Source organism: Anabaena sp. UHCC 0187, assembly GCF_009712035.1.
GTDB lineage: Bacteria > Cyanobacteriota > Cyanobacteriia > Cyanobacteriales > Nostocaceae > Dolichospermum.
In genome coordinates, this window is record NZ_VILB01000002.1 from 89,222 (window position 1) to 146,892 (window position 57,671).

General features: G+C 36.8%; 46 protein-coding genes (2 of these 46 running past the window's edge). 22 read left to right on the forward strand and 24 right to left on the reverse strand.

Annotated elements, in window-relative coordinates; translation table 11 throughout:
• The 4 genes from FJR11_RS01710 to FJR11_RS01725 all read left to right on the forward strand — a co-directional run.
• Positions 1-373: the final stretch of an amino acid ABC transporter substrate-binding protein gene (locus FJR11_RS01710; RefSeq protein WP_168501997.1), read on the forward strand. Its footprint begins 701 nt before the window's first position; only the last 373 of its 1,074 coding nucleotides appear in the window; the start codon falls outside the window, past its left edge; it ends in the stop codon at positions 371-373.
• 22 nt (positions 374-395) lie between these two features.
• Positions 396-1,322: an amino acid ABC transporter permease gene (locus FJR11_RS01715; protein WP_168501998.1), complete on the forward strand. Its 927-nt coding sequence runs from the start codon at positions 396-398 to the stop codon at positions 1,320-1,322.
• Between the two features lie 49 nt (positions 1,323-1,371).
• Complete coding sequence (locus FJR11_RS01720) at positions 1,372-2,517, forward strand: amino acid ABC transporter permease (protein WP_168501999.1); 1,146 nt, start codon at positions 1,372-1,374, stop codon at positions 2,515-2,517.
• Positions 2,518-2,578: 61 nt separating this feature from the next.
• Positions 2,579-3,319: an amino acid ABC transporter ATP-binding protein gene (locus FJR11_RS01725; RefSeq protein WP_168502000.1), complete on the forward strand. Its 741-nt coding sequence runs from the start codon at positions 2,579-2,581 to the stop codon at positions 3,317-3,319.
• Positions 3,320-3,419: 100 nt separating this feature from the next.
• Here FJR11_RS01725 and FJR11_RS01730 read toward each other — a convergent pair whose 3' ends face one another.
• The 4 genes from FJR11_RS01730 to FJR11_RS01745 form a co-directional block, all read right to left on the reverse strand.
• A complete protein-coding gene (locus FJR11_RS01730; protein WP_168502001.1) occupies positions 3,420-4,469 on the reverse strand; it encodes a WD40 repeat domain-containing protein in 1,050 nt (349 codons plus the stop codon).
• Positions 4,470-4,555: 86 nt separating this feature from the next.
• A complete protein-coding gene (locus tag FJR11_RS01735) occupies positions 4,556-5,527 on the reverse strand; it encodes a GTP-binding protein (RefSeq protein WP_168502002.1) in 972 nt (323 codons plus the stop codon).
• Positions 5,528-5,558: 31 nt separating this feature from the next.
• The gene (locus tag FJR11_RS01740; RefSeq protein ID WP_168502003.1) at positions 5,559-6,467 is read right to left on the reverse strand and encodes an alpha/beta fold hydrolase; all 909 of its coding nucleotides are present in this window, start codon (positions 6,465-6,467) and stop codon (positions 5,559-5,561) included.
• 60 nt (positions 6,468-6,527) lie between these two features.
• Positions 6,528-6,962, reverse strand: coding sequence for a SufE family protein (locus FJR11_RS01745; protein ID WP_168502004.1), 435 nt, complete (start codon positions 6,960-6,962; stop codon positions 6,528-6,530).
• 229 nt (positions 6,963-7,191) lie between these two features.
• Here FJR11_RS01745 and psaK point away from each other — a divergent pair, with 229 nt between their 5' ends.
• The 3 genes from psaK (at position 7,192) to FJR11_RS01760 (ending at position 9,801) form a co-directional block, all read left to right on the forward strand.
• Positions 7,192-7,452 carry a photosystem I reaction center subunit PsaK gene (gene psaK / locus FJR11_RS01750; RefSeq protein WP_168502005.1) on the forward strand — a complete coding sequence of 87 codons (261 nt, stop codon included), beginning with the start codon at positions 7,192-7,194 and terminating at the stop codon, positions 7,450-7,452.
• 511 nt (positions 7,453-7,963) lie between these two features.
• Complete coding sequence (locus FJR11_RS01755; RefSeq protein ID WP_168502006.1) at positions 7,964-9,310, forward strand: protein kinase; 1,347 nt, start codon at positions 7,964-7,966, stop codon at positions 9,308-9,310.
• Positions 9,307-9,801, forward strand: a complete 495-nt coding sequence (locus tag FJR11_RS01760) for an ureidoglycolate lyase (protein ID WP_168502007.1) — start codon at positions 9,307-9,309, stop codon at positions 9,799-9,801. The genes FJR11_RS01755 and FJR11_RS01760 overlap by 4 nt, the downstream gene beginning before the upstream one ends.
• 6 nt (positions 9,802-9,807) lie before the next feature.
• On the opposite strand, the gene FJR11_RS01765 is transcribed toward FJR11_RS01760, so the two are convergent.
• Complete coding sequence (locus FJR11_RS01765; RefSeq protein WP_168502008.1) at positions 9,808-10,248, reverse strand: NUDIX hydrolase; 441 nt, start codon at positions 10,246-10,248, stop codon at positions 9,808-9,810.
• A gap of 240 nt (positions 10,249-10,488) precedes the next feature.
• Between FJR11_RS01765 and FJR11_RS01770 the strand changes: the two genes are divergently transcribed.
• Together FJR11_RS01770 and FJR11_RS01775 are read left to right on the forward strand one after the other, a co-directional pair.
• Positions 10,489-11,229: a cytochrome c biogenesis protein CcdA gene (locus FJR11_RS01770; protein WP_168502009.1), complete on the forward strand. Its 741-nt coding sequence runs from the start codon at positions 10,489-10,491 to the stop codon at positions 11,227-11,229.
• A 3-nt stretch (positions 11,230-11,232) separates the two neighbouring features.
• Positions 11,233-12,609, forward strand: a complete 1,377-nt coding sequence (locus tag FJR11_RS01775) for a cytochrome c biogenesis protein (RefSeq protein WP_168502010.1) — start codon at positions 11,233-11,235, stop codon at positions 12,607-12,609.
• Between the two features lie 57 nt (positions 12,610-12,666).
• Here FJR11_RS01775 and hisG read toward each other — a convergent pair whose 3' ends face one another.
• Complete coding sequence (gene hisG, locus FJR11_RS01780) at positions 12,667-13,311, reverse strand: ATP phosphoribosyltransferase (RefSeq protein WP_168502011.1); 645 nt, start codon at positions 13,309-13,311, stop codon at positions 12,667-12,669.
• 76 nt (positions 13,312-13,387) lie between these two features.
• On the opposite strand from hisG, the gene rppA reads away from it, so the two are divergent.
• The gene (gene rppA, locus FJR11_RS01785; protein WP_168502012.1) at positions 13,388-14,080 is read left to right on the forward strand and encodes a two-component system response regulator RppA; all 693 of its coding nucleotides are present in this window, start codon (positions 13,388-13,390) and stop codon (positions 14,078-14,080) included.
• 92 nt (positions 14,081-14,172) lie between these two features.
• On the forward strand, positions 14,173-18,303 hold the full coding sequence (locus FJR11_RS01790) for a response regulator (RefSeq protein WP_168502013.1): 4,131 nt from the start codon (positions 14,173-14,175) through the stop codon (positions 18,301-18,303).
• 72 nt (positions 18,304-18,375) lie between these two features.
• On the opposite strand, the gene FJR11_RS01795 is transcribed toward FJR11_RS01790, so the two are convergent.
• The 3 genes from FJR11_RS01795 to FJR11_RS01805 all read right to left on the reverse strand — a co-directional run bounded on the left by FJR11_RS01795 (position 18,376) and on the right by FJR11_RS01805 (position 21,187).
• Positions 18,376-18,789, reverse strand: a complete 414-nt coding sequence (locus FJR11_RS01795) for a secondary thiamine-phosphate synthase enzyme YjbQ (protein ID WP_168502014.1) — start codon at positions 18,787-18,789, stop codon at positions 18,376-18,378.
• A gap of 7 nt (positions 18,790-18,796) precedes the next feature.
• Entirely contained in the window at positions 18,797-19,882 is a 1,086-nt protein-coding gene (locus FJR11_RS01800; protein WP_168502015.1) for a glycosyl transferase, read from the reverse strand.
• 138 nt (positions 19,883-20,020) lie between these two features.
• Positions 20,021-21,187 (reverse strand): aminotransferase class V-fold PLP-dependent enzyme, encoded by a 1,167-nt coding sequence (locus FJR11_RS01805; protein ID WP_168502016.1) that lies wholly within the window; start codon positions 21,185-21,187, stop codon positions 20,021-20,023.
• Between the two features lie 85 nt (positions 21,188-21,272).
• On the opposite strand from FJR11_RS01805, the gene FJR11_RS01810 reads away from it, so the two are divergent.
• Positions 21,273-22,388, forward strand: coding sequence for an ABC transporter permease (locus FJR11_RS01810; RefSeq protein WP_168502017.1), 1,116 nt, complete (start codon positions 21,273-21,275; stop codon positions 22,386-22,388).
• 223 nt (positions 22,389-22,611) lie between these two features.
• On the opposite strand, the gene FJR11_RS01815 is transcribed toward FJR11_RS01810, so the two are convergent.
• Together FJR11_RS01815 and FJR11_RS01820 are read right to left on the reverse strand one after the other, a co-directional pair.
• The gene (locus FJR11_RS01815) at positions 22,612-23,637 is read right to left on the reverse strand and encodes an ABC transporter permease (RefSeq protein ID WP_168502018.1); all 1,026 of its coding nucleotides are present in this window, start codon (positions 23,635-23,637) and stop codon (positions 22,612-22,614) included.
• A gap of 162 nt (positions 23,638-23,799) precedes the next feature.
• The gene (locus tag FJR11_RS01820; RefSeq protein ID WP_168502019.1) at positions 23,800-25,431 is read right to left on the reverse strand and encodes an ABC transporter substrate-binding protein; all 1,632 of its coding nucleotides are present in this window, start codon (positions 25,429-25,431) and stop codon (positions 23,800-23,802) included.
• Between the two features lie 212 nt (positions 25,432-25,643).
• Here FJR11_RS01820 and FJR11_RS01825 point away from each other — a divergent pair, with 212 nt between their 5' ends.
• Positions 25,644-26,231: a thioredoxin family protein gene (locus tag FJR11_RS01825; RefSeq protein ID WP_168502020.1), complete on the forward strand. Its 588-nt coding sequence runs from the start codon at positions 25,644-25,646 to the stop codon at positions 26,229-26,231.
• Between the two features lie 128 nt (positions 26,232-26,359).
• Here FJR11_RS01825 and FJR11_RS01830 read toward each other — a convergent pair whose 3' ends face one another.
• Positions 26,360-26,872 carry a hypothetical protein gene (locus tag FJR11_RS01830; protein WP_168502021.1) on the reverse strand — a complete coding sequence of 171 codons (513 nt, stop codon included), beginning with the start codon at positions 26,870-26,872 and terminating at the stop codon, positions 26,360-26,362.
• 225 nt (positions 26,873-27,097) lie between these two features.
• Here FJR11_RS01830 and aroA point away from each other — a divergent pair, with 225 nt between their 5' ends.
• The gene (gene aroA, locus FJR11_RS01835) at positions 27,098-28,447 is read left to right on the forward strand and encodes a 3-phosphoshikimate 1-carboxyvinyltransferase (protein ID WP_168502022.1); all 1,350 of its coding nucleotides are present in this window, start codon (positions 27,098-27,100) and stop codon (positions 28,445-28,447) included.
• Positions 28,448-28,660: 213 nt separating this feature from the next.
• On the opposite strand, the gene FJR11_RS01840 is transcribed toward aroA, so the two are convergent.
• Together FJR11_RS01840 and fetB are read right to left on the reverse strand one after the other, a co-directional pair.
• Positions 28,661-29,437, reverse strand: a complete 777-nt coding sequence (locus FJR11_RS01840; RefSeq protein WP_371417431.1) for an N-acetylmuramoyl-L-alanine amidase — start codon at positions 29,435-29,437, stop codon at positions 28,661-28,663.
• Positions 29,438-29,713: 276 nt separating this feature from the next.
• On the reverse strand, positions 29,714-30,490 hold the full coding sequence (fetB, locus tag FJR11_RS01845; RefSeq protein WP_168502023.1) for an iron export ABC transporter permease subunit FetB: 777 nt from the start codon (positions 30,488-30,490) through the stop codon (positions 29,714-29,716).
• A 72-nt stretch (positions 30,491-30,562) separates the two neighbouring features.
• Between fetB and FJR11_RS01850 the strand changes: the two genes are divergently transcribed.
• Positions 30,563-31,711 (forward strand): DegT/DnrJ/EryC1/StrS aminotransferase family protein, encoded by a 1,149-nt coding sequence (locus FJR11_RS01850; RefSeq protein ID WP_168502024.1) that lies wholly within the window; start codon positions 30,563-30,565, stop codon positions 31,709-31,711.
• Positions 31,712-31,825: 114 nt separating this feature from the next.
• Here FJR11_RS01850 and FJR11_RS01855 read toward each other — a convergent pair whose 3' ends face one another.
• Positions 31,826-32,569: a DUF561 domain-containing protein gene (locus FJR11_RS01855; protein ID WP_168502025.1), complete on the reverse strand. Its 744-nt coding sequence runs from the start codon at positions 32,567-32,569 to the stop codon at positions 31,826-31,828.
• Between the two features lie 428 nt (positions 32,570-32,997).
• On the opposite strand from FJR11_RS01855, the gene FJR11_RS01860 reads away from it, so the two are divergent.
• Positions 32,998-33,822: a CemA family protein gene (locus FJR11_RS01860; RefSeq protein WP_371417432.1), complete on the forward strand. Its 825-nt coding sequence runs from the start codon at positions 32,998-33,000 to the stop codon at positions 33,820-33,822.
• 84 nt (positions 33,823-33,906) lie between these two features.
• The gene (locus FJR11_RS01865; RefSeq protein WP_168502026.1) at positions 33,907-35,157 is read left to right on the forward strand and encodes a hypothetical protein; all 1,251 of its coding nucleotides are present in this window, start codon (positions 33,907-33,909) and stop codon (positions 35,155-35,157) included.
• Positions 35,158-35,207: 50 nt separating this feature from the next.
• On the opposite strand, the gene FJR11_RS01870 is transcribed toward FJR11_RS01865, so the two are convergent.
• Together FJR11_RS01870 and FJR11_RS01875 are read right to left on the reverse strand one after the other, a co-directional pair.
• Positions 35,208-35,915 carry a molybdopterin-dependent oxidoreductase gene (locus FJR11_RS01870; protein WP_168502027.1) on the reverse strand — a complete coding sequence of 236 codons (708 nt, stop codon included), beginning with the start codon at positions 35,913-35,915 and terminating at the stop codon, positions 35,208-35,210.
• A 35-nt stretch (positions 35,916-35,950) separates the two neighbouring features.
• On the reverse strand, positions 35,951-36,544 hold the full coding sequence (locus FJR11_RS01875) for a cytochrome b/b6 domain-containing protein (RefSeq protein WP_168502028.1): 594 nt from the start codon (positions 36,542-36,544) through the stop codon (positions 35,951-35,953).
• A 320-nt stretch (positions 36,545-36,864) separates the two neighbouring features.
• Between FJR11_RS01875 and nblS the strand changes: the two genes are divergently transcribed.
• Entirely contained in the window at positions 36,865-38,856 is a 1,992-nt protein-coding gene (nblS, locus tag FJR11_RS01880; RefSeq protein ID WP_174762887.1) for a two-component system sensor histidine kinase NblS, read from the forward strand.
• A gap of 199 nt (positions 38,857-39,055) precedes the next feature.
• Here nblS and FJR11_RS01885 read toward each other — a convergent pair whose 3' ends face one another.
• The 6 genes from FJR11_RS01885 to FJR11_RS01910 form a co-directional block, all read right to left on the reverse strand.
• A complete protein-coding gene (locus FJR11_RS01885; protein WP_168502029.1) occupies positions 39,056-40,405 on the reverse strand; it encodes a PrsW family glutamic-type intramembrane protease in 1,350 nt (449 codons plus the stop codon).
• Between the two features lie 372 nt (positions 40,406-40,777).
• A complete protein-coding gene (locus FJR11_RS01890; RefSeq protein WP_168502030.1) occupies positions 40,778-41,233 on the reverse strand; it encodes a phosphate-starvation-inducible PsiE family protein in 456 nt (151 codons plus the stop codon).
• Between the two features lie 277 nt (positions 41,234-41,510).
• Positions 41,511-43,691: a molybdopterin oxidoreductase family protein gene (locus tag FJR11_RS01895; protein ID WP_168502031.1), complete on the reverse strand. Its 2,181-nt coding sequence runs from the start codon at positions 43,689-43,691 to the stop codon at positions 41,511-41,513.
• 183 nt (positions 43,692-43,874) lie between these two features.
• Positions 43,875-45,374, reverse strand: coding sequence for a NarK family nitrate/nitrite MFS transporter (locus FJR11_RS01900; RefSeq protein ID WP_168502032.1), 1,500 nt, complete (start codon positions 45,372-45,374; stop codon positions 43,875-43,877).
• Positions 45,375-45,516: 142 nt separating this feature from the next.
• A complete protein-coding gene (locus FJR11_RS01905) occupies positions 45,517-47,079 on the reverse strand; it encodes a ferredoxin--nitrite reductase (RefSeq protein WP_168502033.1) in 1,563 nt (520 codons plus the stop codon).
• Between the two features lie 309 nt (positions 47,080-47,388).
• Positions 47,389-48,639 carry a hypothetical protein gene (locus tag FJR11_RS01910; protein ID WP_168502034.1) on the reverse strand — a complete coding sequence of 417 codons (1,251 nt, stop codon included), beginning with the start codon at positions 48,637-48,639 and terminating at the stop codon, positions 47,389-47,391.
• Positions 48,640-49,756: 1,117 nt separating this feature from the next.
• Here FJR11_RS01910 and fmt point away from each other — a divergent pair.
• Positions 49,757-50,758, forward strand: a complete 1,002-nt coding sequence (gene fmt, locus FJR11_RS01915) for a methionyl-tRNA formyltransferase (RefSeq protein ID WP_168502035.1) — start codon at positions 49,757-49,759, stop codon at positions 50,756-50,758.
• 14 nt (positions 50,759-50,772) lie between these two features.
• Here fmt and FJR11_RS01920 read toward each other — a convergent pair whose 3' ends face one another.
• Complete coding sequence (locus tag FJR11_RS01920; RefSeq protein WP_168502036.1) at positions 50,773-51,123, reverse strand: DUF6464 family protein; 351 nt, start codon at positions 51,121-51,123, stop codon at positions 50,773-50,775.
• Between the two features lie 510 nt (positions 51,124-51,633).
• On the opposite strand from FJR11_RS01920, the gene psaC reads away from it, so the two are divergent.
• The 3 genes from psaC to FJR11_RS01935 all read left to right on the forward strand — a co-directional run.
• Complete coding sequence (gene psaC, locus FJR11_RS01925) at positions 51,634-51,879, forward strand: photosystem I iron-sulfur center protein PsaC (RefSeq protein WP_015080270.1); 246 nt, start codon at positions 51,634-51,636, stop codon at positions 51,877-51,879.
• Positions 51,880-52,127: 248 nt separating this feature from the next.
• On the forward strand, positions 52,128-54,023 hold the full coding sequence (gene glmS, locus FJR11_RS01930; RefSeq protein WP_168502037.1) for a glutamine--fructose-6-phosphate transaminase (isomerizing): 1,896 nt from the start codon (positions 52,128-52,130) through the stop codon (positions 54,021-54,023).
• A gap of 215 nt (positions 54,024-54,238) precedes the next feature.
• Positions 54,239-57,671, forward strand: the 5' portion of a protein-coding gene (locus FJR11_RS01935) for a DUF2157 domain-containing protein (RefSeq protein WP_168502038.1). The gene runs 401 nt beyond the window's last position; only the first 3,433 of its 3,834 coding nucleotides appear in the window; its start codon is at positions 54,239-54,241; its stop codon lies off the right edge, out of view.

Consider the following 57,671-nt stretch of genomic DNA (forward strand, 5'->3'; position numbering starts at 1 on the left):
TTTAGATGATGTTCTTTCTTCTGAACCTTTAGCGCCAGCAGTTGCTAAGGGTGACACTAAATGGAGTGATATAGTGAAATGGACTATTTATGCTTTGGTGAAAGCGGAAGAATTAGGAATTAATTCTCAAAATTTAGCAGAATTTGCTAATAGTAAAGATCCCGATATTAAACGTTTTTTAGGAACAGAAGGAAACCTGGGAGAAGGAATTGGTTTAACAAATGATTTTGCGGCCAAAATAGTCAAGCACGTTGGTAATTATGGCGAAATTTATGATCGTAATTTGGGAACAAAAACAAAAATAAATCTCCCCCGTGGTCAAAATCAACTGGGGATAAAAGGGGGATTAATCTACGCTCCACCTTTTCGATAAAATGTAAATTGACTAATAAGCAATGACTAATTCTAAACCTCCTTTGTGGCGTGATAATCGGTTTTGGCAAAATGCTATCCAGTTAATTGTTGTATTTTTAGCAGTAGTTATAGTTATTATCTTGTACGGGAATGTCAGACGAAATTTACAGCAGTTAGGAATTCAATTTGGATTTAATTTTCTCAAGCAACAAGCATCTTTTGATATTGGTGAAACTCTAATTAACTACAAACCAACGGATGCTTATAATTATGCTTTATTAGTGGGATTAGTTAATTCTCTAAGAATAGCAGTAATGGGAATTTTTCTGACTACAATTGTGGGGATTACTGCGGGAATTGCCCGACTGTCGGATAATTGGTTAGTCAGAAATATTACTGTAGTTTATGTAGAAATTTTTCGGAATACACCATTATTATTGCAATTGTTGTTTTGGTATTTTGCGGTTTTCTTGAGTTTTCCCAAAGCCGAAAATAAAGTTTCCTTCTTGGGTTTTGCTAACTTTAGCCAAAATGGAATTGAACTTCCTTGGTTTACCTTGTCTCCAGAATTTTCTAGTTTATTATTAGGGTTGACTTTTTACACGGGTGCGTTTATCGCGGAAATTGTTCGAGGAGGAATTAAATCAGTTCCGCAAGGACAAGCAGAAGCAGCAAAATCTCTGGGGTTAAAGCCAGGTTTAGCAATGCGGTTAGTTATTTTTCCCCAAGCTTTGCGGGTGATTATTCCCCCGTTAACCAGTCAATATTTAAATTTAACAAAAAATTCCAGTTTAGCGATCGCTATCGGTTATCCTGATATTTATTTTGTGGCTTCTACGACTTTTAACCAAACTGGGAAAGCTGTAGAAGTAATGCTGTTAATTATGATTACCTATCTGACTTTGAGTTTAATGATTTCTTTTACTATGAATTTATTTAATCGTTCTGTGCAGATTAAGGAAAGATAATGTTGAACGCAGATAAACGCAAATAAACGCAGATGAATACATTTCTATTATGATTAAATTGACTTGGTTAAGAAAAAATCTTTTTAATAATTGGTACAATAGTCTATTAACTGTTGTTTGCTTTATATTCCTATTTTGGTTAGTTCAAGGATTTGCAATTTGGTTAATTACTAAAGCACAATGGCAAGTAATTCAAGTTAATTTACATTTATTTTTAGTTGGTAGATTTCCCCAAAGTTTATATTGGCGGATTTGGTTTGTTTTGGGAATATCTACAACTTTAACTGCAATTACTGGGGGTGCATTTAGTAAAAAGGCAATATTCACAAACCGCAATTCTCTAATTTCTGCTTTTATTATTGGTATTTCATTCTTTATTTTACCAATGGCATTAACAAGCCGTTTATGGTTATTATTAATTACGGGTTTAATATTTGTAGGTTTGATAATTGGTCAAAAACTTACTAAAATTCTCACACCTTGGCTTTCGCTAATTTGGTTATCATCATTTTTCATAATTATTTGGTTAATTGGTGGTGGTTTAGGATTACAATCTGTATCTACAAATGTATGGAATGGGTTATTACTTACCCTATTAATGGCAATAATTAGTATTGTGCTTTCCTTCCCCATAGGGGTTTTACTCGCATTAGGAAGAACAAGTAATTTACCTGTATTGCGGTGGTTTTCTATTCTTTATATTGAAGTTCTTAGAGGATTACCATTAATTGGGATTCTATTTTTAGCCCAAGTCATGTTACCCTTATTCTTACCAGCAGATTTACGTTTAGATAGATTAATCAGAGGTATTGTGGGACTAATATTATTTAGTGCAGCATACATGGCTGAAAACGTGCGCGGGGGACTACAATCAATTCCCAGAGGACAAATAGAAGCAGCAAAAGCACTAGGATTAAATACACCTTTATTACTCATATTAGTAATATTACCCCAAGCCTTACGCGCAGTTATTCCCGCAATTGTTGGTCAATTTATTGGCTTATTTAAAGATACTTCACTGTTATCATTAGTGGGATTAGTCGAATTAACAGGAATGGCGCGTTCTATCTTAGCACAACCGCAATTTTTAGGAAGGTATGCAGAAGTATATTTATTTATTGGTTTGATTTATTGGGTATTTTGTTATTCCATGTCCTTAGCTGCTAAAAATTTAGAAAAACAATTAATATCGTAGGTTGGGTTGACACAAGGAAACCCAACATTTATAAAATTTCAAACTACACAAAAGGAATATTATGACAGAAACAAAACCGATAATTATTGCAGAAGATGTTCACAAATGGTATGGCAAATTTCATGTTCTCCAAGGTGTAAGTCTAAATGTAGAAAGAGGAGAAGTTGTAGTTTTAATGGGACCATCTGGTTCAGGAAAATCAACCTTTATTAGAACATTTAACGCTTTAGAAGCATATCAACAAGGAATTATTACCATTGACGGAATTACCCTCAGTCATGATTTAAGAAATATTGAAACAATTCGTCGAGAAGTGGGAATGGTATTCCAGCAATTTAACTTATTTCCTCATTTAACAGTTTTGGATAATATTACCTTAGCACCAATATATGTCCGCAAAATGTCCAAAGCAAAAGCGGAAGAATTAGCAATGCAATTATTAGAAAGAGTGGGAATCTTAGCCCAAGCACAAAAATATCCCGGACAATTATCTGGTGGACAACAACAACGAGTAGCCATAGCGCGTGCATTAGCAATGCAACCAAAAATTATGTTATTTGATGAACCCACATCAGCTTTAGATCCAGAAATGGTAAGAGAAGTTTTAGATGTGATGAGAAATTTAGCTAATGACGGAATGACAATGGTAGTTGTTACCCATGAAGTCGGATTTGCGCGAGAAGTTGCTGATAGAGTAGTGCTAATGGATAGCGGTTTATTAGTTGAATCTTCTACCCCAGACACCTTTTTTACTAATCCCAAAGAAGAAAGAACCAGGAAATTTTTATCGCAAATTCTTTAAATAAAAAAATACAAACCCCTAAATATATTTAGAGGAATTTTAATTTCTCTTCTATCTTCTTCTCTTCTTTCTTCGTGTTCTTCGTCCCTTCGTGGTTCATTTAATCAGTATTCTCCGCAAGAGTTGACCAAATAATTAATTCACCTTGTTCACCACCAGCGGCTAATAATCGTCCTTGGGGATGCCAAGATAGGGTAGAAAACCCTGATATATTGTCGGTCAAAATCTGTGATACTTCTTTATTTTCATCCCACAAACATAGCCAACCATCAGCACCAGCAGAAGCAAGAATAAAGCTTTGGGGTGCAAAAGCGATCGCATTAATGATATCCACATGATTGGTTAATATTTGCGCTTCCCAGCCTACAGATTCATCTACCGACTTCTCCCATACTACTATGCCTTCAACGCTGGAAACAGCCAAAAGTGGCGCACCTGTGGGGGTGTTTAGTTCTGACCAAGCTAGGTGACGAATTTTTCCTGGAAAGCCGCGCATTACCCAAGGATCAGAATTTTCCCATTGTAAAACGGTGAGAGTCCGATCCATATTTCCTGATGCTAAATATTCACCATTACCAGACCAAGCCATTGCTGTACTGACGGTGGACATGGAAAGGATAAATGGTTCTTCATCCCAATCTTGAGTAGACCAAATTTTTACGCCTTTATATCCGTTAATAGCCAAATATTTGCCATCTTTCCGCCAATCAATTCCCGAAATTGAGGAATCATGAAAATTCAGAGTGGTAATAACTTCTAATGTCTCTGCATCCCAAATTTGCACATAACGTCCTAAACTAAATGCTAGTTGGTTATCAGTAGGACTCCATGCTAATTGATCAACCCAAACAGGGGCATTTTCTAAAGTGCTAATTAATTGATTTTTACACCAAATTTTTACTTTTCCATCTTGTCCACCAATGGCTAAATATTTACCATCATGGGAAAAAGCTAGACAATTGATGGCTTTATCTGTCGCGGTTTGTAAGGTTGTTAATTCGCTATTATCCCATAAAATAACTTCTCCAGCAGCAGAAGTAGCTGCCAGTATGTCACCTTGAGAAGACCAAGCTAAAGCGGTGACATAATCTGTCAATTTTGTTGAATAGTGTTTTGTAAATTCTGGAGATGTAATCGTTGTTAGGTTCATGGTTTTTATATTTTCTTTTTAGTTAGTTCCAGATCCCCGACTTCTTGAATAAGTTGGGGATCTAATTTAATTAATTTGTAATTTGTCTAACTCATACAAGCAAAGAAATCTTGTTTTAATTTGGCTTCATCTAAATTTCTACCAATAAATACAAGTTCATTTTTACGAGTTTCATTTACTTTCCAAGGTCTATCGGCTTTACCTTCAAATATCATGTGTACTCCTTGGAAAACAAAACGATCATCTGAATCTTGAATATTTAGAATCCCTTTCATTCTGAAAATATCTGTACCTTGATTTCTGAGTAATTCTGACATCCAGGTATTGATTTTTTCACCATTTACAGAACCTTCTGCAACTATAGCTACAGAATGAACACTTTCATCATGAACATGGGCATCTTCTCCTAAGAAATTAGGATCAATTTCTAAAGCATGAGCTAAATCAAATGCTTGAACTCCTAATAAAGCTGACATTGCTAATTCGGAATTATGGGTGCGGTGAATTTTTGCCATGGCATTCATTGACCGAATGCGAGTTTCTAATTCATCTAAAACTTCTGCTGTTACCAAATCAGTTTTATTTAATAAAATCACATCAGCAAAAGCAATTTGTTCTTGGGCTTCGTCCGCTTCCCAGTGTTGCCAAATATGCTTGGCATCAACAACTGTTACTACTGCATCTAATGACAATTGATTTTGTAGATCCTCATCCACAAAAAATGTTTGAATTACAGGTGCAGGATCTGCTAATCCTGTGGTTTCAATTACTAAATGATCAAATTTATCACGGCGTTTCATTAAGTTGCCAATGATGCGAATTAAATCACCACGCACTGTACAACAAATACAGCCATTGTTCATTTCAAATATTTCTTCATCTGCATCAATCACCAATTGATTATCAATGCCTACTTCTCCAAATTCGTTCACAATAACAGCGACTTTTTTACCGTGTTCGTAGGTAAGAATGTGATTTAATAGAGTGGTTTTACCCGCGCCTAAATAGCCAGTTAGAACTGTTACTGGTACTGAGTTGAATGTTTCTAAATTAGTCATAATCTCAAAGCAATTTTGATAATCTTGCCTATCATAACCGATTTAAAAATGGTAGTATAGAGTGAAAAACTTCGGCTGGGAATTCTTCATGAAGTCCTAAAGAACCGGGAACTACTACGCTGTCTACTTTTGGTAAAGCTGCTAATGCGTCCATTTCCTGGCGTGATTTGGGAGGACTGGATGCGCCAATAATTGCCATAATAGGTACAAGCAAGGATTTAGCTAGGGAGAGAAATTCAGCTTGAGTATAAAATGTGTCAATATTGCCTGTAACAAAAGCTGCTGAAGCAAATCTAGCCCCTGGTTGTTGGGTGCTGTGCCATTTTTCAGCCATAAAAATGGGTGTTAGTTTGTCCGCATTACTAAAGACGTGACGGCTATACATCCACTTTAAGAATGATGGAATTGTGTTTAGCTTATACAGTGCTTGACCAATAATAGGGAACCTAATTATTCCTCTGATCATGGCTGCTATGGGCTGACCTACACCCATTGTTGGTAAAGGACCACGCCAAGTTGGTGCTATTAATACAATTTTGGAAAATATCTGCGGTTCTTTGAATGCTAGTTGAAGAATATAGCCAGTAGCATGACCAGCAGCAATTACGGAAATTGCCGTATTAAACACAGATTTCACAAAATCCGCCAAAAATTGCTGATATATCACTGGTCTGTAATCTAAACTCAGTCGGGAAGAGTCACCAAACCCAGGCCAGTCTATAACGGTAACTTGAAAATGGGGTGCAAGTAATCTGGCTAATTCTCCCATTTCTCCCCTTGTGGAAACGCTGCTAAAAGCTGGTAGTAGTAAGATTGGTGAACCTTGGCCAATGGTTTCATATACTACTCGTAATTCTTGATTTTCCCATTGCCAAAAATATTCTGCCACCTTACCACCAAATGCACTAGCAGCAGGATTTGTTAATAAATTAGTAGGCATTTGATTAAATTCATAATTAGAAAAAATTTACCCTTTCCCCTTTCCCCAATCCCTAATTTCTTAATTCTCTAACTTACATTCCCAAGCTTTTTTTTGCATAGTTTTAAAAATGTTGTAAAATCCATTAGCACGGGAAGGTGTCAAGCTCACATTTAAGCCAGTTTCTTGAATAAAATCAGGAGTAAGTTGGACTATTTCTGTAGGTGTTGATCCATTTAATCCTTCTATCAATAATGCTAATAATCCCTTAGTTAATTGGGAATCAGAATCACCCTCAAATATCACTTTACCATCTTCTAAAGATGCTGTAACATAAACCTGAGAAACACAACCGGGAACTTTATTTTCTGGGAGTTTACTAGGTTCAGGAAACTCTTGTAACTTTTGAGCATACCATATTAACTGCTCATAGCGTCTTTTCGGTTCTGTAGCCCGTTGAAAGCGTTGGACAATTTTATTGAGTGCGGGTGGTAAGGAATCAAGAGTTGAGGACATGATTAATTCAGAAAATAATTACTCTTATTTTAGCAATTACTAGCCCCTTCGGATACTACCAGTATGACAAAAAACATCAAAAATTTCTATTCAGTACAGTAATTGTTTCGATTGTGAATTAAAAATAACTATTAAAATTTGCTACAAAGTAAGCAATGATATAGATTTTTATTGGTCAATATTTAGATGATATTCTCAAGCATCCAAAAAATATCAGGAGTAAAATTAGATGTTAACTTCAATCTTACTTGCTACAGCGACAACAACACTAGAATGGAGTCCTAATATTGGTATAATTATGATTGTTGCTAATATCTTTGCTATTGTTGTTGGCAAATTTACTATTCAGTATCCTCAATCTCAACCAGAATTACCAGCACCTCAATTTTTTGGTGGTTTTGGTTTACCAGCGGTACTAGCAACTGCTTCCTTTGGGCATATTTTAGGAGCAGGTATTATTTTAGGACTGCATAGTATCGGTAAAATCTAAATTTTGCTCATTGCAAATTAGGGAGAAGAATAAATTTTTCTTCTTCCTTTTTTAGCTACCTAACTTTTTTCTTTTCTTTCTGTTTACTTCCGCTAGTATTAATTATAACTTTACCAAGCAAGTTATTGTAAATTAAATTGGATTGCTATATATCAATAATCAGTTACAGAAAAGACCACAATAGTCAAATAATTGAGAATATTCTTCATACTTTTGAGAGTAGCCTATGATTAATACAGAAATGATATGGCAGTATTTTGATTAAATTCATATTTAAAACCCCTATTTACCGCAAAACAAATATTTATTACTTCTCTAAGCAACCAGGAATCTGTTATGCTACAGAAATTAACTTTGCATAAGCACTAGTTAATTAGGTGGACGTTAGATAACCACAATGTGTAAAGAAAAGTAAAATTGCCCAAAAACTCTTTCCTTTTGCCTTTTGCCTTCTCATCCCAACAATTTTTAACACCAACCTACTTAAACTTTGAATTATTAATTATTAAAAATGTCATCTACAATTACACTCACAATCACACAGGGTAAACTGTCTGGACAACAATATATTTTTGAATCTCGCAGCACTTTTATCATTGGCAGAAACGATGATTGTAATTTGCAAATAGCGCATAATGTTGATATGACAATTTCCCGTTATCACTGCTTACTGGATATTAATCCCCCAGATATTCGGGTGCGAGACCTAGGAAGTCTAAATGGTACTTTTGTCAACGGTAAAAAGATTGGACAAAGACAACGGGAACAACCTGCAAAAGAAGCTATAAAATTAAACTTTCCCGAATATAATTTACAAGATGGTGATGAAATTCAATTAGGTGATATTCTGTTCAAAATTACTGTGGAAGTAAAATCACAATTAAATAAAACACCAGAGTCACCTGTGCAAGAAGAAAATGCTAAACCCAATTTTGTCACCATTGTTAAAAAAATCCTAGATTTAGCTCAAGGTGATAATACCATTGCTCAGGGCATATCTGGCTATAATTTAATTAAAACATTAGGTAAAGGTGCATTTGGAGAAGTATTTTTAGCCAAGCATATTCAAACCAAACAATTGATTGCCCTTAAGGTTATGCTACCTGCGGTTAGTAATCAAAAACAGGGCATAGAAATGTTTCTTTTGGAAACAGGCAATATTAAAATGTTGCAACATCCTAATATTGTCCAATTGTTAGATTATGGCTTTGTAGAAAATACCTTCTTTTTAACAATGGAATATTTGCCAGGAGGTAATGTTTGGGACTTAATGCAAAAATCAGGATGGCGTTTACCAGTTGATATTGCTGTAAATATAACTCTGCAAGTTCTTGACGGTTTAATATATGCCCATGAAGTTGAAATTCCTGGTACTAAATTAGCTACTGGAAGCTTGACTAAAAGCAAGGGTTTAGTTCACCGAGATTTAAAACCAAATAACATTTTTATCAATAACATTAATGATAAAATAGATGTAAAAATAGGAGATTATGGTTTATCTAAAGCATTTGATTTGGCCGGGTTAAGTGGACAAACTTTAACAGGTACAAAGATGGGAACACCTGCATTTATGCCTCGGCAACAGGTGCTAGATTTCCAACACGAATTACCAGAAATTGATATATGGGCAACAGCGGCTTGTTTATATAATATGTTGACGGGATATTTCCCCCGTGATTTTACTGGTGATCCTTGGTTATCGGTTTTGCAACATAATCCTGTTCCTATTCGTAAGCGTCATGATAGTATTCCTAAAAAGTTAGCAGAGGTGATAGATTTAGCTTTAAGGGAAAAACCACAAATTCATTTTCAAACAGCAGCCGAATTTAAACAAGCGTTATTAGATTGTATGTCATGAGTAAATTACCAACAATACAAAAGTTGCCGTCTCAATTGATTACACCGGAAAATTTTCAACCCTATGGACAAGTAATATATGCAAGTGAAGACGGGAAGAATTTTGATCAAGAAGATGCACAGTTAAATTTAGAAAATGGTATTCCCCGTTTTTATATTATGCGGTTGCAGGAAAAAGGACGGAAATTTCACCAAATTACTCGTCATGTCAAATGCACCCAGTGTTTAGGTTCTGTAGATGGTAAAGACTGGTTAATGGCAGTTTGTTCAGCTAATAATGATATTAATGAACCTGTATTATCAGAACTTGCTGTTTTTAAAATTCCGGGAAATTGTTTTATTAAATTAAATCTGGGAACTTGGCACGCAGGACCATATTTTGATCATGATTTTGTAGATTTTTATAATCTAGAATTGAGTGATACAAATGTGGTAGATCATTTCACCCATAATTTTCTTAAAAGTCATAATTTAACCTTTGAGATAATTTAATTAGCCTTAACTAAAAAGTATAGAAATTTCTCCAGATATCATACTTGATGAAGTCTGAATAATTCTTTTTAGTGAAGTTTCTCTAACTAATTCCGCCGCTTGGTTAACCTCTAACCATTTTCTTTCCCTTGCGGCAGCTTCTGGCCAATCTTCTAATATTGTTTCTACGGGTAATAAAAATAAATTGACTTGATAAGTATTCCCCCGTTTTCGATATTTATAATTACCCAATTCTTCAGTTGTGACTCTACCGATAACTCCTGCTTCTTCCCATGCTTCCTTAGCTGCGGAATCATGGGGACTCATACCTTTACAAAGTCCCCCTTTAGGAATTACCCAACCTTGACGTTTACGAGTGGTAATCAATAAAACTTCAACTTTTCCGTCGTTTATCCGATAGGGGATAACTCCAGATTGTTGTAAAACTTTGTTGGTTTTCTGAGTCATGATGGTAGATTCCTTTTCAATGAGTATTTTCGATGTTAAAGGTGTGTTTGATGATGACGTGATACTAAAACAACCTTCAGGATAATTAGCCTAATTGTTGGCAATCTTTACTAGAAATTCAGCAACTTTTTCCAAAAATCCGGGAGTATGATTTGCACTATGGTACTTACTTCTGTCACCTCATCACCCAAAATACGTTAAAATTCAAGCAGAGTAAGCATTTATCACGTAAATATACTCATGCTAGAAACTCTAGAAACCGGAATTTATCAACTTGAGCAATTTGCTAACACCCTTGTTACTGAGCAACTCACCCACCTGAGTTTCGTCAGTATTGCCATTATTTTTGCGGCTGGGTTGCTGACCAGCCTCACCCCCTGTATGCTGTCTATGCTGCCCATTACCATTGGGTATATTGGCGGTTATGAAGCTAAAACTCGCTTACAAGCAGCAGCCCAATCAACTTGGTTTGCCTTGGGATTAGCAACTACACTAGCAGGAATGGGCATCGTAGCAGGTTTAGTTGGTAAAGTCTATGGACAAATAGGCATTGGTTTACCAATTATTGTTAGCATTATCGCTATTATTATGGGACTGAATTTATTAGAAGCATTACCCATACAATTCCCTTCTTTGAATGAAACAAATTGGATTTCTCAAGATTTACCCCCCGCAGTGCGTTCCTACTCTATCGGGTTAACATTTGGGTTGGTTGCTTCCCCTTGTAGCACACCAGTTTTAGCCAGTTTATTAGGTTGGGTCGCTAATACTCAAGATTTAGTTTTAGGTGCTGTTTTACTACTTGCTTATACAGCCGGATATGTAACTCCATTAATTTTAGCAGGTACGTTTACTGCTGCCATTAAAAAACTATTAGAATTGCGCCGTTGGTCTGGTTGGATCAATCCTATTAGCGGTACATTATTAGTAGGCTTTGGCGTTTTCTCCTTACTTTCTCGCATTCATATTGGCAGTTTCTAAGCAATGACTTTAGACAATACAACATCTACAGAATTAAGTTGGTGGTTAATACCTGGTCGGTTTATTCGCCGGGAAATTTTACCTGTATTAACTGATTTACGTTTGGCAATTATCCTCTTATTAGTAATTGCTGTATTTAGTGTAAGTGGTACGGTAATTGAACAGGGACAATTACCTGCATTTTACCAATCTAACTATCCAGAACATCCCGCTTTATTTGGTTTCCTGAGTTGGAAAGTCATTCAAGTAGTTGGGTTAGATCATGTATATCGAACTTGGTGGTTTTTGAGTTTATTAGTTCTCTTTGGAACTAGTTTAACAGCTTGTACCTTTACCCGTCAATTACCAGCCCTCAAAGCTGCTCAAAAGTGGAAATATTACGAAGAAACCCGCAACTTTAATAAATTAGCTTTGAGTGCTGAATTAGAGGGCGTTTCTTTGCTATCAGTTACGCCGATTTTGCAGCAAAAAAGTTATAGAATTTTCCAAGAAAAAGATGATATTCTTTATGCGCGTAAAGGTATAATTGGTAAATTGGGACCCATCATTGTCCACATTGGTATTGTCGCTATTTTGCTGGGGGGAATTTGGGGAGCAATGACGGGATTTATGGCTCAAGAAATGATTTCTAGTGGCGATACATTCCAGGTAAAAAATATTGTTGATGCTGGTGCTTGGTCATCTCAGGATGTGTTGAAAGATTGGTCAGTGCGTGTCAATCGTTTTTGGATTGATTACACACCAACTGGAGGAATTGACCAGTTTTATTCAGATATGTCTGTGTTGAATAATGATGGCAAAGAAGTTAATCATGAAAAGATTTATGTTAACAAACCACTGCGTTATCATGGTGTGGTTTTCTATCAAACAGATTGGGGAATTTCCAGCGTTCGAGTTAAATTAAATAAAAGTCCAATTTTCCAATTACCAATGGCACAATTAGACACCAAAGGTAAGGGTAGACTTTGGGGAACTTGGATACCAACAAAACCAGATTTAAGCGAAGGTGTTTCCTTATTAGCCAAAGATTTGCAAGGCATGGTATTAATTTACGATGCTAAAGGTAAATTAATCAATACCGTTCGTGCCGGAATGTCTATACCTGTGAATGGGGTAAATTTGCAAATTCTTGATGTTATTGGTAGCACTGGGTTACAAATCAAATTTGATCCTGGTATTCCCATTGTTTATACAGGATTTGGTTTACTCATGCTGGGTGTAGTGATGAGTTATTTTTCCCATTCCCAAATTTGGGCTTTACAAAAAGGTGAAACTTTATATATTGGGGGAAAAACTAACCGCGCTCAAGTTGCCTTTGAACAAGAAGTTCTGGCAATTCTAGATCAACTTAGTTCTCTAAGTAAGGTCAAAAAATCCTAAATTTAAGATCCCCGACTTCTTAGAGAAGTAGGGGATTTGACTCTTTATTTGATTTAATTAAACTGTTGCTAAAATATTATTCCGCATTTGTTCAATTAATTGATGTAAATTACCTGTATTTAACCGATAACTTAAAGGATGGACAATTAACCGGGCTGTACTTTCATACAAAGTGGCAATCTCAATTAAACCATTTTCTTTTAAAGTCTTTCCTGTGGAAACTATATCAACAATTGCTTCGGACATTCCCGTAATTGGGCCTAATTCCACAGAACCATACAAAGGGACAATTTCTATCGGTAAATCCAAACCTTGAAAATACTCTCGCGCACAATTTACATATTTAGAAGCAACTCGACCATGGGCTGGTAAATCTAACGGGGATTTGTAGGAACTAGTCGCTTTTACAGCTACAGACATCCGACAATATCCAAATTTTAAATCCACTAATTGGGCAACTTGAGGCTGTTTTTCTCTGAGGACATCGTAACCCACAATTCCCAATTGTGCCTGACCATATTCTACATAAACAGGCACATCTTGCGCTCGAACTAACAGTGCTTTCGCTTGTCCACTGGCATCAGGAATTTGTAATTGGCGGTTTCCCGATTCCAAAAAAGCACTAAAATCTAATCCTACAGATTGTAAGACGCGGAGACTAGGTTTAAGTAGTTCACCTTTTGGTATTGCAACAGTCAACATTGTTTTTTTTAGTGTCCTTAATGTGTTTATAGTTCACTATATTGAGAATATATCTATATTGCCCATTAGGAACAAAATGAAAATTTTATTAGTTGATGATGAAGTCGAACTAACGGACCCTTTGAGTCGTCTATTAACCCGTGAAGGTTACAATGTTGATGCTACTTATGATGGAACAAGTGGCAGCAATTTGGCAGAAATAGGCAGTTATGATTTACTAATTTTAGATTGGATGTTACCGGGAAAAACGGGGTTAGAGATTTGTCAGGAATTACGCCGTCAAGGTAAAACAACTCCTGTACTATTTCTGACAGCAAAAGATACCCTCGATGACCGAGTACAAGGCTTAGACGCTGGTGCTGATGATTATTTAGTCAAACCTTTTGAATTGCGGGAATTACTGGCAAGAGTCCGGGCTTTGTTGCGTCGTGCTGGTACAGAATCCTATCCTAGTACCACAGGAAAGTTAGTTGTAGCTGATTTGGAACTTGATCTAGAAAATCAAATAGCTTATCGTCATGGGAGAATTATTGAACTGTCTCAAAAAGAAAGTCAGTTGTTACAATACTTCATGGAAAATACCGGACAATTACTGACTCATGCTCAAATTTTGCAGCATCTATGGCACAATGAGGAACAACCTAATAGTAATGTTATTGCGGCTTTAATTCGTCTGTTGCGTCGTAAGGTGGAAGTAGGAGGTGAAACGCCAATGATTCACACTGTTTATGGTAAAGGTTATCGTTTTGGATCTGCTGTAATTGAATAAATTTATCATGCTATTTTTCATGGATTTAGTTCAATTTATTAAGTCAATACCAATCTTAAATAAAACTTTTTATTCAATAGGAATCAAATAATATGCGATTTTTTACTAATTTATTAAAGTTACCAGAAGTAGCTCTCAAGCCAAAACAAATTTTATTACTTGCATTGTTAATCATTGCTGGCTATCTTGGTAACTACTTTAAACTGACACTCTTTTTTGGAGTTGATTTTTTATTTGGTAGTATAGCCGTTTTAATTGTAGTAGCTATTTATGGAACTTTTTGGGGAACAATAGCTTCCATCATCAGTAGCACTCATACATACGTATTATGGGGACATCCTTATGCAATGATTATTTTCACTTGTGAAGCAATATTTATAGGATTATTTATCCGGAAAAAGACCCAGAATTTACTTTTACTAGATGGAATTTATTGGCTGACATTAGGTATACCTCTGGTTGCTATATTTTATGGTGGAGTCATAAAAGTAAGTTTAATAGGAACATTATTAATTCTTCTTAAACAATCTGTAAATGCCTTATTTAATGCCATGATTTGTAGCTTATTAATTAATTATTTACCGATAGAAAGATGGTTAAAAGGTAATAAAAACAAGCATAAAATTTCTTGGGAACAATCGCTTTTTAATATATTGATTGCTTTTGTATTTTTTCCAGTTATGGCAATTAATATGCACAATGCCATAAGTTCTAGTGAAAGTATTGAGAAAGCAGTAGTTAAAGATATAAATTTTCTATCATTAGCGTTTAAAGATAATATTGAATCTTGGTACGATAGTAATATAAATATCTTAAACAAAATTGTTAATAATTCAGACTTAGCGGATAAAAAATTAGTTATTAAATCCCAAGAAAATTTAGATAATATTCAAAAATTGTTTCCACGATTTAATAAAATTTATATTGTTAATAATGAAGGAGAAATTATGGCGGCATCTCCAAATAAACTACAATCATATATAAATATTAGTCAAAGACTTGATTTTGAGAAATTAAAAACATATCAATCTTCTATTATTACTAATATAGTAAATATATCTGGAAATAATGAAGTTCTTAATTTAGGTATAGCAATAGTTAAAAACAATCAATTTTTGGGTGCTATCTTTGGCGAAATTAATATAGAAGAATTAAGCGAACTAGTTAAAAATACAAAAATAGATCAACCTTTTTATCTGACTATTATAGATGAAAATGACCGCGTAATTGCCACTAATTTAGAAAATATAAAATTACTAGAAAAATTTACACTTTATAATCATAAAGTCAGCCGCAAAATTAATAATAATGTTGTTCATTTGCTCTCAGACTCACCTAATATACCAGCTATAGTAAAATGGGAAAAATCTTTTTATGCACAAACTATTGCTTTAAATAATACTGTTGCCCTCAAACTAGTTATCCAAATACCCACAAAGCCTCAAATAGATTATATTCGCAAAATATACATCCAAAATCTAGGAATTATGTTATTTACTGCCATCATGGCTTTAATAACTGCTATATTGCTTAGTAACAAATTAGTACAACCTGTGTTGAAGCTAACTCAAGTTACTACTGATTTACCTCAGAAGATTATGGCAGAAGAAGAGATTATTATTGATAATAGTATCATTGCGGAGATAGACTATCTAACTGGAAATTTTAAATCAATGATCTTGGCACTAAATGAGATGTTTCAAGAAATAAAAAGTGCTAAAAATACTCTTGAAGAACGGGTAGAAAACCGGACTCAACAATTATTAATTACTAACCAAGAACTGGAATCAGAAATTATTAACAGACAAAAAGTAGAAGCTATATTAAGGGATAGAGAGGAACGCTATGAATTAGCAATTTCTGGAACAAATGATGGTATTTGGGACTGGAATATAATAACTAATCAAATTTATTATTCACCCACTTGGATGAGAATTATTGGTTATGAAAATGAACCACTACCTCAGCTTTTCTCAACATGGGCAGATAATGTGCATCCAGATGAACTAGAAATAGCACTCTCCGATATCAATAATCATCTAGAAGGCAAAACAGATGTTTACCAAAATAATCATCGGATTAAACATTGCAATGGTAATTATATTTGGATAGCAGCAAAAGGAAAATGTATTTGTGATGAACAAGGTAAACCCTATCGTTTGGTAGGCATAATTACAGATATTACAGATAAAAAAATAGCCGAAGAAGAACTCAAGTTTGCGAAAGAAGAAGCGGAAATTGCTAACCAGAGTAAAAGCCAATTTTTAGCAACCATGAGTCACGAAATTCGCACTCCCATGAATGCAGTAATTGGCATGACAGGACTATTACTTGATACCCAATTAACATCACAACAACAAGAGTTTGTAGAAATTGTTCGTAATAGTGGTGATGCCATGTTAACACTGATTAATGATATTTTAGACTTCTCTAAAATTGAGTCTGGTAAGTTAGACATAGAAGAACAAACTTTTAATTTAAGAAGTTGTATTGAAGAATCTTTGGATTTGGTTGCTCCTAAAGCTAGTGAAAAAAACTTAGAACTTGCTTATATAATGGATGCAGAAACCTATGAATTAATTAGTGGTGATGTTGCCAGACTTCGGCAAATTTTAGTTAATTTACTGAGTAATGCAATTAAATTTACTAAATCTGGTGAAGTGGTACTTTCATTAACTAGCAAATTAAAAGATCAATCAAATTCTGAACTGCATGAAATTATATTTACTGTTAAAGATACTGGCATAGGCATTCCTGAAGATAGAATGGGTAGACTATTTAAGCCATTTAGTCAAGTTGACGCTTCTACCACTCGTCAGTATGGTGGTACAGGCTTAGGTTTGGTAATTAGTCAAAGACTAGTAGAAATGATGGGTGGGCAAATTACAGTTGAAAGTAAAATTGGTGAAGGATCTAGTTTTTCCTTTAGTATCTTTACCCCTTATGTGAGTAAATCGGAGCTTATCCATGATGAAAATCAACGACAATTGTTAGCTAATAAACGCTTATTAATTGTTGATGATAATGTTACAAATCGCCAATCTTTAATGTTACAAATTCAGTCTTTTGGTATGATTCCAACTGTTGCACCATCAGCAAGAGAAGCTCTGGCTTATTTACAACACCAAAAATTTGATCTTGCTATTTTAGATATGGAAATTTTAGATATGGAAATGCCAGAAATGGATGGTTTAACTCTAGGAAAGGAAATTCGTAAACTTCCTAATTGTCATCTGTTGCCTTTAATTATGTTAACTTCAATTGGGACTAATCAGATAGATGATAAGTCCAAAGTTGGAAATATTAACTTTGCAGCCTATCTCAATAAGCCTATTAAAAAATCCTATCTTGCTAATATCTTAATTAAAATTTTTAGTAATGACATGATTCCTAAAGAGCATAATTTATCATCAACATCATCACAATTTAATTCTCACCTCGCAGAGCAATTACCATTAAAAATTCTTTTGGCAGAAGATAATGTAGTTAATCAGAAAGTAGCTGTGAATATTTTACAACGTCTTGGCTATCGTCCTGATGTAGCAGCTAATGGTTTAGAAGTATTAATAGCTTTGCGAAGACAACATTATGATGTCGTCCTTATGGATATCCAAATGCCAGAAATGGATGGATTAACTGCGACTCAGAAAATATGCGAGGAATGGCCATTATCTTCTCGTCCTTGGATTATTGCCATGACTGCTAATGCAATGCAAGGAGATCGAGAAAAATGTTTAGAAATAGGCATGAATGACTACACAACGAAACCAATTCGATTGGAAGATTTAACACGAGCTTTAAGTAATTGTCAGAAACCCAATTTAATTAGTCATCAAATGCCTGAATCTTTAACTAAAAATGTGCATAATCTTTTAGATACAGAAACTTTAAAAGAATTAAAAGAAAGTATTTGCGATAATAACATTACAGAATTTGTGATATTAATTGATTCTTATTTAGAAGATTCACCTCAACGTTTGCAAGCTTTAAGTCAGGCAATTGCTGAAGATAATGCCAAAAATCTGAGATTAGAAGCGCATACACTTAAATCTAGTAGTGCTATTTTTGGAGCAAAAGAGTTCTCTAAACTTTGCAAAAAATTAGAAGATTTAGGACGTGATGGTAATACAGCAGATGCAGTTTTATTATTACCGCAATTAATCAAAGAATACCAGGAAGTAGAGGCCGCTTTACAATTAGAACGTCAGGCAAATACTTTATAGAAGGAGTCACCGAGTCAGGACAAAGAAGGAAGAAGGAAGAAAAAATTACCAATTATGAAATTACCAATTACCCTATCCAGAAATGTGAACTACTAACTCTCTTATATTCTTCTGTTGACGATGTTCCCAAACATAGATTCCTTGCCATGTTCCTAATACCAAATGACCACGATTAATGGGAATTTGTTCGGAAGTGTGGGTTAAAACTGTGCGAATATGTCCTGGCATATCATCAGGGCCTTCAGCATCATGAACATAATAGTTTCCTTCTGGTACTATTTTTGCCATGAAATTAGCTAAATCAACTAATACATCAGGATCAGCATTTTCTTGAATTACTAAACTAGCTGAAGTGTGACGTAAAAATAAACTACAAAGCCCAGTTTCTATGCCAGATTCGGCAACAATAGCTTCAATTTTAGCGGTGATATTGTGAAAAGATTTCCCATTTGTGGAAACTCTTAATAATTTCTGGTAGTGTGTCATGGCTAGTTTATCTATTCTGCTCTAAATAATCTATCACAGCTTTGGCTATTGTTTCATTGCCATTTTTATCTATGGCTTTAGTTTGCTTTGGTGGTTGGGGTGACTGATAAAGAAAATCCCAATCTCCTTGAAAAAATTCTGGTACTGTGAGAATTTGATGATGATTGTAATTAGTAATTCCGGCCAACATAAAAGCTGCTTCGGCAAAATCATCACGGGGGATAGTTACTACTGGTACTTCTAAACGGGTGGCTTCTGAAAAAGTCCCATATCCAGGTTTAGAAATAATTCTCCCACAAATCGGCATAAAATCTACAGGACGATATTGACGATTTGTAACTTTAATTAAGTTAGGTAAATCTGGGGCTGAAGAATCAAAAGTAATAAATTGCCAGTCGGGAAATTTGCTAATATTAGCATAAGGAATTTCTTGCAAACCTAAACCCCCAAATGTTAGTAAAATTGTTTGTTCTGGGGGTGTATTTATTCCCCAATTTGCGCGTAATTCATCAATAGCAAAATGGGGAGAACCACCAGTTAAACCGACATCGGTAATATGAGTAAAAGCTGACATTGGTTCATGGAAAGGGAGACGAAATAAACGGTCACATTTTCCATACCAATCACTAATCCAATCAGCAATTTCCAGAAATTCTTCTCCCCAATCTCGATAAATAAAATCCCAACCAAAATTACTGATCATGCAGCAGGGAATATTCGTAACTTGAGCCAATCCAGCCGCAAGAAAGGGAATATCTGCCAAAATTAAATTCACACGATTTTGACGAATGAAATTAACTTCTGAAGCAATTAAGGATTTGTGATTTTTTTTAATTTCTCGCAGTTTTTCCAAAGTTGCTGGTTTATCCATTGTCAAACTATCAGCTTGAATTACACCTAAATCAAACGCCCGTGGACGCAAAATAAAATCACCTTCTATATAAGATTCTAGCAACCAGCGAGGTGCAGTAGTAACTAAAATTAATAACGCTTCGGGGCATAATTTTTGAATGGTATTAGCTATAGAAGCTGTGCGGGTTGCATGACCAAAACCGTGATTGGTAATTGCTATATATATAATTGGTCTTTCCATGATTTCAAAAGAAAAAGATTAAAAAGAATTTGCGTAGGTTGGGTTAAAGTAAGGAAACCCAACATTAAAAATCATTGGTTTTGTTGGGTTTCCCAAAGCCATTACTCCGCGTTCACGCAGTGTCCCGCAGGGATAGGTTCACGTTCCACAGCCCAACCAACTTGATATTGCTGTGATTAATTGGTCAATTTCTGATGCCAAAGTTAGATAATGAACACTCACACGAATGCAATTAGGATTAGCAATTGTTCGGGTTAAAATATTTTGTGATTCTAGAGATTGCACCAATTTAAAACTCGGCTGATTCGTTAATTGAAAAGAAACTAATCCACTTTCTGGAGGTGAATTCTTTAAACATTTAACATCAGGTAAAGAGGTTAACTTTTGCCAAAGATAATTACTATTTTGGCAAATTTGCTCATATCTTTCCTCTGCTGTTCCCCACTGTTCATGAATTGTAATTGCTGTCTTTAAACCCACATATAATGAAGTTGGTAAAGTAGATACTTCATATCTGCGTCCATCTGGTTGCCAACCCGTCGGTTGGGCTTGACTATTAGTAATTATCCCACTCAAGCCAATAAAAGTTGGATGCAAATTTTCTCTCGTTTCGGGACGCACATATAAACCACCCACACCCGCAGGACCGCATAACCATTTGTGACCAGTAAAGGCATAAAAATCTACACCCAACGCTGTTAAATCCAAAGGAAGAACACCTACTGATTGAGCCGCATCTATCAATAACAGAGAATTATTGCTCTTGCATACTTCGACAATTTTATCAATAGGTAAAACTTGACCAGTATTCCACAAAACATGACTTAAAACTACTAAGCGGGTTTTGGGACGAAGATTTTCAGCAATAATACTGAGAGGATCTCCCTCATTTAAAGTAGCCATTAAGGGACAGGTGGTAACTTCTATCGCAAATCTGCGGGCAATTTCCTGCGCTGTAGCAATGACTCCAGGGTGTTCACAGTCGGAAAGCAGTAGATGATCCCCAGGTTGCCAATCAATCCCCCACATCGCAATGTTACAACCTACCGTGACATTACCAGTGAGAGTAATTGTGTCACTTGGCACATTCAATGTAGATGCAATGGCTTCTCGACTAGCTTGTATTTGCGGTGAAATCCAACTATAGGCCTCACTCCCAAAAGGGCCTATATTTTGAATATGTGCCTGAGATTGGCTAATAGCATCCATAGCCCCTTGGGGCATTGTTCCCTGGCCTCCGTAGTTAAAATAAACCTTATTACTTAAAGCGGGAAATTGTGCGCGATGGTGATGTAAGTTATTCATAAAATGGGGTTGCGGTTTTTTATCTAATTTATTGATATATACTTTTATCAACAATTAATCAACATTAACTTTTACATCAAAAACTATGAATTGGTGGCAACGACTCAACAAAAACCCTTTAGCACGAACTGGGGCAATTATCCTCTTATGTTTCTATTTAGCAGTAATTGGTGCTGATTTCATCGCTCCTTATAACCCTTATGATTCACAAGCTAATGGTTCACTACTCCCACCCACTCAGATTCATTGGGTGTCTCAATCAGGGCAGTTTATTGGACCCCACGTATATCCTACAACACAAGGCGATACTAACTTAGAAACTGGGGAAAGAAAAATAATTATAGACCAGACAAAGCCTTCACCATTAAGGTTATTTGTTGCTGGCCCGAAATATCAATTATTCAATTTGAGTATCTCCTTACCTCCAAAATGGCAGGAAGTCACAATTCTTCCTGGTATTTCCTTAAATTGGCATTTGTTTGGCGTGATTGGTGATGCAAAATTTAATATTTTGGGAACAGATGAACAAGGACGCGACCAATTTAGTCGGCTGTTGCATGGTGGTCGAATTAGTATGTTTATTGGCATTTTTGGGATTATCATCACCTATCCTTTAGCATTACTAATTGGTGGTATTTCCGGCTATTTTGGTGGTTTAATTGATAGTATTATTATGCGTTTAGCGGAAGTATTGATGACATTTCCCAGTATTTATTTATTAGTAGCACTATCAGGGATTTTGAGTCCAAAATTAACCAGCACTCAGCGATTTTTATTAATTATTGTCATCACTTCCGTAATTAGTTGGGCAGGTTTAGCGAGGATCATTCGCGGACAAGTATTATCAATCAAAGAACTCGAATTTGTGCAAGCAGCAAAGGTAATGGGTGGTAATCCCATTTATATTATTGTTCGTCATGTTTTACCACAAACTGCAACTTACATCATTATTTCTGCTACGTTAACAATTCCTAGTTTTATTGGTGCAGAAGCCGTATTAAGTCTGATTGGTTTAGGGATTCAACAACCAGATCCTTCTTGGGGAAATATGCTTTCTTTAGCGAGTAATGCTTCTATTTTAGTATTACAACCTTGGCTAATTTTACCACCAGCAATTCTGATTATTATTACAGTTTTGTCGTTCAATGTCTTAGGTGATGGTTTGAGAGATGCTCTTGATCCACGTAGTTTGGAAAGGTAATAATATCCAAATTATAATTATTAGTAGGTTGGGTTAAGCGACAGCGCAACCCAACAACAGCTTTAATAATTAGGGTTAATAATGTTGGGTTTCCTTGGGTCAACTCAACCTACATAACTAATATCTAATTCTCCGATGGTTAAGCGACAGCGCAACCCAACAGAAGCTTTAATAATTAGGGTTAATAATGTTGGGTTTCCTTGGGTCAACCCAACCTACATAACTAATATCTAATTCTCGGATCTACATAAGCATTGAGAATATCAATTAAAATACTCGCACTAACGACAATTGCCCCAAAAAATACTAACACCCCTTGCACTGTGGGATAATCTCGGTCAGAAATAGCTTGATATAAACGATTTGCTAACCCTGGCCAGGAAAATGTGACTTCTGTTAAAATTGCGCCACCTAATAAGGAAGCAAATGTTAATCCCAATACCGTAATAACTGGGATTAAGGCATTCTTTAAGGCATGGGAAACTAAAATCTTATTTTCAGAAATTCCTCGCGCTCTAGCTGCTTCTACATAATCAGCTTTTAAAGTTTGTTTTAAATTAACTCTGACAATGCGCTCAAAAATGCCACTTAGCAAAATTCCCAAAGTTAAACTTGGTAAAGCTAAATGATGTAAAGATGTGAAAAACTGACTGAAATTTCCACTTAATAAACTATCAATTGTATATAAACCAGTAATATTTGTAGGTGCAGGAAGATTGGGAGGAAAACGATTAGAATTGGGAAACCAACCTAATTGAACTGAGAAAATTAATTGTAACAACATACCTGCCCAAAACATCGGCAGTGCATAGGTAATAATCCCGAATAACCGCCCGCCAATATCAAAAGCAGTCCCCGGACGAGAAGCGGAAATAGTCCCGACTAAAACGCCAACAATCAAGGCTACAGCCATACTCGCAAATGCTAATTCTACTGTGGCTGGAAAATATTGACCAATGATTTCACCCACATTTTGCCCGCGACTGGTTAAGGAAGTGCCTAAATCAAAGCGCAGTAAATTACCTAAATAATTCAGATATTGTAACCAAATTGGTAAATCTAAACCAAGCTGTTTTCTTAATTCTTCTTTGGCACTTTCTGGCGCTCTTCCTCCCAGAATTGCATCTGCTGGATCTCCTGGTGTGGCTCTGAGTAAAAGAAAAACAATGGTGATAATAGTTAATAGTTGCAGTGGTGCAAATAGCAACCGAGAAACAATGTAATACTGTAAAGCTTTTGAACGCGACATATTTATTAATTAAAAATTCAAAATTCACAAAAACCTCGTTCCTTGTCTCTGACAAGGAATGCAGTCTTGAGGCTCTGCCTCATATAATTAACAAGAGGCAGAGCCTCTAAATTTCATTCCCAGCCGGAGTCTGGGAACGAGGAAACGAGAAATCACTAATGACTACTTTTTAATTGTTTTATAAATCAGGTTTTGAGTAGGATCAAGTTTGACGTTGTTTACGCCTTTTTGAGCAAATACATAATCTTTGTTTTGCCATAAAGGTATGTAGGGAACATCAGTTAAAACTTGGGCTTGAATGTCTGCAAATATTTTTTTCCGGGCTTCAGGATTTTGTTCTTTCCGTTGTTGATCTATGAGTTTATTCATAGCCTCACTATAATAGAATGAACCCTGGGTTTGACTGCCTCCTTCTTCACAACCTTTAGCAACTGAACCTTTTTCACAAGCTAAAAATGGCTGCACGTAGTTGTCTGGATCTAAAAAGTCTGGATACCAATCAAGTAAAGCGGCTGGATATAAACCTTTGGAAATTTCTTTATAAAAGGTAGCACCTTCTACAGTTTTAACTTCCAATTGTAACATCCCATCCATTTTAGTATCAGCAAGAGATTTTAGGGTTTGGGCAGCTAAACTGCGAGTGGGTGAACTTGCAGGATACCAAATTTGCACTTTGGCAGGATTTTCTTTAGAGAAACCAGCCGCAACTAAGGATTTTTTAGCTTGTTCAAAGTTACCATCACCATATTTATCTTTAAATAATGGTTGGGAAACATTGAAGGTTGTGGGAATCATGCTGTAAAGAGGATCTGCTTGAGAATATAATACCCGCGCATTTAATAATGGTCGATCAATTAATGATGCCATCGCTTGTCTCACTTCTACCTTATCTAAAGGTTTCTGATTGCGATTTAAGGTCATATAACTAACCACACTACCTTGGGCGGTAATTGCTTGCCAATCTCCTTTTTTTGCACTTTCTTCTAAACTACGAATTTGGTCTGGTTGCAAAGATAGATAAGCCACATCTACCGCACCAGTTTTAAAGGCATTAAATAAGTTAACTGGACTGGTTTGAATTTGGACATTCACACCTTTATTTTCGGGTTTTGTTCCCCAATATTTATCAAATACATCAAATCTCAAGGAATCAGTTCCATAGTTAGCTAATTTGTAAGCACCAGTCCCGACAAAGATATTCGGTTTAAATTTCCCAGCCCCAATTTCATAAGCTGTTGGTGAAACTGCACAGACTCCAGAAAATGCTAACAAGGAAGGAAAAGCTGCAAAGGGTTTTTTCAGTTTAATTGTTAACTCGTCTTCTCCTGTGGCTTTAACTGAAGCTATGGTATCAGAAAGCAAGAAAGATGGTTTACCTTTATTTTCAATAAACCGTTGAATACTAAACTCCATTGCTTTGGCATTGAAGGGAGTACCATCATGAAATACTACTCCTTTGCGAATAGGAATGGTGTAAGTTAAACCATCGGCACTGACTTTAGGTAATGCTGTGGCCAATTGTGGTTTAATTTCTGTACTTCCTGGTTCATAAGTATATAAGCGATCGCTCATATTAAAAATTAAACCCAAGGATGATAATTCATACGCATCAGCAGGATCAAGAGTTCTCGGCTTTCCTGTTGTCCCAATAGTAATCCGACCATCACCCGCAGGAGTATTGACAACACCAGTCGAGGGCGTATTTGTTTGTTGTTTAGGAGTACAACTAACAACTAATAATAGACAAAGACAGAACAAAGATAGGAACTTTGTCATCCTACCCCACTGTTTCATTTGCAAGGAACACCAAGTTATCATTATGAAAATCTTTTCAATCAGCAATCGGTAATTATAGCAGGGAACAGGGAATAGTCAATAAGTAAGCATTTTATAATATACCTAACTTCTTGAATAATTTACGTATTTGAAGTCGGTCATTTTTCTAAATTAAAATGGATTATCATATTATTATTCGCAAAAAGTCCGATCAAAGCATTAAATAAATTATGGTTTTAACAGCTTCGACAATGTTGCCTCTAGGCACTAAAGCTCCAAATTTTCATCTACCAGAAGTAGTATCTGGAAAAACAATTTCTCTTGATAATTTTGCCGACAAGAAAGCATTACTAATCATGTTTATTTGTCGTCATTGCCCATTTGTTAAGCATATTCAACAAGAATTAGCAAGGTTAGATCAAGATTACAGCAACAGTAATTTAGGGATTATTGCCATTAGTGCCAATGATGCTCAAAATTATGCCAATGATGCCCCAGAATCGTTAAAAGAAATGGCTATAGAACTGGGGTTTGGTTTTACCTTCTGTTACGACGAAACTCAAGAAATAGCAAAAGCTTATACAGCAGCTTGTACACCAGATTTCTTTTTATCTGATAACGAAAGAAAACTCGTTTATCGTGGACAATTAGATGATAGTCGTCCTAGCAATAATCAACCTGTGACAGGTAAAGATTTAAGAGCAGCTATTACCGCAGTCTTAAATAATCAACCCGTAACAAGTGAACAAAAGCCGAGTATTGGTTGCAATATCAAATGGAAACCAGGTAACGAACCTAGTACCGCAGGGCGGAATTAAAAATTAACAATTAAAAATTAAAAAAGCAGATTATACAAGCTTTTTAGTAATTTTTAATTGTTGGTTGATTTACACTGTTGTGTACTAGTTATTAAGACTAATTGTTAATTATCAGTTGTCCATTGCCTTCAATGCTGAATTTCCAAATTAAGAATATAATGCCCTAATTGGACTTTTCCTGTCCACAGTTCATACTCTAAACGCAAATGCTCTGGAAGAGGATGCCCGCTGATAGTAAAGCTTTTGGTGAAATTACGTAAACGAATGGGTTGATGGAGTTGTAATGATTCATTCGGCAACCAAAAACGACTAATCCCATAGACACCTTGCTCCCAAAAATGACGGTAACTAACCTGGGCATTACCTTGCATAGTCATACTTAACCGATAGGGAGAAATTTCCAACCATAATATCCTGGGACTGCTAGGAGGAGAAAAATTGTTTTTAGTTTGGGAAAGAGTATCTTCAGGATTTAAATAACTTCCTACTTCACAACTAATCAGCGGTGGTGCAGTTAATACTAAATGAAATTTATCTGTATCTCTTTGATACAAAGTTCCGGCAGTTTCAACCACAGACCAAATTGGCAAGTCAGTGGAAATCATGGATAGACATACGGGTTTGCGGTGGTGAGTTAGCATGAGAGCGTGAGGGGTTAAAATTGAATAATAAAACTCCAGCAGTTTAGTTTAAACTAATAGACTTGTTGGCAAATTGCTAATTAAATATGGTATTATCTGTCACCTGTTCTCTACCTTAAGAAATACTATAGTTACCAAAAAGCGGTAGGATACTAAATTGGAAGTTGATAGTGACAATTAAGTCGCTGTTTAGCTTTTATTCTATTCAAAATTCATTGTATCCTAATGTCGGCTGTTGTTATTACTTTAGAAACTCAAGCAAACTCTTCTGATCACTTAATTATTCAGCGCTCTCCTGCTGGATTGTCTTTACAGGGACGTATCCGCGTCCCTGGAGATAAATCTATTTCCCATCGCGCTTTGATGTTGGGTGCGATCGCAGAAGGTGAAACTCAGATTCAAGGACTGCTTTTAGGCGAAGATCCCCGTAGCACTGCGGCTTGTTTTCGGGCGTTAGGTGCAGAAATTTCGGAATTAAATACAGAATTAGTTAAAGTTAAAGGCATCGGTTTGGGCAATTTCCAAGAACCTCTAGATGTCCTGGACGCTGGTAATTCTGGGACAACGATGAGGTTGATGTTGGGCTTGTTAGCATCCCATCCAGGGCGATTTTTCACAGTGACTGGTGATAGTTCTTTGCGATCGCGTCCCATGTCTCGTGTTGTCAAACCGCTGCAACAAATGGGAGCGCAAATTTGGGGACGCAAAGGCAACACTTTAGCACCTCTAGCCATTCAAGGACAAGCCCTGCAACCGATTCATTATCATTCTCCCATTGCTTCGGCTCAAGTTAAATCCTGCATTCTTCTCGCGGGTTTAAATACGGAAGGACAAACCACCGTCACCGAACCCGCTTTATCACGGGATCACAGTGAACGAATGTTAAGAGCTTTTGGCGCAGAATTAACTGTAAATTCAGACACCAACAGCGTTACTATCACTGGTGGGGCGAAACTCTATGGACAAACTGTAATTGTCCCTGGTGATATCAGTTCAGCGGCTTTTTGGTTAGTGGCTGGGGCGATAGTTCCTGGTTCAGATTTGGTAGTCGAAAATGTCGGTGTCAATCCTACCCGCACGGGTATTTTAGAAGCTTTGGCAATGATGGGGGCAGATATTCAACTAGAGAATCAGCGCGAAGTCGCGGGAGAACCTGTGGCTGATATCCGCGTCCGTTCTGGTGGTTTAAAAAGCTGTACCATCGCTGGTGATATTATTCCCAGATTAATTGATGAAATTCCTATTTTGGCAGTTGCGGCGGCTTTTGCTGAGGGGACAACAATTATTCGGGATGCGGAGGAGTTAAGAGTCAAAGAGAGCGATCGCATTACGGTGATGGCACAACAACTCAATAAAATGGGGGCAAAAATCACCGAATTACCCGATGGGATGGAAATTACTGGCGGTACTCCCTTAGTCGGTGCGGAAGTAGATAGCCATACAGATCATCGTATTGCTATGAGTTTAGCGATTGCAGCCCTCAACGCCAGCGGCACAACCACCATTCATCGCGCTGAAGCCGCAGCTATTTCTTATCCTAATTTCACAGCCACATTACGGGAAGTTTGTCAATAATTTTTAGGGGCTGGGATAAGGGAAAGGTACAGGGATTGAGTAGATACGATGATATCCACAGGAAAAATATGAAGTAAAAGTCATTTTAAAATCGTTAAATATTAATAGAAACTGGTGCGTTACATTTCATTAACGCATCCTAAAGAATTAATTGGGATGAAATTAATCAACAGTTTGCAGATGCCATTAAAATAGGGTAATCTTTATCTTTTTTCAGTGCTGATATTGTCTAAACCATTCTACAATTGATTCAGCTAGTATAACGGCTAACTTTTTTTGTTCCTGGGGATTAACTATCCACTCAAATTCTTGAGGATGGGTCATAAAACCCAATTCCAACACCACTGATGGGGCAATTTCTGGACGAGTCAATGCTAAGTTATTCCAATACACACCTTGAGATTTACGTCCTAATTTATTCACTAAATAGTGATGTATGATGTTTGCTAAACTATGGGATTGGGGATGATACCAAAAACTTCTGACTCCCTGAGTTTTTTCTGCATCACCATCAATTTCTATAGCTGTATAATGTATGGTAATAGTAATTTTAGGTTCTACTTGATTAATTATCCTTTGACGTTCCAGTAAAGATATTTCTCGATCCTCTTCCCTAGACATCACCACTATAGCACCTCGTTTCTGTAGTTCAGTCCGCAAGAATTTTGAAACAATTAAATTTGCATCCTTAGCTAAAAATCCCGTAAAACCAGCAGCACCAGTTTCCTTTCCACCATGTCCTGGATTAACTAAAATTTTGATCCCAGATAGCGGTTTGTATTTGTTTCCTATCTTTTGATAGTCACCAACTTGTTTTAACCTTGGTAAAGATTCTACTGTGGCCAAAACTGGTGACGGACTAGAAAGAAATACTAAAAGAAGAAATCCCGACAATCTACCCAATTGATTAAAAATTTTTGACTTTAACTGCACTTTACTGTGATATAAAATAGTAAATTCGTAGGGTGTATTAGCGACAGTATACCACACTAATATCAATATTTTTTGTCAGAATCAGGATGCACAGGATTTTTGTTAAATTCATCCATATTTTCGGAAATTGCGCTAATTTCAATTTATAAAAACTTGATATAGGTGTTGGGTTTCGTTACCTCAACCCAACCTACAAGAGACTTCCAAGAAATAAATTATCCCAAGAAACGAACCACAGAGGCACAGAGTACACAGAGAGAGAATTTTTGCATCAGTTTTGGGACATTTTTTTATTTGGAAGTCTCCAATTAATTTTCTCTTCACCAATTCGCATCATCTAATTAACTGCATTGCTGAATTAAAAAACTGCCGACATAAGCCTTTTGTAATTAAAATGGTTGTCAACAAATTGGTGACAGCTACCATAAAAATAATTAAAATCTCGTAGGATACAGCCTCTAGTGGTGCAACACCAGCTAATAATTGTCCATTGGTAAAGGTTGGTACTGTTACCATACCAATTAACATCATTTGATTTAAAGTGGGAAGAAAGGCGGCGCGAATTGCTTCTTTGCGGTAGGGTTTAATCGCCTGTTCCACATTTGCACCTAAACTTAAATGGGTTTCTATTTCCGTGGGAAATTGGTTGATACTACTAACTAAACGTTCTCCCGCTATTGCTGCTGCATTCATGGCATTACCCAGCAAGATGCCAGCTAAAGGAATGATATAACGCGGTTCATACCATCTATCTGGTTGAATAATTAAAAAATTGGTGTAAAGCAATGTTAAGGACGTGCTGACAAAAATCGCAATCCAGACTAAAGGTAAAACTTGAGGAATTTTTTGGCTGATGCGATTGCGAGTAATAATTGCAGTAATTGTCAGGATTATTGCTAAAATCCCCACTACTGCCCAAACGTTGTTAACGGCAAAAATAAAGTCAAAAATGTATCCTAATACAAGTAGTTGGAGGATAGTTCTACCAGTAGCGATCGCTAAATTTAATTCTAGTCCTAATTGCTCCCACGCCGATATCCCAATGGCAATAGCCATTAAGCCCATAGCTAAAGCCAAATCTACCATATCCAATTTGATTAGCTCTGGCATAGTTTGTCTACCTCTTCATGATTGGAAACTTTACAAACATAACTTTTGTATCTAAAAATAAGATAAAAACTCATGGTTAAAAGTGTAAATTCGATTCCCGCCTTTGATATTAAACAACAATATGCCACTATTGAAGCTGAAGTAAGTGCTGCTGTCTTAGCCGTTCTGGCTTCTGGGCGTTATATTGGTGGTCCAGCAATTACAGATTTTGAACAACAGTTTGCAGCTTATCATGGTGTCAGTGAATGTGTAGCTTGCAACTCTGGTACTGATGCCCTATTTTTAGCATTACGCGCTTTAGGAATTGGCGCAGGTGATGAAGTTATTACCACACCATTTACTTTTTTTGCAACAACAGAAGTTATCAGTGCCGTAGGGGCAACGCCAGTATTTGTAGATATTGATGTAACTACGTTTAATTTAGATGTAGAAAAATTAGCCGCAGCGATTACAGCAAACACCAAAGCGATTATGCCAGTCCACCTGTTTGGACTCCCTGTGGAGATGACAGGATTAATGGAAATTGCCAAAGCTCATAATTTAGCAGTAATTGAAGATTGCGCTCAAGCTACCGGTGCAAGTTGGGAAAATCAAAAAGTCGGTAGTATTGGCCATGTTGGTTGCTTTAGTTTCTACCCTACCAAAAATCTTGGTGGTTGCGGTGATGGTGGCGCAATTACCACAAATGATCCAGCGATCGCTACACAATTACGAGTTTTGCGAGAACATGGGAGTAAGGTAAGATATATTCATGAAGAAATTGGTGTCAATAGTCGGTTAGATGCTATTCAAGCCGTAATTCTGCAAATTAAACTGCGCTATCTCGATTCTTGGAACAACAGACGCAAACAAATCGCTGATTATTATTACCAACATCTCAGTTCACTTTCTGGTATCATTGTCCCTCAAGAATATCCGGGCGGAGTTGGGGTTTGGAATCAATATACCATTCGTGTTTCTGGAGAAAGACGCAATGGTGCAAGTGGTAAATATCGAGATTGGGTAAAAAATCAAATGCAGGAACAGGGTGTTAATTCCATGATTTACTATCCCTTACCTTTACATTTGCAGCCAGTGTATAAAAATTTAGGTTATCAGCCAGGACAATTGCCAGTAGCAGAGCAAGCTTGTCATGAAGTTTTATCCTTACCCATGTTCCCCGAATTGGAGCAAGAACAACAAGATAAAGTTATTGATACCTTAAAAAATTGTTTATCCTGAATTTTCGGGGTAAAAAAGAGGCAGAAAAGCACAGAGTAGAGGAAAAATATTCATCTTCCCTCTTAGCTCTTACCTCTGTGTCCTCTGCGCCTCTGCGGTTCGATACATTACCTATTAAACAAATGTGCGAATATTTGCAGTAGCCAAAGCTTCTACCAAACTACGCACAGCGGCAATCATGGCGATTTCGCTATTGAGTTGGTTGATAGCTGAACCGACACCAACACCAGCCGCACCGGATGCGATCGCCATTGGTGCAGTAACATTAGAAATACCAGAAGCGCACAGTACAGGCACAGAAACCGCACGGGCAATTTCATAAGCTGCGGCTAAAGTAGGAGCAGCCTTTTCAATTAAACCCAAAGTACCGGGGTGAATAGGATTGCTGCTAGTACCACCTTCGGTTTGAATAATATCTGCACCAGCTTTTACCAAATCCTCAGCCAGTTGTACCTGTTGGTCTAAGGTGAGGATATGGGGAACAGTCACAGATAGGGTAATTTCTGGCAGCAAGGCACGAGTTTGGTAAGTTAGTTCCAAAACTTCCGCAGCTTCAAATCTGCGTCCTTGGGCATAAAAAGCATCAAAGTTACCAATTTCAATTAAATCAGCACCAGCAGCCACAGCAGTCACAAACTTCTCTGGTTCAACCGCAGATACACAAATAGGTAATTTGGTCAAGCTTTTTGCCAATTTCACCAAATCCACATCAGCAGCAATATCCACAAAGGTAGCACCACCCAAATCAGCGGCTTTTACGGTTGCAGCTACACTAGCAGCATTGAAGTTATTTAAACCGCTAATTACCTTTAGTACAGGATGAGCAAATGCCCGGTTGAGGTGAGGATACATAGTCATAATTTTTGTTTTGCAGCTTATTTTCAGTAGGAATATTTTTACATTAAATATACCAATCCGACTGTGATTAGGAAAATATATTAAGATTTATTGACAAAATCTAGTTATAATCGCTGAAATTTAGTTGCCTTACTGAAAGTAGGTCTCTTTTTAAACTTAATTATTTATGTAATTTTTACGTGAATTTACTACCAAATTTTAGACTTACATTCTACGGAATACGGTATTCTTTGTAATTACATTTATACATACATACAGTTAAACTTTTTGAACCAATAAAATCTAAAAAAAGACTATCATAGCAATTGCCAGGGAAATGAGAACATTGACCATAACTATGATGATAGTTGTAAACATTCATGAGTTAGAATGCAATTGATTTATGATAACTGCATCTAATCCCAAACTCACCCTACATTGATCTTACCGTGAAAAAACCATCACAACCATTTACATTCTTAAAAACTGGGATATTTCCCAGAACAATTGGTAGAACATTCAAAAAAATTCTCAGTGATATATCACCGAATGCAGATGAAGAATTTCTCAAAAAATACCAAATTTCTAGACAGCGCACCACCATTGCTGTCAAATTCTTATTATTGCTGATTATCATTCCCCTTCTAAGTCATCAACTATCTAAACGAATATTTATTCTTCCCATAGTAGAGAGTATGAGAACTGAAAATATCAGCCATATTTTTCTGAATCAGGAAATGGAGAAAGAAGCTTTTCATGAATTAAAAATATTTACAGCAGAATTAAAGTTTAAAAGTCTTCTCGATTCAGAATATAAAATTTCTCCAGAAAATGTAGAATCGCAGATTAAAGAAAAAGCTTTGGAAATAGCCGCAGAATTTAAGCATAAAAGCACTGGTGCTATTAGTAATATATTTGCTGATTTTATAGCATTAATTACCTTTGCATTAGTAATTGTCTTTAGTAAAAAAGATATTATTTCTCTTCAACACTTCATCGATCAAATTGTTTATGGTTTAAGCGATAGTGCTAAAGCTTTTTTAATTATCTTATTTACAGATGTATTTGTAGGCTTTCACTCACCACATGGGTGGGAAATACTTCTGGAAGGATTTGCAGAACATTTAGGTTTACCAGCGAGTAGAAATTATATATTCATCTTTATCGCTACATTTCCTGTGATTTTAGACACCATAGTTAAATACTGGATATTCCGCTATCTTAGTCGCTTGTCACCCTCTGCATTAGCTACTTTAAAAGAAATGGATGATTAATACTGTTAATTGGGCATATTGCCTATTGTCATCACTTCTGAGAATGCTAGAATGAGAGACAATCATTGTTGCCATTGACAAATTATGCGTATCCTATTTAATCAAAAATTTAAATTCACAGCATTTATTAGCACTTTATTAGTGGTTAGTCTCATTAATAAACAACCAATTCAACAACAACAGATTGTTAAAAATTTATCATTGTCCCAAATAGGAAATTCTCCAATTGAAGAATTGTCTCATGATTTATCTACGCAAAAGCCATCTAATATAAATGTCAAAAACAATGAAAAATCTATATTTTATTCAGTCATTAATGAATGGAAAAAATATCAATATAGTGTCCATTCCCAGCAGGTATTAAAAGCAGGAAAATTACCAAATACTCAAATAAATTTTAATCAAGCCGATTTATTAACCGTACTCACAAATACAAAAAACTATTTTCAAAAATATTCTACAGAAGATCCTAATATTCAACGTACAGGAATATTAGTAACTCAAGGAGTTACCGTCAAAGATATTCTGAAAACATTAGATTTCATGATTACCGTCTTAGAAGAAGACATTGCTAATAATCGAACAACTCGGTTACAAGATCCGAATTTTATCAATGCCAATTTTCGCGTAATTAAATGGTCCGCGCATAACCCAGAGAATCCTCAACAAAAAAAATTACGAATTACAAAATATGCAGCTTTTATCCATACAGGTTCTCGCCAAAAAACTTCTAAATATAATACACCAGTCTACGCTATTAAGGAAGAATTGAATCAGGATAAATTTTACACTAAATATACTAAACAAGATGTTTTGTCAGGTATTTATGAAGCGGGAGGTAAAGAATTTGGTAAAGTTAAACCAATTGCTTATTTAACCCGCAATGGTTTAGAAGCTGCACTAATGCAGGGAACAGTATTAGTTAATTTTACAGATGGAACTAAAGAGTTTTTAAATGTAGATAGAAATAATGGAATTTCCTATGTTCGGGGATTAAAAGCAACTGCACAAAAGCGTTACTGGTATTTTAAAGAAGTTGATGCAATTAAAGGCTATGGATATAAAATAGATGCCAAAATATCCATTAAAGCAGGAGTAACATTTGCTGGAGATGTTCTCAATATTGGTTTAGGGAGGATAATTGTCATAGAAGATAATCAGAGTGGACAGAAACGCTTAAAAATGGGCGTAATTGCCGATACAGGTGGAGCATTTTTACCCAACCTTTATCAACTTGATTTTTTAGCAGGAACTTTTGCTAGTGAAAGAGATTTTCAACGATATATTCAGAAATTACCTGAATATACAAATGCCTATATTCTAGTGAAAAAATGAAAATGAAGTAGGGTGGGCATTACCCACCCTACTGCTGAATCCTGCTTTATTTACAATCCTGCAAACCATTCATAACCCTGATCTTCCCAGTAACCTTTGAAAATTGATAACTGACTGGTGAGAGTAATTTGTATCACCCATTTACTTTGTTTATAACCAAGTTTAATAGGTGATGCTAACCGTAAAGGCGCACCATTCTCTATGGGCAAAGGCTCACCATTTTTTTGATATGCTAATAGGGTTTGAGGATGTAAAGCCGAAGCTATATCCCAACTTTCATAATAACCATCTGCTGATTGAAAATAGGCATATTTCACCTGATTTTGAGGTTGAGCAAGGGCGATAATTTCCCGTAAACGAATGCCATCCCATTGGACAATTGCTGCCCATCCTTCTACACAAACATGACGAATAATCATAGAAGTATGAGGTAAAGCCTGAATATCTGCCATATCGAGAGTGAGGGGATTATTGACTTCACCATCTACAATTAAACGATATTTTTTCATATCAATAATTGGCGTAGATCGAAAGCTATTAACTATTAAATCATCGGGGACAATTTGACTAGGTGAAAATTCTGGAATTAGCTTTTGAGGCTGAAATATTAACTCTTGAAATTTCCGATTTGGAGGTTCAGAAAGTGTTCCTACTAAATCTTCAAATGCAGGTGTCCCACAACCGCCAAGCAAGAAACTCAGACTCGATAAACCAGAGAGTTGTAAAAACTTTCTGCGTCTAAATTCATGATTATCCATTGTAATTCCTATTAAATTTTGATGCCGATTACCAATTACCAAAACATAGATTCTGTCAGTGCATCCCCCCCTACTTTCTGTCCTAACTTCCAGTGAAGCCAAACAAATATTACCACCATTGGTACAGAGGCAAAGTGGACAATTCTTAATCCTTGCCAACCACCAAAAATATCAACTATCCAAGAAAATTGAGCAGGTTTATACATTCCTATACCTGTAAATATTGCTAGTAATAAGACGGGAATAATTGCTGTATAAATAATTCGATGCCAAGCATAGTTTAAACGTTGGTTATTTTGACTTTTTTGTAATGCTTTCATGTCATTCGCACCGACAAATCTATTTTTCCAGCGTCGGGTAATGAAAATATAAATTCCATAACAGAAAAGATTGATGGAAAATAACCACATAGCAGCAAAATGCCAATGTCTACCTCCAGCCAACCAACCACCTAAAGTAAAAAGGGGGAAAATATGTAATCCACCCCGGCCACCAAAAACAGGATTAGCATTGTAAATTTGTAAGCCACTGGTGAGCATAATAAATAAGCTGACGAAATTACAATAATGGAAAATTTTTGCCCCGATTGCTTGGCTGGGTAACTTGCGCTGTCTTTCAGGAGAAGTCATAGGTAGAATCAGAAAAATTTAATTAAGTTACAAGTATCTTCAGGATAATTTACTGAGTTAGAATGTTTTTAATTCTGGACTCCAGATGATTACGTATTTTACATTGTAATAGTCTCATCACATAATCTATATTCCAACTGAGTTTTCACGATTACTCCAAAAACATAGTTAAATTAAGAGAGAAGAGGTAAAGGAAAAACTATATTCTGTCCCCTGTCACTTCCTGTCCCCAACCCCTAGCACCTTTGGGAAATAAATTAACTATCAATTTTTAGTTTTTGGGATAGAAAACGCTGAACTACTAACAACTGTATTTTAAGATGCTGGCTCTTTTTACAAATTTCCGAGATGAATTCACCTCTGGTTCCTCAAAAGCGATCGCTTCCCTCGCAGCAAGCATCGCCAATTGGTGGTCGGAGTTCACCCTTCAGACCAAACTCCTCGCCGTCGCTACTTTGATGGTTTCCTTGGTCATGAGTGGTTTGACTTTCTGGGCTGTCAACACCATTCAGCAAGATGCGCGTCTAAATGACACCCGCTTTGGTCGTGATCTAGGATTGCTACTGGCTGCTAATGTGGCCCCTCTAATTGCCGATCACAATCTCACTGAGGTTGCCCAATTTTCTCAACGCTTTTATAGCAGCACGTCTAGCATCCGTTATATGCTTTACGCTGATGAAACTGGACAAATCTTTTTTGGTATTCCTTTTTGGGAACCAGAGGTGGAAAATTCCCTCACCATTAAGCGACATATACAACTACCGGAAGATTACACTGGTAATGCAGATCAGCCGATGGTTAGGCAACATAACACTCCAGATGGCGTAGTTACTGATGTATTTGTTCCCTTAATAGTGGATAAAAAATACTTAGGTGTGTTAGCAGTTGGGATCAATCCTAATCAAACCGCAGTTATATCCACTAATTTCACCCGTGATGTTACTATCGCCGTTTTTATTACGATTTGGGTAATGGTGATTTTAGCAGGAGTAATCAATGCTTTAACTATTACTAAACCTATCAAAGAATTGCTAGTAGGTGTTAAACAAATTGCCGCCGGTAATTTTAAACAACGGATAGATATACCCCTAGGTGGTGAACTAGGAGAACTAATTCTTAGCTTTAATGAAATGGCGGAACGGCTAGAACGTTATGAAGAACAAAATATTGAAGAATTAACCGCAGAAAAAGCTAAATTAGAAACTTTAGTTTCTACCATTGCTGATGGTGCAGTGTTGATTGATAATAATATGCAGGTAATATTAGTCAATCCCACAGCCAGACGCATTTTTAACTGGGAAGGTATAGATGTTGTGGGTAGTAATATCTTGCATCATTTACCCCATAGTGTGCAAATGGAAATCTCCCGCACTTTATATGAAATGGCAGAAGGTGAATGTGAAAGTGCTGAATTTCGTATCCTTCTAAAACAACCCACCCAACGCACAATTCGCATTCTTTTAACTACTGTTTTAAATCTACAAAGAGAAAGTATTAAAGGTATCGCTATCACGGTTCAAGACATTACCCGTGAAGTAGAACTAAATGAAGCAAAAAGTCAATTTATCAGTAATATTTCTCACGAATTACGGACACCCTTATTTAATATCAAAACCTATATTGAAACCTTACATGATTATGGCGAAGATTTAGGCATTGAAGAACGACAAGAATTTTTGCAAACAGTTAATCATGAAACTGATAGACTTACCCGCTTAGTTAATGACGTTTTGGATTTATCAAAACTTGAATCTGGTCGGAATTACACTTTTGATAAAGTAGATTTACCTCAAGCACTAGAACAAACATTACGGACTTACCAGCTTAATGCTAAAGATAAAGGTATTGAACTATGCCAGGAACTAACTCCTGATTTACCTTTAGTCCTGGGAAATTATGATTTATTGCTGCAAGTTTTTGGTAATTTAATTGGTAATTCTCTCAAATTCACTCTCGCAGGTGGTAAAGTAGTTATCCGTGCTTATCAACTAGATGCTAATTCTAATTCTCATCATCATGCTGGTAAAGTCAGAATTGAAATTAGCGACACAGGAATTGGTATCGCTACAGAAGATCAACAAGCAATTTTTGACCGATTCTTTCGCGTAGAAAATAGGGTTCATACTTTAGAAGGAACAGGTTTAGGTTTATCAATTGTTAGAAATATTATTGATAGACATCACAGTCAAGTTAATTTAGTGAGTGAAGTTGGTATCGGTACTACTTTTTGGTTTGATTTAGAAGTATTTGAGGAAGAAGTTTCATCAACTTTGGAAATCACTCCAGAAAACTTAGAAGTAAAGAAACTTTAAGATTTCAGGAGGATCACTAGCACCACTAAATTTTTTTGATAATATGCAAGGAATAAGAGTTGATATCATTGATTTATCAAGCATTTTATGGCTGATGCCTCCAGATCCCAAAGGGATAAGCCACGCAGGTTATCAAGTTCTAGATGATTCTTCCTTCCTTCTAACTCCCGACTCCTGACTCCTAAATTGCATTGATATTCTATTTTGGGTCAAGAAAGCGGGTAGCAAAGTTCTGTGATCTGGTTGGTGATAATACCCTGGCTTTGAGAATGGCTGCCATGAGAAAAGCATAAGATAAAACACCAACTACCACCAAGAAAAAAGCATTAATAGAACCTGTTGCATTCCATAAAGCGTGAAGTGCAGAAGCGCTCAAATAACCCACAGAGAGAATTTGCTTACCTCTCATGGGTTTTAGCACAGCCAAACCAACAAAATAGCCTAAATATCCGCTGTAAGCCATGTGTCCAGCTACAGAACCTAAAATGCGGGGAATAAGTAGCTGTAAACCCACTGATTGACCAGCATTTTGGGAAATTAAAGGTACATATTGTCCAAGGGTTTCTAATAAAGTAAAGCCTACAGCGGAAGCTGTACCTAGAAGAATACCATCTAAAGGTTCCCAAACCCCAATCCGTTCTCGCCAAGGTGATGGTAATGAATTCCCAATCAGATATGCTCCTAATACTGGTAGTATTTTCAGCAATTCCTCCATTAACCCCGCACCAAAAAACATCCGTACTAATAATTCGGTAAAAGTAATCCCATCTTGAGAGACACTATCCAAGCTTCCAGGTAAGATATCTCGGAATACTTTGATGAACAAATCTAAGAGAGGACTGAGCAAAATTAACATTGTACTCAGCGCCGCAGCCATGAGTACCCACCAAGGCTTAGGTTTACCACACAATTGATAAACAAAGTAGTAAGCCGCAAAAGCGATATAAGAGCCTACAATTACTTGATTTGCTTGGGGATAACCTACAGTAGCAAACATTAACACAACAAAAACTACTGTCAGAATTCCCGGTATCAGATACGCTTTACGGGTTAAATCCTTACCAGTAGAAATAATAGGAAACAATTGTGTAAAGCTTACAGAATCTTGTTTTGAGGAAGAATGATATTGGTTAGCAGATGATAAAACTGTAGCTTTATTCACAGCTATCATTGTTGGTTGAGCAATAACTTCATACTCAAAAATAAATTGTGGTCCATCAGCACCAAGGGAAATGCGATCGCCTAAATGTAATTCTTGACATCCTTGTAATTGTTCTCCATTCAAAAAAGTGCCATTGGCACTATTTAAATCACAAATTACCCAGCTATAACGGCTATTGGTCGCTAAAGAAAGGGGACGAACCACCGCATGACGACGAGATACCATCCGGTATATCATGGCATCCAAGACAATTTGGCAGATGGGGTCACGTCCAATTACCATTTCTTTACCAGGAAGCAACGAGTAGCGAAATGTTGACTCTGAAGCTTCGACCGATCTCGCCACCAGCCGCAGAAATGCATTCTGTCTTGCGTTTTTGCCTGTCATCGAGTTAGTGATTGTATCTAAACAAATTCAATTTTATGGCTAACGCCACTTTATGCCATCGGATTTTGTGGTGGTAGACTTAATTTTAGCCATATTCACAGGCGCACCATTTCTAAATATACTATAGCTTCACTAGCCTTCCCTTCGCTCCCATTTAAAATACAAAATTAAAGAAAAAGTCCAGATATTTAAAAAAGCAACAGGTGAAAAGTTACAGAAGTTACAAAATTGGTAAAATTGAACTTTTCGCGGCAGTCCCTACCCTCAATGTACCCATAGGGTAGGGGTTAGAGCGGGTTATTGTAGCGAAGCGGAAATAACCAATCTTTCCTACTGGATTAATGATAGGTTAGTCCTAGCCATGCTTCTGATTTAATTTTCTTTTTTAGAATTACTACTCCGAATTATCAAATAACTAATTGATAAAGAGAGAATAGCAATCCCTAAACCAATAATTTCTATACCTTCAGTGACTTTCAAATCAAGAATAATAATTTTTCTGGCAATAGCAATTAAAGAAGTAACAATAACTAATTCAACTTGTAAAACGTGCTTTTTGAGATAGCCTGTAATATTTTCTAATATTTCCAAAGCAATTAAAACATTGAGAAATAAGCCGAAAGTTTGAAACAGTGTCTTGCTAAAACTACCTTGTGGAGAAAGTATTTCCTGACCAATAAATATTGCTAAGTCCCCAAGTGTGGCAAAAATCACTACCACCATAAGTAGAGATAGTAATTTGGAAACTATCACCTCTACAGTTTCAATTAAGTGCATGAAACTTTTATCACTGGTAACTTCTAGCAATGCTTTGATTAATTTTCTCATCTGCTACTCCTTATTTAAAATCAACTGGAAAATTACGAAGATAAAACAAAAATCCTGTAGATAAATCTCAAGGATAAAAAAGCATAATATATTTTTACTTTCAAAAACTTTGAAGTTTAAGAAAATGCCTTTAGAAGTAATATTTGATTAATTTAGATAATAAAATTAATCATGATCATGCTTTAACAATTTAGGTATCTAAAAAAATAATCATAACTATTGATGATTAACTATAGGTTAAATTGTGAATTCCCAACTTAGGAATATAGTTAACAGCTTACCATTGAGAAGACTGAAGTTGATAATTTTTAATGGTAGATTCTACAAGAATTGGGACTAATTGCACAGCACAAGCTTTTAATTCGGGTTGAAGAGAATCAGAACAAGCTTCTGAATGGGTAAGTGTGTTAGCTTCCGCATCATCTGCCCATAGGCTACCCCAGTGCATAGGCACAAAGACAGTACCGGGGGAAATAGCTTTTGTGACTTTAGCGGGAAACTTAGTTGTACCACGACGAGATCGCACCTCTAACCACTGATTATCAATAATACCCAAAGCAGCAGCATCACGGGGATGAATCTCAATAAACGGTTGCGGGTGCAGTTTGCGAATTTTCTCAATTCTGCCTGTGCGCGTTTGTGTATGCCAATGACCGTACAGTCTACCAGTAGTTAATATAAAAGGATAATTCTCATCCGGTGGTTCAGCTAAACCTTTAGAATAATATGCACCAAATTTAGCGCGTCCGTCAGGTGTATGAAAACGTAAATTAGTGTATAGACGTTTAGTTCCTGAATTACTACCCTGTGCATAAGGCCAATGAGTTGGATCATGTGCAGTTAAAAACCCATGACTTAAACCCGACATATCGCAAGGACGCTGACGAGTTAATTGGACAAATTCCTGATAAACTGCGGCAGAATTATTAAAAGTAAATTTATCAGTAAAACCTAATCTTTTTCCCACTTCCGCGAAAATTTCCCAGTCAGGTTTTGCTTCTCTTGGTGGTTCCCGAAAAGCCGAACATAGAGTTACCATTCTTTCCGAATTAGTCATAATCCCAGTTTTTTCACCCCACTGCGCCGCAGGTAACAAAACATGAGCATAAGCCGATGTTTCTGTTGGGTAATAAGCATCTTGATAGATAGTAAAAGGAGATTTTAATAAAGCCTTTTTAGTTCTTTCTAAATCTGGCATACTCACAGCCGGATTAGTAGCTGCAATCCATAATAAACCCACATTTCCAGTTTCCAAACCAGTGATCATTTCCCAAGCAGTTAAACCAGGAACAGGGGAAATTTGTCCTCTTCCCAAACCCCAAAAATCCTCAACTTCTGCGCGATGTTGGGCATTTTTTACCAACCGATAACCCGGTAATAAATGGGATAAACCTCCCGCTTCTCTGCCACCCATAGCATTAGGTTGACCAGTCAAAGAAAAGGGACCTGCACCGGGTTTACCGATTTGTCCCGTCATTAAATGTAAATTAATAATAGTTCTAACTTTAGCCGTACCTTCTGAAGATTGGTTAACACCCATTGACCATAAAGAAAGTACAGATTTTGCTTTTCCCCAATATTTAGCAGCAGTTTCTAAATTTTCAATAGTAATACCACACCGACTGGCCACAACTTCCGGTGAATAATGGTGAATCACCTCAGCATAAGCCGGGAAATTGCTAGTACAATCTTCAATAAAAGCTGGATCAATATAATTCCATTTCATTAATAAATAGGCAATACCATTTAACAAATCAATATCTGTACCGGGACGAATAGCTAAATGTAAATCGGCTGCTTCTGCTGTTGGAGTCCGCCGAGGATCAACCACAACCATTTTAACATGACGATTTTTTTTATGATATTTTGCTAACCGATTAAAAATAATGGGATGACATTCCGCCGTATTTGTGCCAATTAAAAAAGCACAATCAGTTAATTCTAAATCATCGTAACAGCAAGGAGGCCCATCAGCACCAAAACTTTGAATGTACCCAGATACCGCACTAGACATACACAACCGGGAATTAGCATCGAAATTATTAGTTCCTAAACAACCTTTGAGTAACTTTTGAGCAATATAATAATCTTCAGTTTGAAATTGTCCAGAACCATACATACAGATAGAATCTGTGGCTTGATTCCAGCGCAATGTTTGAATCCGGTGGGTAATAATATCAAAAGCTTCATTCCAACTCACACGGCGAAATTCTTCATCTAAAGAATCCCGCACCATGGGATAATGTAATCTACTTTTATCCAAAGATTCAGCAATAGTTGCCCCTTTAACACATACCATTCCTTGACTAGAAGGATGAGATTTATCACCCCTAACTCGCCAAATTGGAGTTCCTTCACTATCTCGATTTGTGGCTTTTCCATGTTGGGCTGGTGGAGAAACTTCTAAACCGCAACCAACTCCGCAATAAGGACAAAGTGTTTTGGTAAATTCATTCATGGTATTTATTGGATTTCGCACTATTGTGCAAAATTTTTTATGAGGAACGAACCGCAGAGGCGCAGAGGACGCAGAGACAATTTCATAAGAGGAGAAATATTTTTAATTTCTAGTTTTTATCTTCTTACCTTTGCGCCTACTCTTCGAGATCACGAAGCGTGATTGCGCCTCTGCGTGAGACAATTATTCTTCTGTCATTAAAATCGGTTGATGATTAATTATTTCTGTTTCATTTTCATTATCTGATGCAAATGAGTCTTTTGGTTCTTTGAGGAAGAATCCACACATAAAGGCGCAAATCATGGCAGCTATTCCCATTGTCGCAAATAGGGTTGAGGGGTCAGTTAAGCTGTATATTGTCAGATAAACTACGCCACCAAAGTTACCGTAAGCACCGACGTTTCCGGCTATTTGTCCGGTTGCTTCTTTTTTAATTAAAGGGACTATTCCGTAGGTTGCACCACAACCGGCTTGAGCAAAGTAAGCAGCGAACATGGTGACAGCAATTGCGAGGGGGATAGGCCAATCTTTGTTAATGAAATGTGCCATTAAATAACCAATTGCAATCCCCGCAGAAACTATTGTCATTGTCCATTTACGCGAACCTAATTTATCGGAAATTAAACCACCACTCGGACGAGAAACTAGGTTGAGGAAGGGATAAATAGAGGCAATCATGCCGGCAACAATGTGTTCTAAACCAAAGGTTTTTTCAAAAAATGCCGGTAGCATGGAAACGGCTGCAAGTTCTGAACCAAAGTTAGTAATGTAGGTAAATTCTAATAATGCTACTTGTCCGAATTGATAACGTTGATTTGCAGGGTAGGTTTTTTGTCCAGTTAGTAATTCGTGATTAACTTGATAAGCTTGGTAACTTTGATAAGCAAATAATCCTGCTAATACAATCCAAACTATATACATTTGGCTGAGTGTGAGGAAATGAATTTTCTTTTGTTCTAGTCTCCAAGCTAGTAAACCCAATGCGAATATTAAACCCAGGTTAGAAATAATTAGCGCCCAAAAGCTTTTGATAGAAGTTACTTCTAATGAGCCATTTTTCTTGGGTTTTTGATAAACTTTACCGCTGGGTGTATCTTGAACGCTTTTAAAGTAGAATAATCCGTAAATTGCAGCAACAATTCCTGTTAAGGCAATTGTTAATCTCCAGTTAGAACCGCTACCACCTAAAAAGCTGGTGGCAATGGCAATTGTTGGTAATGCAAATTCTGCTCCAAATGCTCCAAAATTGCCCCAACCGCCATAAATACCTTGAGCAATTCCCATTTCTTTGGGAGGAAACCATTCGGCTACCATGCGGATTCCTACAACGAATCCAGAACCGACTATTCCCATTAATAAGCGACTTATTACTAGTTGGTTAAAGTCTTGGGCTAATGCTGTTGCTAAACAGGGAATCACAGCAAACATCAATAACATGGAATAGGTAATTCTTGGACCAAATTTATCCAATAACATCCCAATAATCAGACGAGCAGGAATTGTTAATGCTAGGTTACAAATTCCTAATGTTTTAATTTGTTCTGGTGCTAAATGTAGTTCTTTACCTATTGTGGTAGCGAAGGGGGCAAAGTTAAACCAACAAACAAAGGTTAAGAAAAATGCAAACCATGTCTGATGTAATATGCGATAGCGTCCTTTGAATGAAAATAATCCTTTTAACATTTCTTTTCTCGCTAAATAATTGAATTTCTGAAAAATTGGATATAAAAATCCAAGGACAATGATGAAATTGCCTAAATTGATGATTTATCAAACGCGGATAAACGCAGATAGACGCGGATGATTTGATGTCTAGTTTTTGAGGTTAAATTATTGCTGGTTCTCGCAATTTTGCCCCAAATTTGGTAATTAGTATTTCTCTTAATATGGGTTGTAAGTCTTCGCAGGGAATACTTTTTTGTACACAAGTTCCTAAATGTGCGTCTTTCCCCACTGTCCCACCCATGTAAATGTCTACACCTTCGGACATTTTGCCATTTTTACGGACTTTTGTTCCCATTAAGCCAATATCTGCTACTTGGGGTTGTCCACAGGAGTTGGGGCATCCTGTCCAATGAATTCGCACGGGATGTGATAAAGTTAGTTCAGATTCCAATGATTTAATCATTGCTAAGGCGCGATTTTTGGTTTCTATTAAGGCAAAGTTGCAAAATTGTGCGCCTGTACAGGATACTAATGATCGCATTAATAAACCTGGATTAACTGAAAATTTCTCTAATATTGATTTTGTGAAAAATGTTGTCAAACTGGAATCGGGAATATTCGGAATAATGATATTTTGTTCGACGGTAAATCTAATTTCTCCACTTCCGTAAACTTCCGCTAAATGGGCAATTGCAAACATATCCTCAGCAGACAATCTGCCGACGGGAATATTTAAACCTGCGTAGTTAAATCCAGGTTGTTTTTGTTTATATATCCCCACATGATCCCGTTTTTCCCAGTCAATTTCATCTTTAGCTACTGCGGGTAATAATGATTTCCCAAAACGCTTTTCTACTTCTGCGCGGAACTTTTCTATCCCCCATTCATCAAGTAGCCACATTAACCGGGCTTTTAGTCTATTTGTGCGTAGTCCATGATCTCGGAAAATCTCGACAATTACTTTGCATAATGATACAACTTCTGCGGGAGATACCCACACATTTAGAGGAATAGCTGCTTGACAACGTTTTGCGGAAAATAAGCCGCCGACAATGACGTTAAAACCAAAGATTGGTACTTCATCTTCATTTCCCCAAAAAGCAGGAATAAAGGCTAAATCGTTAATTTCTGCGTGAACTGAATTATCTCTTCCTCCGGTAATTGCAATATTAAATTTCCGGGGAAGATTGCTAAATTCTGGATTACCTTCACCGTTGTTAGTCAGCATATCTTGGATTTGCTGGACTAATTCTCTGGTATCATAAAATTCGTCTGCATCCAAACCAGCTACAGGATCACCTGTAATATTACGGACGTTATCCATTCCTGATTGGATAGTAGTTAATCCGACTTTGTGAAATTTATTAAAGATATCGGGGATATCTTCAAAGTTGATCCCGCGTAGTTGTATATTCTGTCTGGTGGTAATATCGGCGCTGCCATTTTCACCGTAACGCTGTACTACTTCTGCTAAAACAGACAATTGACTGCTGTTGAGAATACCGTTAGGTAAACGCATCCGCATCATGAATTTACCGGGAGTCACAGGACGGAAAAATACACCTAACCATTTTAGGCGATGGTTGAGGTCGTTTTCGTCCATTGCTTCCCAACCAATTTGGGCAAAATTCTCTATTTCGTTTTTAACTGCGAGTCCGTCTTTTTCGGCTTTTAATTTCTCGAATTTATTCAGTTTCTCTGTGGTAGTTGCTGTTTCTATCATGGGCTTTTTTGGGAAACAGGACTTGATTAACTATGTATCCGTGTTCTTGTCGGTTCTGTATTTGCCACGTTGGGGGAATAACTGATAGTAGTTTCCCGGTTGGTGGTGTAACAGTTTCGATGTTGTTACGTTAGTGTGATTTTTCATAACAATTCGTATAGTAGGTTACGAAATTTGGGTAATCATGCAGAAACCAGATATGGGAATTGCGTTTTCTGTATGATATAGATATAATAAAAGTAAGAAAAAAGCCAATAAAATAACCCGTTGTCAACTAGCAACAACGGGTATTAATTAATAATTAATCAATTATCGAGAAGCAAGTTGTGGATCTGCCCAAATTTTAGCTCTTTCACCAAAAGTTATCGCTTGATCTCCTTCCGCTGAAATATCTATAGTTTTGCCATCATTAGCCACTTGCAACAAAGGCCAATTTTCTTCACCTAGTTCACCAGAACGGAATAATACATTGTTGGGCTGCTTTTTACTCCAACCTAATAAGATAGCGATTTTTTCGTGATCATCTTGTAATTGCACAGGATGAATTACATTAATATTATCTTGTTGACGATTCCAAATTACAGCCTGATCTGTCGCATCTGCTGTGTTGAAAATAGCTACAAACTTACGTGCTAGAAAGCGATCGCCTTTTTCCGACCAACTAACAGGCACTAATACGCCAATTTTACCATCATCATCTGCTGCTGTCGAAAAACTTGCCTGTTTACTTAACAGGGGATCACTCACCATACTGGTTGATGTCATCACCCGCAACCTTTTCGTTTGTCTATCTTCCACAAATAACACGCTATTAACTCGGCTATTGTGCATTTCGGGTTTTACTTCCATTTGCACCCGACTATAAATCGCATATTTACCATCAGGAGAAACTACAGGAAGACTCCGGTAGTAGCGGATACCAGAACCGCCTTTACCACCAACTGCCTCCTGGGTGGCCATAATCCATTGCCAAGGGATGGGATGGGGACTACCTATGGGATCAGTTTGTACCGTTTCTGACTCATTTGGCTGTTCACTTACAGGTATTTCTCCGTTGTCAGATGTAACAGTTGATGTGGCTAATTCTTTCGATTCCGAACCCGCACTTGCTAGAGAATTGAAATTAGCTTCTTCTTTTGCGTCTTTTAATTTCTGGATTAAATTAACTTGATTAACGGATATTTCTGGTTGATGTTGTGCAACATTAACTGATGGTGCCGTTTCTCTAATAACATGATTCCCCAATTGAGAATTATCTGTTTCTGCCCCTGAAATCATTCTATCAGTTGGTAATGACTGTATTCCTTCACCAACAGATATTTTTCCGGTTTGAGAGTTGACTTGAGCAAATTGTAAATTCAGTTTGCCAGTAATAGCATTTTCTGCCAACTTTGAATTAAATTTGCCATTTCCTGAATTAATATTTGCTACTTCTGACTGTTTAGCTAAAGTCGCGTGAATAGACATTCCTGCGAATGGTGAAATTACAATAACAATGGCAATGTACTTGAGAAATGGCTTAACGCGAAACCATCCTGACACCAAAAGGGGTTTAAGCATGATGAGACTCTCTAGGGGGCAGTTGCTAAGTGCGGGTAATATCTATACAGGAATGAAAAAAGCTATGACTATATGTATATCAACAAACCAAAAGCTTTTACGAGCTAATTTATTCAAATGTTGCATCGCTTTACAAAAATTTTTAGTGTCCTCGTTCACCTCCCCATAATCTTTACATAATTTACATAAAGACGTGGTTAAACTTAACAGTAAATTACATCTGTTAATTGCTGCTGGTTTAGACAATATCTCTCTTCAATTTCCGTCGAATACAGATATTTCTACAAACGAGCATAATTGAGCTTTGACTTGACTAACGCTAGTAGCAAAGACTTAGAGATGCTATTTAAAACAGCTTTATCTCAAACTAGTCCACAATGGCGCGATTTAAGGAATTAAAAATCTATAAAAAGCTTGTATAATTCGCTTTTTTGATTTTCAATTCTGCCCTGTTTCTATCTGGCTATAACAGCACAGTTTGTATCTAACTAAAAGTTCTCTGTTTCTGGTAAGTTTAGACCAACCGATGCACAATCAATAAAAACATTAAATTCGCATACCTAAATTGAACAATTCAGGAATCAGCAGTTAGAATACTTGTAAAATCAGCAATCAACAAATCCAAGATTTTTGTAAAATCATCAAGCATGATCACACCAATCTGATTTATTCCGATTGGGAAAATTCTATCTTCTGAATCATTACTCCAAATTGACAAACTGCAACTTACACTCGTAAATGCTGCAATTAAGCAACTGTAGTTTATTTTCAACTTGGGCAATTATCGAATAATTTTGATTTAGTAGAGCAATGAATAAGCGGAAAACTCAGCTAGACACCCAAAACCCCTAAATAGTAGATGCAATTGGCCATAGCTTTGCTAGTCGAAGGCATCGCTAAACTAATTGTTTGGACGAGGCCGTTTTCGCTGAACCAATAGTAAACACTATACCACCAAACCGTTAAAATTCATCTGTTGTCATCAAAAATCTCATAGCTTGCCTTCCCGCAGATTACCTGATTCCATTAATATTCAGATTGAGTCAGTTGTCAGTGATGAGGAACACACTTACCATTGATTTATGACTGATAACGCATGATTAATAATTAATAACTAATGAAAGTAGTATTTTTTGGCACTCCTGAATTTGCAGTTCCCACTTTACAAAAACTTTTGGAAAATAAGGATTTTCAGGTACTTGCCGTAGTCACCCAACCGGACAAACGCCGGGAACGGGGGAATAAACTGACACCTTCACCAGTCAAAGCCTTAGCTACAGACTATCATATCCCCGTCTGGCAACCTGAAAGAATAAAAAAAGATGTGGAAACCTTAACACAACTTAAGCAGATAGAAGCAGATGTATTTGTCGTTGTTGCTTATGGACAAATTTTGTCTAAGAAGATATTAGATATGCCAAAGCTGGGTTGTGTTAACGGACATGGTTCTATTTTACCTCAGTATCGGGGGGCTGCGCCAATTCAGTGGAGTGTATATAACGGAGAAAAAGAAACGGGGATGACAACTATGCTCATGGATAAGGGTATGGATACAGGAGATATGCTTTTAAAAGCGACTACGCCGATTGAATTACTAGATAACGCTCAGGTTTTAGCTGAAAAGTTGGCTGTCATTGGTGCAGATTTACTCATAGAAACTCTATATAAACTAGAACGTCAGGAAATCATACCCATTCCCCAAGATCATGCCACAGCCAGTTACGCATCTTTGATTCAAAAGCCAGACTATAACTTAGATTGGGGACGAAGTGCTATCCAATTACATAATCAAATTCGCGGATTTTATCCTCACTGTGCGGCAACATTCCGCAACCAACCATTAAAAATCACGGCAACTGTTCCCCTAGATCCTGCGTATATTCACGAATTACCAGAGCAGATACAAGAAAAAATACATAAAATACCTAACTTATCAACTATATCAGGTCAGCCTGGAGAAGTCGTTAATATTACCAAAGGACTAGGAGCTATTGTCCAAACAGGGGCAGGTTTATTACTATTGCGAGAAGTGCAACTAACGGGTAAACGTCCCCAGTCAGGATGGGATTTTGTGAATGGAACTCGGTTAACCGTTGGAGAGATGATTGGTAATGGGTAATTGACAACGGACAACTAATTTTCATAGAACCGGCAAGAATTACAGGGTCCTTCTGGGTTAACTGCACAACGAATAATTTCCGAAAGAGCATTATAGTTACAGGTAGCATCACCAATAACCCAACGTCCTTGTACTAAACTTTTCTCTTCCGGTCTTTTAGCTATTTGTACGTAAATAGCGATATTGTGCAAAATATACCGTCCCCCTCTTAGCTGGTATCTATGACGACGCTCTAGGACTAAGTAGGTTTTTTCTTCAAAATCAAGATAATTTCCCGGTTGGGGTGAACAATCAAGCTGTAATTTACCAAGAGACTGACGCGGATGTGTCAAAATTACCTCGGTGGGTAAGGAATTTAGCTCCATGATCAGTTTATTTTATGTGATCTATAGAGTATAGTATCGCAACATTTTGGCTCTGTTTTTGCTAGGACTTAGGTACTATGCAAATTTATCTTTTTCAACAGTAAATTAACCTAACTTGAAATGGTCAATTCTATTTAGACTAAACAAGACTAATCGCATTCTGTAACTTCATCTAAAAGTTAATATTTCATCACAACCTGATAAGGGTTGATCAATCTATAGATTAGAGATAATAGGTATGATAGATGACCTCTAGAATATGACCATTAATTTACATATCTTTACAAATCACGATCTTTGGGAGAGAGTTATTTGGGTAAACACTTGATGCCAATGTTGCTGATTACAGCCAGATAACAGCGATCTTGGTAGATAAATTATTTAAGGTGTCTATTACATTGTTTAAAGTTATGTAGCCTTTTGCTTACAAGCTATCAAGCCCTGGGGTAAACTATGCCTTGATTATGATTCTTTCACAAAGAAGAACACCCGCAAGGAGCAGTTTTTTCAATGTCTCATACCGTAAAAATCTACGACACCTGCATTGGCTGTACACAATGCGTCCGCGCTTGCCCTACTGACGTACTAGAAATGGTTCCTTGGGATGGCTGTAAAGCTGCTCAAGTGGCTGCTTCTCCCCGCACTGAAGACTGTGTAGGTTGTAAGCGTTGTGAAACTGCTTGCCCCACCGACTTTTTGAGCATTCGCGTTTATCTAGGCGCTGAAACAACTCGCAGCATGGGCTTGGCTTACTAAGAATTTCTAAATTCTTGGTAGTTTAGTGCTGAGGAGTGAGAATGGGAGAAACATTGAGATTCTTCCCTCATTCCTCAGCATTTTTGTTGTCAGTTGTCAGTTGTCAGTTGTTCGTTGTTAGTTGTCAGTTGTTCGTTGTTCGTTGTTCGTTGTTAATGACCAATTTGCTTTTATTTGCTAAAGTGGCTGATCTATCCCAGCAACTATACTTAAAATTTAATTATCCTGAAACCGGAGTGGTTTAAACAATGTGCGGAATAGTTGGATATATAGGCACTCAGGCAGCGACAGATATTTTACTAGCTGGACTAGAAAAATTAGAATATAGAGGTTACGACTCAGCGGGAATTGCCACTATTTTGGAAGGTGACGTGCATTGTGTGCGGGCTAAGGGTAAATTACTCAACTTGCGTTCTAAACTGGAACAAATCGAAAATCCTGCCCAAATAGGGATTGGTCACACGCGCTGGGCAACTCATGGTAAACCAGAAGAGTACAATGCCCATCCTCATCTAGATACGGCGTTGCGGATAGCGGTGGTGCAAAATGGCATTATTGAGAATTACCGAGAGTTGCGGGAACATCTGAAGACGTTAGGACATGAATTCCGCTCAGAGACAGATACAGAGGTAATCCCCCATTTGATTGCTGAATGTTTAAAACATTGTCCTGAAAATCCTCTTTCCCCTTCGGTGTTTTTAGATGCGGTGCGGGAAGCTGTGAGTAAATTAGAAGGAGCTTATGCGATTGCAGCTATTTCTGCTGACTATCCTGATGAATTGATTGTAGTCCGCCAACAAGCTCCTTTAGTGATTGGGTTTGGCCAAGGTGAGTTTTTCTGTGCTTCCGATACCCCGGCAATTGTTCCCTATACCCGCGCTGTATTGTCCCTAGAAAACGGCGAAATTGCTCGATTGACTCCTTTAGGGGTGGAGGTCTATAACTTTGCTGGACATCGCTTGAAAAAGCATCCCCGCACCCTCAACTGGAATCCCATTATGGTGGAAAAGCAGGGATTTAAGCATTTTATGCTTAAGGAAATCTATGAGCAACCGGGAGTAGTGCGGGATTGTTTAGAGGCTTATTTCCCAACGGCAGAGAATGGCCAAATCACTGCTGAATCACCGGTGCAATTGGGTTTATCTGCGGATTTTTACGCAGATTTAGAACAAATTCAAATTGTCGCCTGTGGTACAAGTTGGCACGCTGCGTTAGTGGGTAAATACTTATTAGAACAATTAGCGGGAATTCCTACACAAGTACAATATGCTTCGGAATTTCGGTATGCACCATCACCACTAACGGCTCATACTCTGACTATTGGCGTAACTCAATCTGGGGAAACTGCTGATACTTTGGCAGCTTTGTCTATGGAAAAAGAACGCCGTCAAGGGAAGGAAGCTAAGTATCAAGCGCGACTTTTGGGGATTACCAATCGTCCAGAAAGTAGCTTGGGTAATATGGTTGCGAATATTATCAATACTCATGGGGGAATTGAAATTGGTGTCGCAGCAACGAAAACTTTTGTGGCTCAATTGATGGCTTTTTATGCTTTGGCCTTAGATTTAGCTTATCGTCGTCATGAAATTAGTTCCCTCAGATTTGAGGAAATTCTCACCGGGTTACGGCAGTTACCAGGGGAAATTGAAGCGATTTTAGAAACTCAAGAACTTTATATTGAGCATTTAGTACATGACTTTGCAGAGACGAAAGATTTTATCTTTATTGGTAGAGGAATTAATTTTCCCATTGCTTTAGAAGGGGCTTTGAAATTAAAGGAAATTAGCTATATTCACGCTGAAGGTTATCCAGCGGGGGAAATGAAACATGGACCAATTGCGTTGTTAGATGCGAAAGTTCCGGTGGTAGCGATCGCTGTTCCTGGTAGTGTATATGAAAAGGTGATTTCTAATGCCCAAGAAGCTAAAGCTAGAGATTCCCGATTAATTGGGGTAACATCTGTTAAAGATGGTGAAGCTGGAGAAATCTTCAATGATTTAATTCCGGTTTCGGAAGTTGAGGAAATTCTTTCCCCAATTCTCACAGTTATCCCCTTGCAATTGTTAGCTTATCATATTGCGGCGCGGCGGGGTTTGGATGTAGATCAACCGAGGAATTTAGCGAAATCTGTCACAGTTGAATAACTGAGATTTACAAAGGAATAAAAAAGTTGGAAAATTTCTTCTATGGGTGGATATAAAAAGCATTCATAGGAGAATTTTTTTGGTTAGAATTACATCCCTTGCCAAGAAAGATATATAATCAGTAGGTTGGGTTAAGCGACAGCGCAACCCAACAAAAATATTAATTATGTTGGGTTTCCTTGCGTCAACCCAACCTACAGGGAAATACCCAGGTTATGACATCACCTTTTGAACCATCGCAGCGAATCCCAGTTAAACTACCATCTAATCATCCTGACTTATTACTAGGACTAGATAACTTACTAGAACTCGGTTTAATATCTGATGATCAAGTTAAACAATTAGCCCGTCAATATCTCGTTTCTACTGTAGTATTTACACCTCAGACTGAATCTGAACCAGAAGTATTTTCAACCCCTCCTATAGCCCCACAAAGAGCCTTAATTGCAACTTTACCCCCTATAGCAAAACCACCAACTAAACCCAGTTTTGTTAATTCCATGTTGCAATCTTTGGGTGAAGAGTTAAGCGTGCGGTGGTTGTTGTTTTTGGGCGTATTTTTAGTCGTGCTTTCTTCCGGTGTTCTCGCTGCCAGTCAGTGGGAAAGATTTCCCGCAGTTGGACAGTATGGGGTTTTATTTGCCTATACCTTAAGTTTTTGTGGTTTTACACTTTGGGCAGGTAAACAAAGGAATTTAAGGTTAACTGCACAGACGTTATTAATCGTCACTTTGTTATTAGTTCCTGTGAATTTTTGGGCAATGGATAGCTTCAGTTTGTGGCAAAATCCATTGAACTTAATTGTCATGGCAATTGCCTCGCTAACTCTCACATTTATTACTAATCAACTTTGCCAAAACCGCAATATTATTACTAATTTTCCTACTGGTAAATTACCTTTAGTCAATATTATTAGTTTGAGTTATTTACATTGGGGGTGGAAGTTATCAGGTTTTCCCCTCATTGCTGTTTATTTAGCAATGGTAGGAACAACGGCTATTACTGTTTATAATCAATTAACTCAACCACAAGAAAATACAAATACAGAACCACCACAATGGGGAATTAGTTTATATTTTACGTTCCTAATTTATGCCTTATTAACTTTGCTGACAAGGGCTATTTTTATAGCTGGAGTTAATATTACTCAATTAGGTTTAGCAATTGGTATTTGCGGTGGTTTAGTAATTTGGTTGTCAGAGAAAAATTCCTCGACAAATCCTTCTGTATTATGGAAAAAATTGGGAGGAATTTTACTTTTATTAGGTTGGTTAGTTTCAGTCATCACGCAACCAGCCCAAGCTATAATAGTCAGTGGTTTAAGTTTATGGGTTTTTAGTCGTAGATTACAAAGATATAGGTTACAAAAAGATTTTTTAGCTATTTTCTTAATTGGTTTACAGACAATTTGGATAGGTTGGCGGTTAGTACCTAATCAATTACAAACATTACTAATTAGTACAGCGACTAATTTAACAAATTCCCAAAATGAACCTTGGGCATTATTAAGTATTGCCTTATTTCCCTACATTATATTGATGTTATGGCTAACAGATAAATTAGATCATCAAGAAAATCAAGAATTGGCAAATTTTGGAGAATATCTTACTTTATTTTTAGGAATTTGTTTAACAATAATTAGCTTGGTAAATCCAATATTAAGAACAGTCAACTTTTTATTATCTACTATTACGCTAGTCACATTTATTCAACGTCGTGCCACTTTTGATCCTCCCTTGATATACTTGACTCATAGCATGGGAGTATTGACGCTGATTTCTAGCATTAATTGGTTTTTACCCAGTTTAAATCCAGAAATTTGGGCTGCTATCTTATTAGCTATCATGATAGCTGAATGGGGATTTAGTCTGGGTGAAGGCATAACGCGAAGGAGTGCATGGTATATTGGTTTAGTATTAGCTACACTCAGTTTTTCTCTATTGTGGGTAAATGCTGAAAGTTATTGGCATGATAATTGGCAAAATCAAAACTCTTTAGGCATAATTTGGCTAATTACCCCTTTAGCATTAACAGGTTTAGCTATTCGTACCACCGAACCAAATCGCACTACCAACAGTTTTTTAAGTGTTTTCGCTGTGGGGATTTCTCAATTATTAACTTTACCATTACCAGGAATTAGATTAATTGGTTTGGGTGTGGGTGTAGCGGTAATGTTAGTTAATACTCGCTATTTAAGAAACCAAATATATGCAGGAACAATTATTGGTTTTGGGCTGAGTTTTATCACAGCATTATTATGGGAAGGTGTTTTTGGTTTAATCCAATTAACAATATCAGGTTGGTTTATTGCTACTGCATTAATAATACTGAGTTTATGGCTATGGCGTGGTGTACTTTTACGCAAAGGTACAGAATTAGCAATAATTTATGCAGCAGCCAGTGATAAATGGGCGATCGCATTATGTACAATAGAATTATCAGCCCTAACTCTGCACTCTAGCTTAATTTATCAAGGCATTATTAAAACAGAATATTTCTATGTTATTACCACAGCGATAATTTTAGGATCAATTGTTTATCGCAGTTGGGGAAAATCCAGAGAATCAGCATTTTATGGAATTGGTTGGTGTTTAGAATTATTAACAGCCGAAATATTAGGATTTGGCGAACATTCAATTATGAGAATCGCCATAGCTAACATCATTTTAGGCTTAACAACTCAGTTATTTGGCGAATGGTGGCGACGCAAACATCAATTACAAACATTACCCAATAGTTTCCATATTCTTCCTCTTATTTATGGTGCATTTAGTATCATTTTCCGATTAACAACCTTTGCCAATTTTACAGGTTTTTGTTCCTTGGGTGTAGCCTTAATTCTGATTGGGGTAGGAAGACGACGGGAAGCATTTAAACCCCTGCTTTATTTTGGCATTATCGGTCTATCAATTTCCGCCTACGAACTCCTATTTTATCAAATGTCCCTATCTAGCGGAGGGGCTTTAGGTGATGGCTTAATTGCTATGTCAGCCCTGGGTACTAGCATTATGTATGCTTATCGTATCCTCACACCTTGGTTGATTAGTTACCTTTGCTTAACTCCAAAAGAATTAAAAAATATTGCTCATATTCATTGGGTTTGGAGTAGTATTTTATTCCTCTGGGCTATTACTTTACCTATGGTATTTAACTTCTCCATTGTATTAGGAACAGGATTATTTTTAGTTCGCTATGCTATTTGGCAAGGAAGAGAAACTTCTCAGGAAACAAATCAGGAAATCTGGGTTTATTTGGGTTTAATTGAAGCAGGAATGATTGGTATTTATTTACAAAGTTTACCAATAGGAAAATTACTATTTACACAATTACTCCCTTGGAATGGGGCGATATCTTGCCTATTTGCCTATTTCTTGTATATCCTCCCTTGGCAAAGATTAGGTTGGGCAAAAACACCTTGGCAACGTACAGCGTATATCCTACCATTAATCATTTTAGGAACAACGGGATTACAAACTTATCCTATTACCTTAGTTATCGTTGCTGCTTACTATGTCTTTCTGGCTAAAACTGCAACACAAATCCGGTTTACATACATCAGTTTGATATTAATTGATTGGGCATTATTTACTTGGTTTAATGATTTAAACCTGAGAGATTCCCTTTCCTATGTAATACCTATTGGATTAT

Bases quoted from the DNA above. Each gene is read 5' to 3' on its own strand.
- FJR11_RS01715 (WP_168501998.1), top strand. From the start codon at position 396: ATGACTAATTCTAAACCTCCTTTGTGGCGTGATAATCGGTTTTGGCAA.
- FJR11_RS01720 (WP_168501999.1), top strand. From the start codon at position 1,372: ATGATTAAATTGACTTGGTTAAGAAAAAATCTTTTTAATAATTGGTAC.
- FJR11_RS01725 (WP_168502000.1), top strand. From the start codon at position 2,579: ATGACAGAAACAAAACCGATAATTATTGCAGAAGATGTTCACAAATGG.
- FJR11_RS01730 (WP_168502001.1), bottom strand. From the start codon at position 4,469: ATGAACCTAACAACGATTACATCTCCAGAATTTACAAAACACTATTCA.
- FJR11_RS01735 (WP_168502002.1), bottom strand. From the start codon at position 5,527: ATGACTAATTTAGAAACATTCAACTCAGTACCAGTAACAGTTCTAACT.
- FJR11_RS01740 (WP_168502003.1), bottom strand. From the start codon at position 6,467: ATGCCTACTAATTTATTAACAAATCCTGCTGCTAGTGCATTTGGTGGT.
- FJR11_RS01745 (WP_168502004.1), bottom strand. From the start codon at position 6,962: ATGTCCTCAACTCTTGATTCCTTACCACCCGCACTCAATAAAATTGTC.
- psaK (WP_168502005.1), top strand. From the start codon at position 7,192: ATGTTAACTTCAATCTTACTTGCTACAGCGACAACAACACTAGAATGG.
- FJR11_RS01755 (WP_168502006.1), top strand. From the start codon at position 7,964: ATGTCATCTACAATTACACTCACAATCACACAGGGTAAACTGTCTGGA.
- FJR11_RS01760 (WP_168502007.1), top strand. From the start codon at position 9,307: ATGAGTAAATTACCAACAATACAAAAGTTGCCGTCTCAATTGATTACA.
- FJR11_RS01765 (WP_168502008.1), bottom strand. From the start codon at position 10,248: ATGACTCAGAAAACCAACAAAGTTTTACAACAATCTGGAGTTATCCCC.
- FJR11_RS01770 (WP_168502009.1), top strand. From the start codon at position 10,489: ATGCTAGAAACTCTAGAAACCGGAATTTATCAACTTGAGCAATTTGCT.
- FJR11_RS01775 (WP_168502010.1), top strand. From the start codon at position 11,233: ATGACTTTAGACAATACAACATCTACAGAATTAAGTTGGTGGTTAATA.
- hisG (WP_168502011.1), bottom strand. From the start codon at position 13,311: ATGTTGACTGTTGCAATACCAAAAGGTGAACTACTTAAACCTAGTCTC.
- rppA (WP_168502012.1), top strand. From the start codon at position 13,388: ATGAAAATTTTATTAGTTGATGATGAAGTCGAACTAACGGACCCTTTG.
- FJR11_RS01790 (WP_168502013.1), top strand. From the start codon at position 14,173: ATGCGATTTTTTACTAATTTATTAAAGTTACCAGAAGTAGCTCTCAAG.
- FJR11_RS01795 (WP_168502014.1), bottom strand. From the start codon at position 18,789: ATGACACACTACCAGAAATTATTAAGAGTTTCCACAAATGGGAAATCT.
- FJR11_RS01800 (WP_168502015.1), bottom strand. From the start codon at position 19,882: ATGGAAAGACCAATTATATATATAGCAATTACCAATCACGGTTTTGGT.
- FJR11_RS01805 (WP_168502016.1), bottom strand. From the start codon at position 21,187: ATGAATAACTTACATCACCATCGCGCACAATTTCCCGCTTTAAGTAAT.
- FJR11_RS01810 (WP_168502017.1), top strand. From the start codon at position 21,273: ATGAATTGGTGGCAACGACTCAACAAAAACCCTTTAGCACGAACTGGG.
- FJR11_RS01815 (WP_168502018.1), bottom strand. From the start codon at position 23,637: ATGTCGCGTTCAAAAGCTTTACAGTATTACATTGTTTCTCGGTTGCTA.
- FJR11_RS01820 (WP_168502019.1), bottom strand. From the start codon at position 25,431: ATGAAACAGTGGGGTAGGATGACAAAGTTCCTATCTTTGTTCTGTCTT.
- FJR11_RS01825 (WP_168502020.1), top strand. From the start codon at position 25,644: ATGGTTTTAACAGCTTCGACAATGTTGCCTCTAGGCACTAAAGCTCCA.
- FJR11_RS01830 (WP_168502021.1), bottom strand. From the start codon at position 26,872: ATGCTAACTCACCACCGCAAACCCGTATGTCTATCCATGATTTCCACT.
- aroA (WP_168502022.1), top strand. From the start codon at position 27,098: ATGTCGGCTGTTGTTATTACTTTAGAAACTCAAGCAAACTCTTCTGAT.
- fetB (WP_168502023.1), bottom strand. From the start codon at position 30,490: ATGCCAGAGCTAATCAAATTGGATATGGTAGATTTGGCTTTAGCTATG.
- FJR11_RS01850 (WP_168502024.1), top strand. From the start codon at position 30,563: ATGGTTAAAAGTGTAAATTCGATTCCCGCCTTTGATATTAAACAACAA.
- FJR11_RS01855 (WP_168502025.1), bottom strand. From the start codon at position 32,569: ATGACTATGTATCCTCACCTCAACCGGGCATTTGCTCATCCTGTACTA.
- FJR11_RS01865 (WP_168502026.1), top strand. From the start codon at position 33,907: ATGCGTATCCTATTTAATCAAAAATTTAAATTCACAGCATTTATTAGC.
- FJR11_RS01870 (WP_168502027.1), bottom strand. From the start codon at position 35,915: ATGGATAATCATGAATTTAGACGCAGAAAGTTTTTACAACTCTCTGGT.
- FJR11_RS01875 (WP_168502028.1), bottom strand. From the start codon at position 36,544: ATGACTTCTCCTGAAAGACAGCGCAAGTTACCCAGCCAAGCAATCGGG.
- nblS (WP_174762887.1), top strand. From the start codon at position 36,865: ATGCTGGCTCTTTTTACAAATTTCCGAGATGAATTCACCTCTGGTTCC.
- FJR11_RS01885 (WP_168502029.1), bottom strand. From the start codon at position 40,405: ATGACAGGCAAAAACGCAAGACAGAATGCATTTCTGCGGCTGGTGGCG.
- FJR11_RS01890 (WP_168502030.1), bottom strand. From the start codon at position 41,233: ATGAGAAAATTAATCAAAGCATTGCTAGAAGTTACCAGTGATAAAAGT.
- FJR11_RS01895 (WP_168502031.1), bottom strand. From the start codon at position 43,691: ATGAATGAATTTACCAAAACACTTTGTCCTTATTGCGGAGTTGGTTGC.
- FJR11_RS01900 (WP_168502032.1), bottom strand. From the start codon at position 45,374: ATGTTAAAAGGATTATTTTCATTCAAAGGACGCTATCGCATATTACAT.
- FJR11_RS01905 (WP_168502033.1), bottom strand. From the start codon at position 47,079: ATGATAGAAACAGCAACTACCACAGAGAAACTGAATAAATTCGAGAAA.
- FJR11_RS01910 (WP_168502034.1), bottom strand. From the start codon at position 48,639: ATGCTTAAACCCCTTTTGGTGTCAGGATGGTTTCGCGTTAAGCCATTT.
- fmt (WP_168502035.1), top strand. From the start codon at position 49,757: ATGAAAGTAGTATTTTTTGGCACTCCTGAATTTGCAGTTCCCACTTTA.
- FJR11_RS01920 (WP_168502036.1), bottom strand. From the start codon at position 51,123: ATGGAGCTAAATTCCTTACCCACCGAGGTAATTTTGACACATCCGCGT.
- psaC (WP_015080270.1), top strand. From the start codon at position 51,634: ATGTCTCATACCGTAAAAATCTACGACACCTGCATTGGCTGTACACAA.
- glmS (WP_168502037.1), top strand. From the start codon at position 52,128: ATGTGCGGAATAGTTGGATATATAGGCACTCAGGCAGCGACAGATATT.